This window comes from Mesorhizobium sp. WSM4816 (assembly GCF_055811535.1).
In genome coordinates, this window is the sequence record NZ_JBVVQR010000006.1 from 56,101 (window position 1) to 110,133 (window position 54,033).

The 54,033-nt window shown below is 63.7% G+C and carries 57 protein-coding genes, 1 pseudogene and 1 riboswitch (2 of these 59 cut by a window edge); of the genes and pseudogenes, 27 read left to right on the forward strand and 31 right to left on the reverse strand.

What is annotated here, in order from left to right; genetic code table 11:
• The 4 genes from ugpE to tlpA all read right to left on the reverse strand — a co-directional run.
• A protein-coding gene (ugpE, locus tag AC0L3H_RS09630; protein WP_473585298.1) for a sn-glycerol-3-phosphate ABC transporter permease UgpE crosses the window boundary here: on the reverse strand, positions 1–652 show its 5' portion. 197 nt of this gene lie to the left of the window's left edge; the window shows 652 of its 849 coding nt (coding positions 1–652); its start codon is at positions 650–652; its stop codon lies off the left edge, out of view.
• Between the two features lie 8 nt (positions 653–660).
• On the reverse strand, positions 661–1,545 hold the full coding sequence (gene ugpA, locus AC0L3H_RS09635; protein WP_473585409.1) for a sn-glycerol-3-phosphate ABC transporter permease UgpA: 885 nt from the start codon (positions 1,543–1,545) through the stop codon (positions 661–663).
• 83 nt (positions 1,546–1,628) lie between these two features.
• On the reverse strand, positions 1,629–2,939 hold the full coding sequence (ugpB, locus tag AC0L3H_RS09640) for a sn-glycerol-3-phosphate ABC transporter substrate-binding protein UgpB (RefSeq protein ID WP_027153376.1): 1,311 nt from the start codon (positions 2,937–2,939) through the stop codon (positions 1,629–1,631).
• 241 nt (positions 2,940–3,180) lie between these two features.
• Entirely contained in the window at positions 3,181–3,867 is a 687-nt protein-coding gene (gene tlpA, locus AC0L3H_RS09645) for a thiol:disulfide interchange protein TlpA (protein ID WP_287212883.1), read from the reverse strand.
• A 34-nt stretch (positions 3,868–3,901) separates the two neighbouring features.
• Here tlpA and argH point away from each other — a divergent pair, with 34 nt between their 5' ends.
• The 3 genes from argH (at position 3,902) to lysA (ending at position 6,897) form a co-directional block, all read left to right on the forward strand.
• Positions 3,902–5,302, forward strand: coding sequence for an argininosuccinate lyase (gene argH, locus AC0L3H_RS09650; RefSeq protein WP_473585299.1), 1,401 nt, complete (start codon positions 3,902–3,904; stop codon positions 5,300–5,302).
• Between the two features lie 67 nt (positions 5,303–5,369).
• Positions 5,370–5,576, forward strand: coding sequence for a hypothetical protein (locus tag AC0L3H_RS09655; RefSeq protein WP_023797221.1), 207 nt, complete (start codon positions 5,370–5,372; stop codon positions 5,574–5,576).
• A gap of 52 nt (positions 5,577–5,628) precedes the next feature.
• Positions 5,629–6,897, forward strand: coding sequence for a diaminopimelate decarboxylase (lysA, locus tag AC0L3H_RS09660; protein WP_473585300.1), 1,269 nt, complete (start codon positions 5,629–5,631; stop codon positions 6,895–6,897).
• A gap of 68 nt (positions 6,898–6,965) precedes the next feature.
• On the opposite strand, the gene AC0L3H_RS09665 is transcribed toward lysA, so the two are convergent.
• Positions 6,966–7,268 carry an ArsR/SmtB family transcription factor gene (locus AC0L3H_RS09665; RefSeq protein WP_287054036.1) on the reverse strand — a complete coding sequence of 101 codons (303 nt, stop codon included), beginning with the start codon at positions 7,266–7,268 and terminating at the stop codon, positions 6,966–6,968.
• A gap of 50 nt (positions 7,269–7,318) precedes the next feature.
• Here AC0L3H_RS09665 and AC0L3H_RS09670 point away from each other — a divergent pair, with 50 nt between their 5' ends.
• Both AC0L3H_RS09670 and AC0L3H_RS09675 read left to right on the forward strand, forming a co-directional pair.
• Positions 7,319–8,260, forward strand: coding sequence for a threonine/serine dehydratase (locus tag AC0L3H_RS09670; protein WP_473585301.1), 942 nt, complete (start codon positions 7,319–7,321; stop codon positions 8,258–8,260).
• Positions 8,261–8,433: 173 nt separating this feature from the next.
• On the forward strand, positions 8,434–11,067 hold the full coding sequence (locus tag AC0L3H_RS09675) for a TIGR02302 family protein (protein ID WP_473585302.1): 2,634 nt from the start codon (positions 8,434–8,436) through the stop codon (positions 11,065–11,067).
• 12 nt (positions 11,068–11,079) lie between these two features.
• Here AC0L3H_RS09675 and AC0L3H_RS09680 read toward each other — a convergent pair whose 3' ends face one another.
• Entirely contained in the window at positions 11,080–11,937 is an 858-nt protein-coding gene (locus AC0L3H_RS09680) for a LysR family transcriptional regulator (protein ID WP_128168723.1), read from the reverse strand.
• Between the two features lie 312 nt (positions 11,938–12,249).
• Between AC0L3H_RS09680 and AC0L3H_RS09685 the strand changes: the two genes are divergently transcribed.
• Entirely contained in the window at positions 12,250–13,200 is a 951-nt protein-coding gene (locus AC0L3H_RS09685; RefSeq protein WP_023797216.1) for a DMT family transporter, read from the forward strand.
• Between the two features lie 12 nt (positions 13,201–13,212).
• On the opposite strand, the gene AC0L3H_RS09690 is transcribed toward AC0L3H_RS09685, so the two are convergent.
• From AC0L3H_RS09690 to AC0L3H_RS09700, 3 genes are all read right to left on the reverse strand, one after another.
• On the reverse strand, positions 13,213–13,584 hold the full coding sequence (locus tag AC0L3H_RS09690) for a response regulator (protein ID WP_027153386.1): 372 nt from the start codon (positions 13,582–13,584) through the stop codon (positions 13,213–13,215).
• A gap of 61 nt (positions 13,585–13,645) precedes the next feature.
• Positions 13,646–14,188 (reverse strand): hypoxanthine phosphoribosyltransferase, encoded by a 543-nt coding sequence (hpt, locus tag AC0L3H_RS09695; protein WP_023797214.1) that lies wholly within the window; start codon positions 14,186–14,188, stop codon positions 13,646–13,648.
• A 27-nt stretch (positions 14,189–14,215) separates the two neighbouring features.
• Positions 14,216–14,863 carry a hypothetical protein gene (locus tag AC0L3H_RS09700; RefSeq protein ID WP_473585303.1) on the reverse strand — a complete coding sequence of 216 codons (648 nt, stop codon included), beginning with the start codon at positions 14,861–14,863 and terminating at the stop codon, positions 14,216–14,218.
• Positions 14,864–15,057: 194 nt separating this feature from the next.
• On the opposite strand from AC0L3H_RS09700, the gene ftsE reads away from it, so the two are divergent.
• The 3 genes from ftsE (at position 15,058) to AC0L3H_RS09715 (ending at position 17,497) form a co-directional block, all read left to right on the forward strand.
• Positions 15,058–15,717, forward strand: a complete 660-nt coding sequence (gene ftsE, locus AC0L3H_RS09705; protein WP_473585304.1) for a cell division ATP-binding protein FtsE — start codon at positions 15,058–15,060, stop codon at positions 15,715–15,717.
• On the forward strand, positions 15,710–16,696 hold the full coding sequence (locus AC0L3H_RS09710; protein WP_473585305.1) for a cell division protein FtsX: 987 nt from the start codon (positions 15,710–15,712) through the stop codon (positions 16,694–16,696). Before ftsE ends, AC0L3H_RS09710 begins: the two co-directional genes overlap by 8 nt.
• A gap of 81 nt (positions 16,697–16,777) precedes the next feature.
• A complete protein-coding gene (locus AC0L3H_RS09715) occupies positions 16,778–17,497 on the forward strand; it encodes a YdcF family protein (RefSeq protein ID WP_287176034.1) in 720 nt (239 codons plus the stop codon).
• A gap of 24 nt (positions 17,498–17,521) precedes the next feature.
• Here the strand turns inward: AC0L3H_RS09715 and AC0L3H_RS09720 are convergent, their stop codons facing one another.
• Complete coding sequence (locus tag AC0L3H_RS09720; protein WP_473585306.1) at positions 17,522–18,154, reverse strand: pyridoxamine 5'-phosphate oxidase family protein; 633 nt, start codon at positions 18,152–18,154, stop codon at positions 17,522–17,524.
• Positions 18,155–18,270: 116 nt separating this feature from the next.
• On the opposite strand from AC0L3H_RS09720, the gene AC0L3H_RS09725 reads away from it, so the two are divergent.
• Positions 18,271–19,182 carry a LysR family transcriptional regulator gene (locus tag AC0L3H_RS09725; protein ID WP_473585307.1) on the forward strand — a complete coding sequence of 304 codons (912 nt, stop codon included), beginning with the start codon at positions 18,271–18,273 and terminating at the stop codon, positions 19,180–19,182.
• Between the two features lie 111 nt (positions 19,183–19,293).
• Positions 19,294–20,088 (forward strand): lysophospholipid acyltransferase family protein, encoded by a 795-nt coding sequence (locus tag AC0L3H_RS09730; protein WP_473585308.1) that lies wholly within the window; start codon positions 19,294–19,296, stop codon positions 20,086–20,088.
• A gap of 26 nt (positions 20,089–20,114) precedes the next feature.
• Here the strand turns inward: AC0L3H_RS09730 and AC0L3H_RS09735 are convergent, their stop codons facing one another.
• From AC0L3H_RS09735 to AC0L3H_RS09745, 3 genes are all read right to left on the reverse strand, one after another.
• A complete protein-coding gene (locus AC0L3H_RS09735; RefSeq protein WP_473585309.1) occupies positions 20,115–20,732 on the reverse strand; it encodes a LysE family translocator in 618 nt (205 codons plus the stop codon).
• A gap of 147 nt (positions 20,733–20,879) precedes the next feature.
• Positions 20,880–21,827: an aldo/keto reductase gene (locus AC0L3H_RS09740; protein WP_473585310.1), complete on the reverse strand. Its 948-nt coding sequence runs from the start codon at positions 21,825–21,827 to the stop codon at positions 20,880–20,882.
• Positions 21,828–21,942: 115 nt separating this feature from the next.
• Complete coding sequence (locus AC0L3H_RS09745; RefSeq protein WP_287290919.1) at positions 21,943–22,509, reverse strand: gamma-glutamylcyclotransferase; 567 nt, start codon at positions 22,507–22,509, stop codon at positions 21,943–21,945.
• Positions 22,510–22,625: 116 nt separating this feature from the next.
• On the opposite strand from AC0L3H_RS09745, the gene AC0L3H_RS09750 reads away from it, so the two are divergent.
• Both AC0L3H_RS09750 and AC0L3H_RS09755 read left to right on the forward strand, forming a co-directional pair.
• Positions 22,626–23,624 carry a DUF2125 domain-containing protein gene (locus tag AC0L3H_RS09750; RefSeq protein WP_473585311.1) on the forward strand — a complete coding sequence of 333 codons (999 nt, stop codon included), beginning with the start codon at positions 22,626–22,628 and terminating at the stop codon, positions 23,622–23,624.
• Between the two features lie 53 nt (positions 23,625–23,677).
• Positions 23,678–24,601, forward strand: coding sequence for a sugar kinase (locus AC0L3H_RS09755; protein ID WP_473585312.1), 924 nt, complete (start codon positions 23,678–23,680; stop codon positions 24,599–24,601).
• A gap of 91 nt (positions 24,602–24,692) precedes the next feature.
• On the opposite strand, the gene AC0L3H_RS09760 is transcribed toward AC0L3H_RS09755, so the two are convergent.
• Positions 24,693–25,628 carry a prephenate/arogenate dehydrogenase family protein gene (locus tag AC0L3H_RS09760; protein ID WP_419694883.1) on the reverse strand — a complete coding sequence of 312 codons (936 nt, stop codon included), beginning with the start codon at positions 25,626–25,628 and terminating at the stop codon, positions 24,693–24,695.
• A 6-nt stretch (positions 25,629–25,634) separates the two neighbouring features.
• The gene (hisC, locus tag AC0L3H_RS09765; protein WP_473585313.1) at positions 25,635–26,744 is read right to left on the reverse strand and encodes a histidinol-phosphate transaminase; all 1,110 of its coding nucleotides are present in this window, start codon (positions 26,742–26,744) and stop codon (positions 25,635–25,637) included.
• A 172-nt stretch (positions 26,745–26,916) separates the two neighbouring features.
• Positions 26,917–26,994: riboswitch (SAM riboswitch) on the forward strand.
• Positions 26,995–27,114: 120 nt separating this feature from the next.
• Here hisC and metX point away from each other — a divergent pair.
• Together metX and metW are read left to right on the forward strand one after the other, a co-directional pair.
• A complete protein-coding gene (metX, locus tag AC0L3H_RS09770) occupies positions 27,115–28,284 on the forward strand; it encodes a homoserine O-acetyltransferase MetX (RefSeq protein WP_077372941.1) in 1,170 nt (389 codons plus the stop codon).
• A 58-nt stretch (positions 28,285–28,342) separates the two neighbouring features.
• A complete protein-coding gene (metW, locus tag AC0L3H_RS09775) occupies positions 28,343–28,957 on the forward strand; it encodes a methionine biosynthesis protein MetW (RefSeq protein WP_023797197.1) in 615 nt (204 codons plus the stop codon).
• A gap of 70 nt (positions 28,958–29,027) precedes the next feature.
• On the opposite strand, the gene AC0L3H_RS09780 is transcribed toward metW, so the two are convergent.
• From AC0L3H_RS09780 to AC0L3H_RS09790, 3 genes are all read right to left on the reverse strand, one after another.
• Positions 29,028–29,834 (reverse strand): DUF1194 domain-containing protein, encoded by an 807-nt coding sequence (locus AC0L3H_RS09780; protein WP_473585410.1) that lies wholly within the window; start codon positions 29,832–29,834, stop codon positions 29,028–29,030.
• 158 nt (positions 29,835–29,992) lie between these two features.
• Entirely contained in the window at positions 29,993–31,819 is a 1,827-nt protein-coding gene (locus AC0L3H_RS09785) for an ABC transporter ATP-binding protein/permease (protein WP_473585314.1), read from the reverse strand.
• A gap of 115 nt (positions 31,820–31,934) precedes the next feature.
• Positions 31,935–32,711 carry a class I SAM-dependent methyltransferase gene (locus AC0L3H_RS09790; RefSeq protein ID WP_091593108.1) on the reverse strand — a complete coding sequence of 259 codons (777 nt, stop codon included), beginning with the start codon at positions 32,709–32,711 and terminating at the stop codon, positions 31,935–31,937.
• A gap of 19 nt (positions 32,712–32,730) precedes the next feature.
• On the opposite strand from AC0L3H_RS09790, the gene AC0L3H_RS09795 reads away from it, so the two are divergent.
• Genes AC0L3H_RS09795 through AC0L3H_RS09805 form a run of 3 tightly spaced genes read left to right on the forward strand, consistent with a single transcriptional unit; the run spans position 32,731 to position 34,266 of the window.
• Positions 32,731–32,979, forward strand: a complete 249-nt coding sequence (locus AC0L3H_RS09795) for a hypothetical protein (RefSeq protein WP_473585315.1) — start codon at positions 32,731–32,733, stop codon at positions 32,977–32,979.
• Positions 32,980–33,030: 51 nt separating this feature from the next.
• Positions 33,031–33,798 carry a hydroxyacylglutathione hydrolase gene (gene gloB / locus AC0L3H_RS09800; protein ID WP_473585316.1) on the forward strand — a complete coding sequence of 256 codons (768 nt, stop codon included), beginning with the start codon at positions 33,031–33,033 and terminating at the stop codon, positions 33,796–33,798.
• A 39-nt stretch (positions 33,799–33,837) separates the two neighbouring features.
• A complete protein-coding gene (locus AC0L3H_RS09805) occupies positions 33,838–34,266 on the forward strand; it encodes a cupin domain-containing protein (RefSeq protein ID WP_473585317.1) in 429 nt (142 codons plus the stop codon).
• Positions 34,267–34,405: 139 nt separating this feature from the next.
• On the opposite strand, the pseudogene AC0L3H_RS09810 reads toward AC0L3H_RS09805, so the two are convergent.
• The 3 genes and pseudogenes from AC0L3H_RS09810 to AC0L3H_RS09820 all read right to left on the reverse strand — a co-directional run bounded on the left by AC0L3H_RS09810 (position 34,406) and on the right by AC0L3H_RS09820 (position 36,777).
• Positions 34,406–35,073 (reverse strand): annotated as a pseudogene (locus AC0L3H_RS09810) (lysoplasmalogenase family protein).
• Positions 35,073–35,960 carry an aromatic amino acid exporter YddG gene (gene yddG, locus AC0L3H_RS09815; RefSeq protein ID WP_473512123.1) on the reverse strand — a complete coding sequence of 296 codons (888 nt, stop codon included), beginning with the start codon at positions 35,958–35,960 and terminating at the stop codon, positions 35,073–35,075. Before yddG ends, AC0L3H_RS09810 begins: the two are co-directional and overlap by 1 nt.
• Positions 35,961–35,988: 28 nt before the next feature.
• Entirely contained in the window at positions 35,989–36,777 is a 789-nt protein-coding gene (locus AC0L3H_RS09820) for a DUF3108 domain-containing protein (RefSeq protein WP_091593506.1), read from the reverse strand.
• Between the two features lie 254 nt (positions 36,778–37,031).
• Here AC0L3H_RS09820 and rpmB point away from each other — a divergent pair, with 254 nt between their 5' ends.
• The 3 genes from rpmB to AC0L3H_RS09835 all read left to right on the forward strand — a co-directional run bounded on the left by rpmB (position 37,032) and on the right by AC0L3H_RS09835 (position 38,878).
• Complete coding sequence (gene rpmB / locus AC0L3H_RS09825) at positions 37,032–37,328, forward strand: 50S ribosomal protein L28 (RefSeq protein ID WP_023797188.1); 297 nt, start codon at positions 37,032–37,034, stop codon at positions 37,326–37,328.
• Positions 37,329–37,465: 137 nt separating this feature from the next.
• Complete coding sequence (locus AC0L3H_RS09830; RefSeq protein ID WP_473585318.1) at positions 37,466–38,146, forward strand: queuosine precursor transporter; 681 nt, start codon at positions 37,466–37,468, stop codon at positions 38,144–38,146.
• Between the two features lie 30 nt (positions 38,147–38,176).
• Entirely contained in the window at positions 38,177–38,878 is a 702-nt protein-coding gene (locus tag AC0L3H_RS09835; protein WP_473585319.1) for a spermidine synthase, read from the forward strand.
• Positions 38,879–38,910: 32 nt separating this feature from the next.
• Here the strand turns inward: AC0L3H_RS09835 and AC0L3H_RS09840 are convergent, their stop codons facing one another.
• From AC0L3H_RS09840 to AC0L3H_RS09855, 4 genes are all read right to left on the reverse strand, one after another.
• Complete coding sequence (locus AC0L3H_RS09840; RefSeq protein ID WP_473585320.1) at positions 38,911–39,942, reverse strand: esterase-like activity of phytase family protein; 1,032 nt, start codon at positions 39,940–39,942, stop codon at positions 38,911–38,913.
• Positions 39,939–41,837: a cobaltochelatase subunit CobT gene (gene cobT / locus AC0L3H_RS09845; RefSeq protein WP_473585321.1), complete on the reverse strand. Its 1,899-nt coding sequence runs from the start codon at positions 41,835–41,837 to the stop codon at positions 39,939–39,941. The genes AC0L3H_RS09840 and cobT overlap by 4 nt, the downstream gene beginning before the upstream one ends.
• A gap of 47 nt (positions 41,838–41,884) precedes the next feature.
• Positions 41,885–42,871: a cobaltochelatase subunit CobS gene (gene cobS, locus AC0L3H_RS09850; RefSeq protein ID WP_091593508.1), complete on the reverse strand. Its 987-nt coding sequence runs from the start codon at positions 42,869–42,871 to the stop codon at positions 41,885–41,887.
• Positions 42,872–42,988: 117 nt separating this feature from the next.
• A complete protein-coding gene (locus AC0L3H_RS09855) occupies positions 42,989–43,618 on the reverse strand; it encodes a J domain-containing protein (protein ID WP_473585322.1) in 630 nt (209 codons plus the stop codon).
• A gap of 191 nt (positions 43,619–43,809) precedes the next feature.
• Between AC0L3H_RS09855 and AC0L3H_RS09860 the strand changes: the two genes are divergently transcribed.
• Positions 43,810–44,112 (forward strand): BolA family protein, encoded by a 303-nt coding sequence (locus AC0L3H_RS09860; protein WP_473585323.1) that lies wholly within the window; start codon positions 43,810–43,812, stop codon positions 44,110–44,112.
• Positions 44,113–44,241: 129 nt separating this feature from the next.
• Here AC0L3H_RS09860 and AC0L3H_RS09865 read toward each other — a convergent pair whose 3' ends face one another.
• The 4 genes from AC0L3H_RS09865 to AC0L3H_RS09880 all read right to left on the reverse strand — a co-directional run bounded on the left by AC0L3H_RS09865 (position 44,242) and on the right by AC0L3H_RS09880 (position 47,807).
• Positions 44,242–45,045 (reverse strand): alpha/beta hydrolase, encoded by an 804-nt coding sequence (locus tag AC0L3H_RS09865; protein WP_473585324.1) that lies wholly within the window; start codon positions 45,043–45,045, stop codon positions 44,242–44,244.
• 85 nt (positions 45,046–45,130) lie between these two features.
• Entirely contained in the window at positions 45,131–46,024 is an 894-nt protein-coding gene (locus tag AC0L3H_RS09870; RefSeq protein WP_473585325.1) for an HlyC/CorC family transporter, read from the reverse strand.
• On the reverse strand, positions 46,021–47,205 hold the full coding sequence (aroB, locus tag AC0L3H_RS09875) for a 3-dehydroquinate synthase (protein WP_473585326.1): 1,185 nt from the start codon (positions 47,203–47,205) through the stop codon (positions 46,021–46,023). Before aroB ends, AC0L3H_RS09870 begins: the two co-directional genes overlap by 4 nt.
• Positions 47,202–47,807, reverse strand: a complete 606-nt coding sequence (locus AC0L3H_RS09880; protein WP_287121984.1) for a shikimate kinase — start codon at positions 47,805–47,807, stop codon at positions 47,202–47,204. The genes aroB and AC0L3H_RS09880 overlap by 4 nt, the downstream gene beginning before the upstream one ends.
• A 274-nt stretch (positions 47,808–48,081) precedes the next feature.
• Here AC0L3H_RS09880 and AC0L3H_RS09885 point away from each other — a divergent pair, with 274 nt between their 5' ends.
• The 5 genes from AC0L3H_RS09885 to AC0L3H_RS09905 all read left to right on the forward strand — a co-directional run bounded on the left by AC0L3H_RS09885 (position 48,082) and on the right by AC0L3H_RS09905 (position 52,115).
• Positions 48,082–48,234 carry a histidine kinase gene (locus tag AC0L3H_RS09885; protein WP_091593135.1) on the forward strand — a complete coding sequence of 51 codons (153 nt, stop codon included), beginning with the start codon at positions 48,082–48,084 and terminating at the stop codon, positions 48,232–48,234.
• Between the two features lie 5 nt (positions 48,235–48,239).
• On the forward strand, positions 48,240–49,157 hold the full coding sequence (locus tag AC0L3H_RS09890) for a site-specific tyrosine recombinase XerD (RefSeq protein ID WP_287121986.1): 918 nt from the start codon (positions 48,240–48,242) through the stop codon (positions 49,155–49,157).
• 99 nt (positions 49,158–49,256) lie between these two features.
• Entirely contained in the window at positions 49,257–50,207 is a 951-nt protein-coding gene (locus AC0L3H_RS09895) for an acetyl-CoA carboxylase carboxyltransferase subunit alpha (RefSeq protein ID WP_473585327.1), read from the forward strand.
• A 292-nt stretch (positions 50,208–50,499) separates the two neighbouring features.
• Positions 50,500–51,828, forward strand: coding sequence for a L,D-transpeptidase family protein (locus AC0L3H_RS09900; protein WP_128168754.1), 1,329 nt, complete (start codon positions 50,500–50,502; stop codon positions 51,826–51,828).
• A 5-nt stretch (positions 51,829–51,833) separates the two neighbouring features.
• Positions 51,834–52,115 (forward strand): sulfurtransferase TusA family protein, encoded by a 282-nt coding sequence (locus AC0L3H_RS09905; RefSeq protein WP_287071805.1) that lies wholly within the window; start codon positions 51,834–51,836, stop codon positions 52,113–52,115.
• A gap of 220 nt (positions 52,116–52,335) precedes the next feature.
• On the opposite strand, the gene AC0L3H_RS09910 is transcribed toward AC0L3H_RS09905, so the two are convergent.
• On the reverse strand, positions 52,336–53,448 hold the full coding sequence (locus AC0L3H_RS09910) for a CobW family GTP-binding protein (protein ID WP_473585328.1): 1,113 nt from the start codon (positions 53,446–53,448) through the stop codon (positions 52,336–52,338).
• A gap of 4 nt (positions 53,449–53,452) precedes the next feature.
• Positions 53,453–54,033: the 3' end of a D-alanyl-D-alanine carboxypeptidase family protein gene (locus AC0L3H_RS09915; RefSeq protein ID WP_473512106.1), read on the reverse strand. Its footprint extends 586 nt past the window's final position; 581 of the gene's 1,167 nt are visible here — the last part of the coding sequence; its start codon lies beyond the right edge, outside the window; its stop codon occupies positions 53,453–53,455.

The following is a 54,033-nucleotide window of genomic DNA, read 5'->3' on the forward strand; positions in this document are numbered from 1 at the left end:
AAAGATACTGCGTCCAGCCGTAGATGAAGAGGATCACGAACAGCGCCGCGATATTGGTGCGCGACAATGGCAGGAGGATATCGAAGAAGAAGCGCCATGGCCCGGCGCCGTCGACGCGCGCCGCCTCGAGCAATTCGCCCGGTATGGTCATGAAGAACTGGCGGAACAGCAACGTCGCGGTGGCCGAGGCGATCAGCGGGATGATCAGGCCGGCATAGGTGTCGATCATACCTAGATCGACCATCACCTTGTAGGTCGGCAGGATGCGCACCTCGACTGGAAGCATCAAGGTGATGAAGATCAGCCAGAAGAAGGTCATGCGCAGGGGAAAGCGGAAGAACACGATCGCGTAGGCCGACAGGATCGAGATGCAGATCTTTCCCGCCGCAACACCGAGCGCCATGATCGTGGTGTTGAGGAGCAGCTGGCCGACGCTGACACCGCCGATGCGGCCAATGCCGCCGAACAGCGCCTCGCTGTAGTTGTTCCACAGCTGGCCGCCGGGCAAGAGCGGCAGCGGCGGCCTGAGGATGGTTTGCAGCATGTGTGTCGAGGCAACGAACGTGTAGTAGATCGGGAAAGCCACGATCAATATGCCGAGGATAAGCACGGCATGGGCGATGAAGGTACGGAGCGGGGACTGGCCGATCATCGCTGCCCTCAGCCGTAGTGGACTTTGCGTTCCACGTAGCGGAACTGGATAGCGGTGAGCGCAATGACGATCGCCATCAGGATGACCGACTGCGCCGCCGAGTCGCCCAGGATCAGATTGACGAAGCCGTCATTGTAGACCTTGTAGACCAGCGTCTCGGTCGCCTTGCCCGGCCCGCCGCCGGTGACGGCATGAACGATGCCGAACGTGTCGAACAGGGCATAGACGGTGTTGACGACCAGCAGGAAAAAGGTGGTCGGCGCGAGCAGCGGGAAGACGATGGTCCAGAAGCGCTTGGTCTCGCCGGCGCCGTCCATGGCCGCCGCCTCGATCAGCGTTTTCGGCACTGCCTGCAGACCGGCGACGAAGAACAGGAAATTGTAGCTGATCTGCTTCCAGGCAGCCGCCGACACCAGCAGGATCATGGCGTGGGTGCCGTTGAGCAGCGGATCCCAGGCGATGCCGAGGCTTCTCAGCAAATACGCCAACGAGCCGATCGAAGGATTGAACAGAAACAGCCACAGCATGCCGGCAATCGCCGGCGCCACGGCATAAGGCCATATCAACAGCGTGCGGTAGAGGCCTTTGCCGCGCACCGCCCTCTCGGCCATGACCGCAAGCAAAAGCGCCACGCACATCGCGACGATCGCGGTCGCAAGCGAGAACACCACGGTGACCTGGATCGAGTTGAGGTAGGCCGGATCGGCCAGCACCTTGCGGAAATTGGCAAACCAGACGAACCTGGTCCTCAGCCCGAACGGATCCTGCCTGAGCATCGACTGGTAAAGCGCCTGACCGGCCGGCCAGTAGAAGAAAACCAGTGTTATGGCGAGTTGCGGCGCCACCAGCAGGTAGGGCAGGATCTTGTTGGGAAAGACGACGCGGGGAGACAGGCTGATTTCCTTCGCTATCTCGGGGACGCCCACGCGAGCTCGCGTGGGCGATATTCAAACAGACACCAACCGAGATAATCCCGTCAGTTCTCCAGCGCTTCCTTGATTGCGGCGTTGCCGCGCGTGACCGCGTTGTCAAGCGCCTGCTGAGCGGTTTGCTGGCCGGCCAGCATCTTCTCGAACTCCTCGTTCTGGATATCGCGCACCTGCGGCAGGTTCGGCAGGCGCACGCCCTTCGAGTTGTCGGTCGGCGCCTTGCCCGTCATTTGCAGGATGGGTGTCTCACGGCCGGGGTTCTTGTCATAGAAGCCCGATTTCTTGGTCGCCTCGTAGGCAGCGAGCGTCACCGGCAGGTATCCCGACTTCTGGTGCAGATATTCCTGCACATCGGTCTTGGACAAATAGGCGAAGAATGCCGCAACGCCCTTGTATTGCTCGTCCGACTTGGCGCCGAACACCCACAGGCTGGCGCCGCCCGGCGTGGTGTTCTGCGGTGCGCCCTTGGCGTCGCTGTCGTAGGGAAGCTGGCCGATGCCATAGTTCATGCCGGACTTGACGATGTCGCCGAGGCCGCCCGACGATTCGGTGAAGATGCCGCATTCGCCGGCGAGGAAGATCTGCTTGGCTTCGGAGGTACGCCCGCCATATTTGAAGGTGCCGTCCTTGGCGAGGTCTGCGAGCGCCTGGAAGTGGTTGACGAAAATCGGCGCGTTGATCTTGAGTTCGACATCACCGCCGGCCAGGCCGTTCTGCTGGGTCGCCCACGACACATCATTCCATGCTGCAAAATTCTCCAGATGGATCCAGGTCAGCCAGGTCGAGGTATAGCCACAAGGGGCGGCGCCGCTCGTCTTGATCTTCTTGGCGGCTTCCCACACCTCGTTCCAGGTCTTGGGCGGGTTGTTCACGTCGAGACCGGCCTTCTGGAAGATATCCTTGTTGTAATAGAGGATCGGCGAGGAGGAATTGTAGGGGAAGGACAGCATGGTGCCGTCCGGCTTCGAATAATAGCCGACGATGCCGGGCAGATACTGGCTCTTGTCGAAGGTCATCCCGGCACCGGTCATCACCTCGGCCACCGGCTTGATCGCACCCTCGGCCGCCATCATCACTCCGGTGCCGACGTCGAACACCTGGAGGATATCGGGCGCCTGTCCGGCGCGGAAAGCGGCGATGCCGGCGTTCAGCGTCTCCGGATAGGTGCCCTTGAACACCGGAACCAGCTCATAGTCGCTCTGGCTGGCGTTGAAATCCTTGGAGATCTTGCCGACGACCTCGGCGTTGGCGCCGGTCATGGCGTGCCACCAACTGATCTGCGTGACGGCGAAGGCGGAGGTGGTGGAAAGCAGGGTCAAGGTGGCGGCGACACCGGCCGCGAAGCCGAAGAACTTCATGTTTCATCTCCCGTTTGTCATTGGCGAAAGGGCCACTCTCGCAAAGCCAATATGTGCCGCCCGTGACAATTGGACAACGGTTTTGTTGCGGACCGATGAACTTGATTTCCACTTAAAGTGGCGTGCGCTTCGAGATGAGAGCCGATGGAAAGCAATTGAAAAGCCGGCTTACCAATCGAACAACGACGACGACCGGCAATCGCCGGCGCCTCCTAAAGAGCGCACTGTTGCGCGACATGCGTTAGTCCGACTTGCCGAGCGCCGTCTCGACCAGCCGCCTGGCATCGGGGCTCGACCATTCGGCCGGGCCGTTCATGTGGGCAATCAGGCAGCCTTCCGAGTCGATCAGCATGGTGACCGGCAGGCCGAGCGCCAGGCCGCGTGTCTTGAGATCGTTGAACAGCGCCATCGTCGAATCACGGTAGTAGCCGAGCGCCTTGACGCCGGTCTCCTCAAGGAACTTCTTCGGTTTGGCGTCGTCGCCGGCATCGACATTGACCGCGACGACCTCGAAAGCATCGCTGCCCATTTCGTTCTGCAGCGCGTCGAGCGCCGGCATTTCGGCGCGGCAGGGCGCGCACCATGTCGCCCACAGATTGAGCAGCACCGTCTTGCCGGCATGGTCGGCGAGCGTCATCGGCTTGCCGTCGGGGCTGTTGAAGGCAAGGCCCTTCAGCGATTGCGGCGGATCGGCCGGCAAAAGTGCGGCAACCTGGCCGGTGGCAGCCGCCGCGACCGTCTTGGCGCGATCGGCCTTGGCGGCGCAGGCGACATCGTCCTTGCTGTCGCCAACCGCGACTTGAGCGGGGGCGTTGTTGCCAGAACCGCTTTCGCTGACATATACCGCGACCGCGCCGGCAAGCACGCCTGCCACCAAAGCGGCGAGGATGAGGCGCGGGGCGGGGAAAAATCGATTGCCGTCTGCCATTTTTTAAAACTGCTCCGGAGCACGGGTTATAGCGATGAGCGACAAGAAGGCCAGCAACCAGATGTGGGGCGGACGTTTTGCCTCGGGTCCGGCCGCGATCATGGAAGCGATCAACGCGTCGATCTCGTTCGACCGCAAACTCTACGCGCAGGATATCAGGGGCTCGATCGCCCACAGCGAGATGCTGGCGCAAACCGGCATTATTTCGGCGGCCGATCAAGAAAAAATCGCTCACGGGCTGAACACGATCCTGGCAGAAATCGAAGCCGGCACGTTCGAGTTCTCGACCAGGCTGGAAGACATCCACATGAATGTCGAGGCCCGCCTTGCCGAGCTGATCGGCCCGGCTGCCGGCCGCCTGCATACCGCCCGTTCGCGCAACGACCAGGTGGCGGTCGATCTCAGGCTATGGGTCAAGGACGAGTGCTTTCGCGTCGCCGAGGCGCTGAAGGGCCTGATCACGGCGTTCCTGGAGCGGGCCGAGGAGCATGCGGCAACGGTGATGCCGGGCTTCACCCACATGCAGGCGGCTCAGCCGGTAACCTTCGGCCATCACTGCATGGCCTATGTCGAGATGTTCTCGCGCGACCTGTCGCGTGTTCGCGACGCTATCGAACGGATGGACGAAAGTCCGCTCGGTGCGGCCGCCCTTGCCGGCACCAGCTTTCCGATCGACCGGCACCAGACGGCCAGGGCGCTCGGCTTCCGTGAGCCGATGCGCAATTCCCTCGACAGCGTTTCGGACCGCGATTTCGCGCTCGAGTTTTTGGGGCTGGCGGCGATCTGCGCGACGCATCTGTCGCGACTGGCCGAAGAAATCATCATCTGGTCGACGCCGCAATTCGGCTTCGTCAGGTTGTCGGACTCATTCTCCACCGGCTCCTCGATCATGCCGCAGAAGAAGAACCCCGACGCCGCCGAGCTGGTGCGCGGCAAGACCGGCCGCGTCACCGGCCATCTGGTCGGCCTGCTGACTGTCATGAAGGGCATGCCGCTGACCTACGGCAAGGACATGCAGGAAGACAAGGAGTCCGTGTTCGACGCCGCCGAGACGCTCGACCTGATGCTGGCGGCGATGACCGGCATGGTGCGCGACATGACGGTGAATGCCGCCGCCATGAAGAAGGCCGCCGGGTCAGGCTATGCGACCGCGACCGATCTCGCCGACTGGCTGGTGCGCAGCCTCGGCCTGCCGTTCCGCGAGGCGCACCACGTCACCGGCCGCGCCGTGGCGCTGGCCGAAGAGAGGAAAATCGGGCTCGACAGGCTGCCGCTGGAAGACTTGCAGTCCATTCACCCCGGCATCACGACGGACGTGTTTTCGGTGCTTGCCGTGCAAAACTCGGTGAAGAGCCGCACGAGCTTCGGCGGCACCGCGCCATCGGAAGTGAGGAAGCAGATCCGCTACTGGAAAAAGCACATTGCGAGGGCGTGATGCCGGGGTGCAATGCCAGCAAAACTCCGCTAAAAGCGGCGGGCAAAAGTTTCGGACGGATGGATCGATGACCGCAAGCAGGATTTTGGTGACGCTGACGCTGCTGGCGGCGCTGGCAACCGTAACGGCCTGCGGCAGGAAAGCCGGGCTCGATACGCCCTATGAGGCGGCCGTGCAGGCGCGCAAGGATGCCCAAAAGGCAGAGCAGCCCGTGCCGCCGGAGCCGGAAAAACCCGTCGAGGACAAGAAGTTCATTCTCGACCCGTTGATCTAGAGCCGATGAGATCGGCCGATCTCGTCGTGCTCCAACTTCCGGAACCATTCTCGTGAACCATTTCGACTACCGCGACGGCGTGCTGCATGCCGAGGACGTGGCGATATCAGAGATCGCCGCAAGCGTCGGCACGCCGTTCTATTGCTATTCGACGGCGACGCTGACCAGGCATTTCCGCGTGTTTGCGCAGGCCTTTGCCGGGCTCGACGCGCTGGTCTGCTACGCCATGAAGGCGAATTCCAACCAGGCTGTGCTAAAAATCCTGGCAAAACTCGGCGCCGGCGCCGACGTGGTTTCGGAAGGCGAATTGCGCCGCGCGCTGGCCGCCGGCATTCCGGCCAGCAAGATCCTGTTTTCCGGCGTCGGCAAGACCGCGCGCGAAATCGATCTTGCGCTCTCGGCCGGCATTTTGTGCTTCAACGTCGAATCCGAGCCGGAACTGGAATTGCTGTCGACCCGCGCCGCGGCGCTGGGCAAGGTGGCGCCGATCTCGCTGCGCATCAACCCGGATGTCGATGCCAAGACCCACAAGAAGATCTCCACCGGCAGGGCCGAGAACAAGTTCGGCATTCCCTGGCAGAAGGCGCCAAAGGTCTATGCCCGCGCAGCAGAGCTGCCTGGCATCAAGGTCACCGGCATCGACACGCATATCGGCAGCCAGATCACCGAATTGCAGCCCTTCGACGACGCCTTTGCGCTGCTGGTGGAGTTGGTCGGCGTGCTGCGCGCCGACGGGCACGCCATCGAGCATATCGACCTCGGCGGCGGCCTCGGCATTCCCTACCGCGTCGACAACAGCCCGCCTCCCCTGCCGGACGCTTATGCTCAGATCGTCAAGAAGCACGTCGCCAAGCTCGGGCTGAAGGTGATGTTCGAGCCGGGCCGGCTTATATCAGGCAATGCCGGCATCCTGGTCTCCCAGGTGATCTTCGTGAAGGAGGGCGACGCCAAGAATTTCCTGGTCGTCGACGCCGCGATGAACGATCTGATCCGGCCGACGCTCTATGATGCCTTCCATGACATCAAGCCGGTGGTGCAGCAGCCGGCCGCGGCGCCGCGCATGACGGTCGACGTGGTCGGCCCGGTCTGCGAGACCGGCGATTATCTCGGCCTCGACCGCGACCTGCCGCGGCTGAAGGCCGGCGACCTGATCGCCGTCGCCACCGCCGGCGCCTATGGCGCGGTGCAGGCCGGCACCTACAACACCCGCCTGTTGGTGCCTGAAGTGCTGGTCGACGGCGACCGTTTCCATATCGTGCGCCGGCGCCAGACCTATGACGAGCTGATCGGCCTGGATTCGCTGCCTGATTGGCTGGAATAGACCCATGATCCCGAAAAAGGCGGTTTCGGAAAAGATCATGGTCAAACAAGAATGGATCGTCTGCAGCGCTACAGCCGGTGCTGAATCAGCGCCCTGGTCTCGGCGATCCTGCCCTCGTCGCGGCGATAGAACGTCCACTGCTTGATACGTTTGCTGCGCAGGAGGCCCGCCTGGGTCAGCACCCGCATATGCTCGCTGAGCGTCGCCTGGGTAATCCCCAGCTTTTCGGCGATCAGCAGCGCGCAGACGCCGTCCTCGACCAGATCGCCATCCGTCTGCGGCGGAAAATGCGCTCGCGGATCCTTCAGCCAATCGAGGATTTGCAGCCTGCGCTCGTTGGCGATCGCCTTGAAGACATCAATCTCTTGCATTTAGCCATTTTGCTAAGTTACTAAGTGATGTCAACCCTTGGGAGCAGACCATGCTGAACGGCAATAGCATCACCCGCGAACGCATCGCCGCAATGGAGCCGCGCATCCGGCCCTTCGTGCGCCACACGCCGGTGCTGCGCGTCGACATGGCCGATTTCGGCCGCCCGCCTCTTAGCGTCGACCTGAAGCTCGAATGCCTGCAGCATTCCGGCTCGTTCAAGGCGCGCGGCGCGTTCACCAATCTTCTCGAGCGGCCAGTTCCCGAGGCTGGCGTCGTCGCGGCATCGGGCGGCAATCATGGTGCCGCGGTCGCCTACGCCGCCATGCGGCTTGGCCACAAGGCAACCATCTTCGTTCCCGAAGTCAGCCCGCCGGCCAAGCTGGAACGCATCCGCGGCTATGGCGCCGAGTTGGTCGTCGGTGGCGCACGCTATGCCGAAGCGCTGGCCGCCAGCGAAGACTTTGCCGAAAGGTCCGGCGCGCTGCAGATCCATGCGTTCAACCAGGAGGAAACGCTGATCGGGCAAGGCACGCTCGGCCTTGAGATCGAGACCGACCTGCCTGAACTCGACACGCTGCTGGTCGCCGTAGGCGGCGGCGGCCTGATCGGCGGCATCGCCGCCTGGTTTGCCGGCCGCATCAGGATCATCGCCGTCGAGCCGGAGGGCGCGCCGACGCTTCATCGCGCCTTCGAGGCCGGCCGGCCCGTCGATGCGCCGACTGAGGGCATCGCCGCCGATTCGCTGGCGCCGAAGCGCGTCGGCGAGATGATGTTTCCGATCGCCGAGGCCTTCGTCGAGCGTTCCATACTGGTCAGCGACGACGAGATCATCGCCGCGCAGGCGGCGCTTTGGGACCGGGTGCGAATCATCTCCGAGCCGGGCGGCGCCGCGGCCTTCGCGGCGCTCCTGTCCGGCCGCTACGCGCCGGCTGCGGGCGAGCGTGTCGCCGTGCTGGTCTGCGGCGCAAACGCCAATCCGGCTAAATTCTGACGATAGCGGGGGCAGTCCTGTTCACGTTTTAGGGAACTGCCTCGCCTTCGCCGTGTTTCTTGGTATGTTTGGAGCGACGTGCATCTAAGACGTTGAGTCCTTCGCATCCGATTTTCGGGCCGGTGCGATAGATTTGTGAGGTTCGGGTTATCCCGCCCGAACAGGAAGGGCCGATGACGCAACGACCCACCTTCACCAGCGATCGCAGCCTGGCCGGGCGCCTTGCCGTGAGCCGGCTGGCGACGCGGGTCTCGATGACGGTCGAGCGTGGCTGGCCGTTGCTGCTTCCACTCGTCATCGTCGCCAGCCTGTTCCTCAGCGTCTCGTGGCTCGGCCTCTTCCTTCTGCTTCCCGACATGGCGCGCATCGGTCTTGTGGCTGTGTTCGCCATCGCAGCCCTTGTCGCGCTCTATCCCCTGCGTTTCTTCCGGGTGCCGTCCAATGCCGAGATCGATCGGCGAATCGAGGCGGCCAACCTGTTGCTGCACAGCCCGGTGCTGGTGCAGACGGACCGGCCGAGCGGCAGGGAGAGCATTTTTTCGCAAGCGCTGTGGCGCGAGCACCAGAAACGCATGGCCGAAAAACTCGGCAACCTCGGTGGCGACCTGCCGCGTACCCGGGTGCCGGAGCGCGACCCGTGGGGGCTGCGTGCCGTGGCGGCGCTTGTGTTGGTCACCGCTTTCGCCTTCTCGTTCGGGCCGTCGGGCGGCCGCATAGCAGACGGGTTCAGTGCCCACGCGGCGCGCGACGCGGTGCCGCCGCGCATCGACGCCTGGGTGACGCCGCCGGCCTACACCGGCAGGGCGCCGGTCTTCCTCACTTCCCCAGCCCTCGCCAACCCGGCCCTCGCCAGCAATGGCAATCAGGCGCCGTCCACCTTCACCGTTCCGGAAGGCAGCGATGTGTCGCTGCGCGTCACCGGCGGCTCGGGCGAGGAAACGCTGAGCTACGCCGACGCCGACGGCAACGTTCGCACCATCGAGCCGGCCGGTCAGCAGGCCGACGCGGCCAAGCCGGCGGCGGCAACGCCCTCCACGGTGCGCCAGTTCACCGGCAAGCTGACCGCCAACGGCACGCTGACGCTGAACTCGGGCGGCGACGAACTCGGCAGCTGGGCCTTCGCGGTGATCCCGGACAAGCCGCCGCAAATCCGCTTCGTCGGCGAGCCGAAACGTGCCGTCAACGGCTCCTTCGAGCTCAACTACCAGATCGACGACGACTATGGCGCGGCCTCCGCCAAGGCGGATTTCGTATTGGCCGACCCACCGGCGCCGAATGCGCATCCGCTCTATGGCCCGCCCGAAATGCCGCTGACGCTGCCGCGCCGCGGCGTCAAGGGGAATGCCGCCAAGACCACGAAGGACCTGACCGAGCATGTCTGGGCCGGCGGAGACATCAAGCTCAGGCTTGTCGCCACCGACGATGCCGGCCATACGGCAACCAGCGAAACCAGGACCCTGGTGATGCCGGAGCGGCCATTCTCCAATCCGCTGGCCAGGGCCGTGATCGAGCAGCGCCGCGCGCTGGCGCTCGACGCCAACGCCAAGAGCCGCGTGCTCGACCTGATGGATGCGATCACGCTCAGGCCCGAAGACACGTTCGACAATATGGCGCACTACCTCGCCATCATGAGCGCCCGCACCCGGCTGAAGATGGCCGACAACGACGACAAATTGCGCGACGAGGTCGCCTATCTCTGGGAGATCGCGCTCGGCATCGAGGAAGGCAATCTTTCGGACGCAGAGCGGCGGCTGCGCCAGGCGCAGCAGGCGTTGCAGGACGCGATCAAGAACGGCGCCAGCGACGAGGAAATCGACAAGGCGATGAAGGAACTGCGCGAGGCGATGAACCAGTTCCTGCAGGAATTCGCCCAGCGTGCGCAGCAGAATCCGAACGCGCCGCAGATGCAGCAGAACGGCCAGGAGCTGCGCCAGAGTGATATCGAACGGATGATGGACCAGATCGAGAATCTGGCGAAGTCCGGCGATCGCGACAGCGCGCAGGAATTGCTTTCGCAACTGCAGGACATGATGAACAACCTGCAGGCCGGACGTCAGCAACAGGGCGGCCAGCAGAACAGCGAAATGCGCCAGCAGATGGACAAGCTCGGCGAGATCATGCGGCGCCAGCAGGAGATGATGAACGAAACCTTCCGTATGGACCAGATGCAGCGCGGCCAGCAACAGCGTGGGCAGAACCGAGACGAGCAACTCGGCGAGAACGGCGAGCAGGGCCAAATGGGCGAACAGGGCGAGCAGCCCGGCCCAGGCGAGGACCGCGATCCGCTCGGCCGGCCGAAGCCGATGACGCCGGAGGAATTCGCCGACGCGCTGAAGCAGTTGCAGGAAGGCCAGGGCAAACTGCAAAGCGAGCTCGACCAGTTGAGAAAAGGTCTCGAAGGCATGGGGCTCGAGCCCAATGAGGGATTTGGCGAGGCCGGCAAATCCATGGGCGATGCCGAACAGGCGCTTGGCGACAGCGATGGCGATCAGGCGGTCGGTCACCAGGGCCGCGCGCTGGAAGCGTTGCGCAAGGGCGCCAAGGACATGATGAAGCAATTGCAGGCCATGCAGGGGGACGAGGGCGAAGGCCAGCGCGGCGGCCGCCAGCAGAATGCCGACCGCGATCCGCTCGGCCGGCCACGCGCCACCGAGGGTCCAGATTTCGGCGATTCGGTGAAGGTGCCGGACGAGATCGACGTGCAGCGCGCCCGCCAGATCCTCGACGCGATCCGCAAGCGGCTCGGCAACGCGCTCAGCCCCGATATCGAGCGCAGCTATCTGGAGCGGCTGCTGGAGTTGAAGTAAAGCCGGCCTGCTCTAACGGTTCGTGAACGCCTCGCGGATCGCCTCTTCCATGCTGGCGATGGCCTCGCCGGAAGCGTTCGGATTGCGCCGCAGCACCACATTCGAGGAATCGATGTCGCCGAATCCATCGGCGGCGGTAAGCTCGCGGCAGCCGGCCGGGATGTTGCTGCGCGAGATCGGCGCAATCGCCAGCCCGGAGGTGACGGCAAGCCGCAGGCCGCCATTGGTATCGCTTGTATAGGCGACACGATAGGCGAGACCACGCTGTTCCAGCGACTTGATCGCAAAATCCTTGCACCAGCCGGCGCGGTTGTAGAGCGCGATCGGCACCGGCCGCTCCTCATGCATGTGATGCAGCTCCGACGTCACCCACACGGTCGGGTCATGCATCAGCACCTCACCGCCGGAGAGGTCCTGCCATTCGAACACCACCGCCAGATCGAGCTCGCCGGCGGCGAGCGCCGCGATCTGCGCACCGGAATGCGCGTAGCGGACGGTGATGTCGACCTGAGGATGGCGCTTGGCAAAGGCGCCGAGCGCGCGCGACAGGATCGCGTGGCCATATTCCTCCGGAATGCCGATGCGCACCGGTCCGCCAAGCGGCGTCGCGACCATCGATGCCGCCGTCTCGTCCAGCAGCGACACGATGCGGCGGGCGTTGACGATGAGTTCGCCGCCGCGGCGCGTCAGCGCCACACCCCGCGAGCCGCGCTCGAACAGGCTGTCGCCGACCATATCTTCGAGCTTCTTCATCTGCATCGAAACCGCCGACTGGGTACGGCCGGCCTGCACCGCAGCCTTGGTGAAATTGCCGGCGTCGGCGACCGCGACGAAGGTGCGCAGCAGATCGCTGTCGAGCGTGGGCTTCATTTGTCCGCCATAAGAAAATCTGATTGCTGGCATCATTCCAATTCGTTTGCAACATGTCAAACGGCGGATAATAGTCGCTTCACCCATTGGATATGCGGCTGCGAAATCGGCTGCGGACCAAAAAAGTCCTCACTCGTACCCGCTGCCCGAAATGGTGGCGGGTTCTTTTTGATGCAGGTCGCCCAAAAGCATGTCCTCGGGCCCCACCCTGGGCCTGACCCGAGGGTGCGAAGGGGTTTTGGGCGATATGCATAAAACAAAGTTACGCGGGCCCGGCTCTCGGGCCGCGCACGCAAGGAGCCGTCGAACGCCATGCAGAACCGGATCGTCCTCGGCATGGCAAGCCTTTGCCTCGGCGTTCTGGTGTTCTCGCTCCAGGATCCGTTGATCAAGGCCGTATCGGGCACCTATCCGGTGACCGAGGTGATGGCGATCCGCTCGATCGTCGCCCTGCCCATTCTCCTCGTGCTGGTTCATGCCGATGTCGGGCTCAGGGCGATCTTTTCGAAGCGGTTTCGCATGTTGACGATGCGCGCCTTGATCCTGTTCACCTCCTACACGCTCTACTACCTGGCGATCGCCGCCCTGCCGCTCGCCGACGCGGTGGCGCTCTATTTCATGGCACCGCTGTTCATCATGGCGCTTGCCGGCCCCTATCTCGGCGAACGGGTAGCGGGGCAGACGCTGGTCACCGTCATGGTCGGCATGCTCGGCGTGCTGGTGATGCTGCGACCCGGCGCCGGGCTGTTCGACTGGGCGGCGCTGCTGTCGCTGGCCTCGGCGGTGCTGTACGGTTTTTCGCAGTTGATGGCCCGCAAGATCGGCGACACCGAATCATCCACGGTCATGGCGTTCTATCAAAACGGCGTCTATCTCCTGGGCGCTGCAGCGGTCGCCGGGCTGTTCTGGCTGGCAGGAATAGCTCATGCCACGCATCCGAGCCTCGAATTCCTGGTCAGGCCATGGATCTGGCCGACGTCAATCGACTTCCTGACGATGGCCGCGTGCGGCGTCGTGGCTTCGGCCGGGATGATCCTGTTGTCGCAGGCCTACCGGCTGGCGCCGGCCAACGGCGTCGCCACCTTCGAATACACCGGCATCATCTGGTCGCCGCTGTGGGGCTTCCTGTTCTTTGCCGAAGTGCCGCGATCGACCACCGTCATCGGCGCCGCCCTCATCATCGGCGCCGGTCTGTTCGCGCTCAACGCCAGCCGGCGCCGGAGCAGCGCGCCGGCAATCGCAGCGACCTGCGATCCGGCCTGACCGCGCTGGAACTTAAGCGAAACAGGCGAGCGCCTGTTCGACGCGCGCGCGGATTTCGGCCAGCGTGAACGGCTTCTGCACGACGTCCACAATGACGCCGTTCAATTCCTCGGCGCGCTCGCGCTGGTCGGCATAGCCGGTCATCAGCAAGATCTTCATCGCCGGGAAAAGCGATGCAGCCGCCTTGGCCATTTGGATGCCGTCCATCTCCGGCATCCGGATATCCGAGACGACAAGGTCGTAGCCGCCACGTGCAGCGCGGATCAGGGCAAGCCCCTGCGCGCCGTCGGCGGCGATGTCGATCATATGCCCGGCGCGTTCGAGCGCGCGAGCGGCGAGGGTGCGGACGGACTCATCGTCCTCAACGATCAGGAGCTTTGCCATAGCCGAATGTTGGCGTGGAAAAGTTGACTTTTCCTGAACCGCAACCGCATCGAAGATAAATCTAGGCGTCGCCCTTTACGACGCCGACAAACGGCAGTTCGCGAAAGGCGTGGGCCACATCCATGCCGTAGCCGACGACGAAATAGTCAGGGCAGTCGAAGCCGACATAGTCGGCGTTGAGCGTGGTCTGGCGGCGCATGCGCTTGTCGAGCAGCACGGCGATGGCGCAGCTTTTGGCGCCGCGCGACAGCATCAGGTCGCGGGTGAACGACAGCGTCTTGCCGGATTCAAGGATGTCGTCGATCAACAGCACGTCTCGGCCGGCGACCTCATTGTCGATGTCGCGCAGCACCCTCACCTCGCCGCTGGTGGTGCCGGCGCCGTAGCTGGAGATGAAGATGAACTCGACCTCCGGCGACAGGCCGACATCGTGCATGGCGCGGATGAGATCGGCGGCGAAGATGAACGATCCCTTCAGCACCGAAATCACCAGAAGGTCGTGATAATCGTGCCCGGCGATCTCCTTGGCGAGCTCCAGATTGCGGCGGGCAATCGCCGACGCCGAAAACAGGACCTCGATATCCTTGCCGCGCACGATTGGCATTGGCTGCCTTTCCAGAAATGATCGCCGCTAATTGGCGAAGGTGACCGAGACGGTCTTGACTCCGTTTCTAGGCATGTCGAGCCGGCTGGAAAAGCCAAATCTTTCGCCGGGCGCCAGCGAACGGTTAAATGTCGCCAGCCTATAACGGGTCGTGCGCCTGTCATTGCCGGTGACCCGGACGTCCAGCGGTGGCAATGGCGACGGGCTGGCGCCGTCATTCGCGGCCTCGCCACCGACGAACAGGACAGGTTGCGGCCCGGACGCATCGATACGCGACGTAACGCCTGAAATGGTCAGGGCAGCGCCCGCTTGTCGCGCCGCCAGAAGAAGCGGCGTCTGGCGCACCAGTGCGTGCCCGCCCGAGATCCAGAAGGCTGCAAACGCGGCACTGAGGCCGGCGATCCAGAAGATCGGCCCGCCGCGCGACGCCCGCAGCCGTTCCATCGCCGCTACCGGCTTGCGCAGCATGTCCATGCCTTTGATCGATGGCGTGGTGATCACGCGCAAAAGCGGCGGTGAAACGCCCGTGCTGGCGGTTAAACGCGGCAGCACCTCGTAGTCGGCGTCGACGATGTCACCGGCCGGATCACGCATGATGCGTTCCGGCGCAGGATTTGCGGCCGTATCGGTCATGATTTCGCCGGAAACCGGGCGCGCGGTTCGATCGTCAGCCATCGCGGCCCCAGCACTTCACACTTGTTCGCTCTTCGTTTCTTATGCGTAAACGGAAATGGTTAACGTTTCCCCCGGAAACCCCTTGTGACGCGCCCAAAAAACCCCAAAATTAACCGCCGGTTAACCATGCCGGCCGATGGTCTTTTCTCAGAGAAGGCTGCCTCGTCGCCGCCGCAAGTTTCAGGTCGTCGAACGTGATCCGCTTCGAAAATGTCGGCCTCCGCTATGGCATGGGTCCGGAAATCCTCCGCGACATTTCCTTGCACATACCGGAGCGCTCCTTCCAGTTCCTGAGCGGCCCTTCGGGCGCCGGCAAGACGACGCTGCTGCGGCTTTTGTTCATGTCGCTCAAGCCGACGCGTGGGCTGATCACCATCTTCGGCAAAGACCGCTCGCGCATCTCGCACGCCGAGCTGCCGCATCTGCGGCGGCGCATCGGCGTGGTGTTCCAGGACTTTCGCCTGCTCGACCACATGACGACCTATGAGAATGTGGCCTTGCCGCTGCGCGTGCGCGGGCGCGAGGAGGCCAGCTACCGCACCGATGTGACCGAGCTCTTGAAATGGGTCGGCCTTGGCGAGCGCATGCATGTGCTGCCGCCGGTGCTGTCGGGTGGCGAGAAGCAGCGCGCCGCAATCGCCAGGGCGCTGATCGAGCAGCCCGAAATCCTGCTTGCCGATGAGCCGACCGGCAATGTCGACCCGCCGCTGGCGCGACGCCTGTTGCGGCTGTTCATCGAACTCAACCGGCTGGGCACCGCCGTGGTGATCGCAACGCACGACCTCGGCCTGATGGAACAGGTCGACGCACGCCGCATGATCCTGTCCGGCGGAAGGCTGGATATCTATGACTGACCTGTCCGCTCGCCATGTCGAAGACCAACACACTGAGAGGGCCGGGACGCAGCGCGTTCAGCGCAAGATGGCGCCGATCGTGCCGGCGCAGAACATCGCCGGCCGGGCGCTGGTCCTGGTGATCGCCATCATGACGTTCCTCTCCTGCCTGACTTTCGGCGCGGTGACGCTGGTGCGCGACACCGCCTCGGTCTGGGAGAACCAGATCTCACGCGAGGCGACGATCCAGATCAAGCCGATGGACGGCCTCGACATCGAGGCAGCCCTTGCCCAGGCCTCACAGATCGCCGGCGAATTTCCTGGCGTGAAGAGCGCCAGGATCGTCGACCGCGATGCCACGGCGCGGCTTTTGGAACCCTGGCTGGGTTCGGGTCTCAACATCGACGAGCTGCCGGTGCCGCGTCTGATCATCGTCACCATAGACGAGACCAACCCTCCCGATTTCGCCGCAATGCGCGCCGCGATCACGCCGAAACTGCCCAGTGCCTCGCTTGACGACCATCGCACCTGGGTCGACCGGCTGGTCGCCATGGCCCGCACCACGGTGACCATCGGCATCGCCGTGTTGGCGCTGATGCTGGCGGCAACCGTGCTGACCGTGGTGTTCGCGACGCGCGGCGCCATGGCCGGCAACGGCCACATCATCGAGGTGTTGCATTTCGTCGGCGCCGAAGCGCGCTTTATCGCGCGCGAATTCCGCCACCACTTTCTCGTCACCGGCATGAAGGGCGCCGCCGCCGGGGGTGCGGCGGCGGTGTTCGTCTTCATCGTCTTCTCGTGGTGGTCGTCGCGAAACATGGCGACGCCGCAGGCCGATCAGGCGACCGCCCTGTTCGGCAATTTCGCCATCGGTTCGGCGGGCTATCTCGGCGTTGTTCTCATGGTGCTGGTCATCGGTGCGCTGACGGCGGCAACCTCCCATGTCACCGTCGTCACCTATCTCAGCGACATCGATGTCCGCCAGCCGGACGCAGGGTGATCACGGATAGAGAATTAGCGTAACGAAATTTGTGCTTTCCGACCTACTAAACGCCGTATTTCGGAGTTAACGATAAGGACGATGGACGCGCGCGACTCGACCGGAATGGCTGGACAGTTGCCCTTGGTGATCACGCGTTCAAGCGAGCGCGTCAAGCCCGGTCGATTGGCGAGCGCGCTGCGCATCTCAGCTTTCTTTCTGCTCGTGCTGGCAACGTTGTTTGCCGGCGGCTTTGGCTGGTTCGCCAGCACCGTCAGCCGTCTCGCGACGCCCGCCAATCCGGCAAGGGCCGATGCCATCATCGTGCTGACCGGCGGCCATTCGCGTCTCGACGCGGCCATGGGCCTGCTGGCGTCCGGCAAGGGCGAGCGGCTGCTGATCAGTGGCGTGCATCCTTCCGCCAGCCGCCGCCAGCTTCAGGTCGCGACCCGCGGCGACAAGGAATTGTTTTCCTGCTGCGTCGACATCGACCGTGCCGCGCTCGACACGATCGGCAATGCCGAGGAAAGTGCCAAGTGGGTGGAAGACCACGCCTATGGCACCGTGATCCTCGTCACCAACAACTATCACATGCCGCGCAGCCTGCTGGAAATGGGCCGGCTGCTGCACAAGGCCAAGCTCGAGCCCTATCCGGTGGTCAACAGCAATCTTGGCAATGGCGGCTGGCTGACCAAGCCGAGAGCCTTGCGCGTGCTGTTCACCGAATACAACAAATATCTGCTGGCGCTGGCGCGTGGCATCGTGCCGGTCAAGCCAACGCCAACCGGCATCGCGCTGGCCGAGGCTGTTGCGCCGAACTGAGCCGATCTGGAACCGGCAGCGCTATCATTCCTTGAGCGTGGCGCTTGAGATGCTGCGCAGTCGCGCGATCTCGTGTTCGAGACGTTCGATACGATTGTCCCGCTCGGCCAGCGCCGCCGCCACATCGGCCGCTTCGAAACGCTGTGGAATGTGCTGCGGGCAATTGGAATCCCAAGCCGAAACCGTGAACAGGATGATCTGCTCCGGGCGCGCCTTGTAGCCTTCCGGCATCAGCTTCGCCATCAGTTCGGTGTCCTGCTCGACGACCCGCGCGCTGCCCCAGATCTTGATGCGCTGCCGATGCGCATAGTCGATCAGGAACAGGAAAGCCCGCGGGTTGTCGTCCAGATTGCCCTGGGTGATGAATTGCCTGTTGCCGGAGAAATCGGCGAAGCCGATCGTCCGCTCGTCGAGCACCTTGAGGAAGCCGGCCGGCCCGCCGCGATGCTGGATGTAGGGCTGGCCCTCACCATTGGCCGTCGACAGGAAGACGCTGGTCTGCGCCTCGATGAAGGCGGCGAGATCGGGCGTGATATCAGCTTGCCAACTGCCGCGCTCCTCGACGCGGGCATAGGCCTCGCGTGAGCCTTTGCGGGCCTGGATCGCCTTGACGGTTGGCGTAAAGGCGACATCGCTGGTGAAGACGTGAGCATTCATGGAAGGCCTCCTTTGAAGCAGAGCTGCGAGCCAGAGCCAGCGAAGAGATAACGCCTTCCATGTTCCGGATGCAGATGGCATTAATGCAAGAAAGCCTTCCAATTTCCGGGTGAAATATGGATCGCCTCGAGGCCATGTCACTTTTCGTCGCCGCGGTGGAGGCCGGCAGCCTTTCGGCCGCCGGGCGCCGTTTCGGCATCCCGCTTGCAACGGTCAGCCGCAAGGTCTCCGACCTGGAGCGGCATCTGAAGACGCGTCTTCTGAACCGCTCGACGCGGCAGCTGACGCTGACCGACGCAGGTCACGCCTACCTCGCTGCCTGCCATCGCATTCTCGACGAGGTCGGCGAGGCCGAGCGGATCGCCGCCGGCGAATACAGCGCGCCGACGGGTGAACTGATCATCACCGCACCGATCGTCTTTGGCCGCCTGCATGTGCTGCCGGTCGTCACCGGCTTTCTCGCTGCCTACCCCGACGTAGCTATTCGGCTGATGCTTGCGGACCGGATAACCCAGTTGACCGAGGAGCACATCGATCTCGCCATCCGCATCGGCCAGCTTCCCGACTCCAGCCTGGTGGCCACCCGCATCGGCTCGATTCGGCGCGTTGTTTGCGCGAGCCCTGCCTATCTGGCCGAGCACGGCACGCCGCGGACGCCGAAAGACCTCGCGGCACACGACTGCGTCACCTTCGAGGGACTCACCGCTCCCGCCGCATGGACTTTTGCCACAGGCAAGACCGACCTCACCGTTCCGATCCGCTCACGGCTTCGGGTCAACACCGCGGAAGCGGCGATCGATGCCGCGATTGCCGGCATCGGGTTGACGAGGGTGCTTTCCTACCAGATCACAGCTGCAGTGCGGTCGGGCACCCTCCGCGCCGTGCTGGAGGCATTCGAGCCGCCGCCATGGCCGGTCAGCCTTGTGCATGCCGGCCAGGGCCTGCTGCCGGTGAAACTGCGTGCGTTCCTCGATTTCGCCGCCCCACGCCTGAAGAAACGGCTGGTGCAAGCGACGTGGCAGGCCTGACGAACGGATCGCGGCTTCACCAAGGCGGATAGATCTCCGGCCATCGCACCGTTTCCTTTTTGCCCGCGCTTGGTGTAACCAACGCACACCTCCTCACCGGGCTCTTCCTGCATGCTTTATGTCCGCTCGCTGGCGTTCAACTTCGTCTTCTACGTCAATCTGATCGTCCAGATGATCCTCTGGACCCCCTACTATTTCCTGTCGCCGCGCCACCGCGCCTGGTTCGTGCCGAAATTCTGGTCACACACCAGCATGTGGCTCTATGACAAGATCGCCGGCACCAAAAGCGAGATCACCGGCCAGGAAAACCTGCCCGAGGGTTCCTTCATCCTGGCGCCGAAGCATCAGTCCTTCTGGGACGCGATCGCCTTTTTCCCGTTCCTGCAGGATCCGATCTACATTCTCAAGCGGGAACTGACCTGGATCCCGTTCTTCGGCTGGTACATCCTGAAAATGCGGATGATCCCGGTCGACCGCGGCAGCCGCTCGAAGGCGCTGAAAGCGGTGGTCGCCGCGACCAGGCAGGAACTGGCGCGCAATCCCCGCCAGCTGATCATCTATCCCGAGGGCACGCGCCGGGCGCCGGGCGACGAGCCGGCCTATAAATACGGCATCGTCGAGCTCTATATCCAGCTTGGCATTCCGGTGGTGCCGGTCGCCCATGTCGCCGGCCTCTACTGGCCGCGGCGGAAATTCCTGCGCTATCCCGGCACGATCAAGGCCCGCTTCCTGCCGCCGATCCCGGCGGGTTTGGGCAAGGAAGAATTCATGGAACGGCTGATCGGCGAGACGGAAGCCGCCTGCGACCAGCTGCTCATCGAGGCGTCCCAGGCGCCCAACCCGCCGCCAATGCCGCCGACGGCGGTAAAGCGGCTGGGGGAACTTGGCTCCGATACCCCGACCTGAACCATCTAAGCTTGCGGCACTGTCCCCTAGGGAATCACAGCCAGCGCCGTGGTCAAAACCAGTGTTGCCGCGAACGTCAGATTGATGATCCGCGAGGCCAGCGGCTTGCGCAGGAAGCGCGCAAACGCTGCCCCGGCGAGAAGCCACAGGACATGGATGGCGACGATCATCGAAGCGAGGACCGCCAGCCTGAGCCCTGCATCGAGCTCACCGGCGGACGACGTGCCAGCAAATACGGCGGCAATCGCTACATAGGCTTTCGGGTTGGCGACGGCCAGAAGAAACCCGCCGAGGAATGTGGGACGCGCCGCCCCGCCGCTACGCGCGGCCAGAGGCGGGGCCGTTGCTATTTTGAAGGCGAGGTAGAGGATGTAGGCTGCGGATGCCACCGCCAGGAGCGGTGTGAGCGTCGGCACAAAGGTGAGCATGGCCGTAATGCCCGTCGCCACGAGCAAAAGCACGGCGACCGTACCAAGAATGATGCCCGAGGCGTAGCGGAGCGAATCGCGCAGGCCGAAGGCGGCGCCGACGGCGGTGACGCTTATCGTCGCCGGCCCCGGACTGCCCATCACGACCGCCGATGCCAGCACAAGCGCGAGCAATTGCTGCCATAGTTCCGGATGGGAAAAGACCTGTTCGGCCATCTGTATACCAGTATCCAGGCGCGATGCCGGCAATGGTATGGCAGGGCACAGCAGGGTGTCTTGAACGGTCGTGCAGGGAGCGTTCCGACTCAGGCCGCGCCCGGTTCTTGGCTGCTGTTTGATCAAGCCACCGCTTCGCGCTGGCGCCTAAGCACTCGTGCTGTCGAGCTCGACGATATCGTCCGGACCGAACTCCAATGATGCGGCGCGGACGAGGCTGTCGACCTGTTCCAATGTCGTGGCGCTGGCGATCGGCGCGGTGACGCCGGGCCGCGCAATCACCCAGGCGAGCGCCACTTCCGCCGGCTTGGCCGCGTGACGTGCCGACACGGCGTCGAGTGCCGCCAGGACGCGCATGCCGCGCGCGTTGAGATAGTTCTTCACGTCGTCGCCACGCGCGCTTTTGCCGAGATCGGCCTGGCTGCGGTACTTGCCGCTCAAAAACCCCTTGGCGAGGCTGAAATAGGTGATGACGCCGATATCCTCGGCCATGCACAGATCGCGCAGCGGCCCATCGAAGGAGGCGCGATCGTAGAGATTGTATTCCGGCTGCAGCACCGAATAGCGCGGCAGGCCCCGCAAGCTTGCCACGTCCAGCGCGGCGCGCAACTGGCCAGCATCGAGATTGGAGGCGCCGACGTGGCGGATCTTGCCCTTGTCGAGCAGCTTTTGATAGGCGCCAAGCGTTTCCTCGTAGGGGGTGGCCGGGTCCGGCCAGTGCGACAGATAGAGATCCACGACTTCGGTCTGCAGCCGCTGCAGCGACGCATCGATGGCCTTTTCGATATAGGCAGCGGAGAGGTCTTTCCTGCCCTGCCCCATGTCCGACCCGACCTTGGTGATCACCACAACCTTGTCGCGATTGCCGCGGCTTTTCATCCATTTGCCGATGATCGTTTCGGATTCGCCGCCCTTGTTGCCGGGAACCCAGCGCGAATAGGCATCGGCGGTGTCGATGGCGTTGAGGCCGGCGCCGACGAACCGGTCGAGCAGATCGAAAGAGGTTTTCTCGTCGGCGGTCCAGCCGAAGACGTTGCCACCCAGAACCAGCGGCGCGATGGACAGGTCGGTTTGACCGAGACGACGTTTCTGCAAGACTGATCTCCGTGGGGAATGGAAAGAAGCGGGCGAAAAGCCCCGTGACCGGCTTAACCTATGGCGGGCCGCACCAACGTCAAAGGGCCGGCCGACTTTTCCACCGACCAGCGCTTCACAAAGGCGCGATCCGTTTCGCCACCTCTTCCAGCCAATGGTCGCGGATCCCCAGCGCCTCGAGGTGCTCCAGCGTGCTGGACACATAGTCCTCATTCTTTCCCGACTGGCCAACGGCGCCGCGAACGACGCTCGCCGCATCGGCCGCATCGAGCGCACCGGCATATTGCTCGTGGCTACGGTCGACGACATAGGCGACAGCCTCGACCGTCTCGCCTCCGTCTGTGTCGCCCCCACCCTTGTCGGCCTCACGCGTGTCCCCCTTGTCGAGGCGAATGCTAAGCATGCGCTCGAGATAGACATTGGTGACCAGCTCGCGTTCGCGCAGATAGGTGATGACCTCGTTGCGCAGATCGCCGGGGACGCGGAAAGCCAGCCCGATGCAGGAGCCGCCACGGTCGAGGCCGAGCACCAGGCCGGGCCGTTCGCGCGTGCCGCGATGCACGAAGGAGTAGACGCACAGCGAGCGGCGGTAGCCATGGAGGCGGGCCCGCCGCGTCTCGACATGCGCAAATCCCGGCCGCCAGATCAGCGAGCCGTAGCCAAAAACCCAAAAATCGCCCATATCGCCAAGCCTGGTTGCAGCACCGCACTGGAATCGGTGTTTTTTCAATCCGTCTCCGTCTACCCGATCTTGCCGGAAACGACACCTCTGCAACACGCGCCAACGAGAGCCGCAGCATGACGTCAAATGACGAACGCCCGCCGAATTTTCTCCGCCGGCTGTTCTGGCTCGGCGTTTTCATCGTCGTGCTGTTTTGCCTCTACAGCGCCGGCTGGTTCTACCTGGCAGACAAGGTCAAGAGCGAAGCCGGCAAAGCGGTGGCCGAACTCAACGGCAATGGCATCGAGGCGGACTGCGTCAATCTCACGGTCAGCGGCTACCCCTTAAGCTTCGCCGTTACCTGCGACAGCCTGGCTTATCAGGACGACAGCAGGAACGTCGCCGCCTCGCTCGGCAGCCTCAAAGGAGTCACGCACGTCACCCAGATCCTGTCCCCTGGCGCCGACCTGCAGGGGCCGCTCAGGACCTCCGTGCCGGGGATGGCACCGCTGTGGATCGACTGGGATAATCTGCGAGCGAACGTCAAACTGTCCTGGCCCCTGCCCCGGCGCGTTTCACTGGAGGCAGAGGCTCTGTCAGCCCAGACCGATCCCGCCGATGGCACAGACCCGGTCGAGCTGTTCAGCGCTGGGACAGCGGCCGGAGAATTGCGTCCGAACGGCCAGGACATCGACTATGCCGGGAGTTTTACCGATCTCGAAATCGATCCGGGCGCGATCGATGGCCGCGTGCTGCCGCCGCTCGACGGCAGCGGCGACGTGACGCTGAAGAACGGCGTGGCGCTGATCAAGACACAAACAGAGAGCCTGCGCGGCCAGGCGGTGGATATCGGCAAGCTCGATCTGTCGTCGGGAAGCGCGCGCGTCACCGTTTCCGGGCCGGTCTCGGTCGATGCCGACGGGCTGATCGACGCCGATTTGATGATCAGGCTCAGCGATCCGAAGGCGGTGGCGGAAATCCTCGGCAAAGCCATTCCCGAGCAGAAGAGCCAGATCAAAACCGGCTTTGCCGGGCTGGCGCTGCTTGGCAACGAACCGTCGATGCCGCTCAAGATCGTCAAGGGCAAGGCCTCGCTCGGTTTTATCCCGCTGGGCAGCATCAAGCCGGTCGATTAGGCGATGATTGCGAACCTCCAGTTCGGAAAGACCATGGCCAAACAGGAAGATAGATGAACCGCCCGGTGAAGCTCCTGAGTGTTGGCGCGCTGACGCTCGATACGATCCTTCGCGTCGACACGCTTCCGGCGCGTCAGGGCAAGTTCATCGCGTCCGACGGCGTCCAGATCGCCTCGGGCATGGCTTCGAGCGCGGCCTGCGCCGCACGCCGCCTCGGCGCGGAGGTATCGCTGTGGGCGAGCGCGGGAGACGACCTCGTCGGCGATCAGCTGGTCGCAGGCATTGAGGCCGAAGGCGTCGATTGCAGCTTTGTCCGGCGCGTCGCCGGGGCGCGGTCGGCACTGTCGGCCATCCTGGTCGACACGCATGGCGAGCGCATTATTGTTCCGTTCTATGACAAGCTCGCGCAGGCCGACCCCGAAGCGCCCCCCACTGAGGATCTCACCGCATTCGACGCCGTCCTGGTCGACGTGCGCTGGCCGGGCGCGGCAGCTCTGGCCCTGACGGCGGCGCGCGCAAACGGCCGTCCAGCCATACTCGATGCCGACACCGCGCCACGGGCCGTGCTGGAACGGCTGTTTCCGCTCGCCACGCATATCGTCGCGTCGGAGCCGGCGGCGTTCATCCTCTGCGGCGAGGAGCAAGGCACGCAAAAGGCCTGTGAAGCGCTGGCCAGGCGCACCGATGCTTTCGTAGCGGTGACCGGCGGCGCAGCGGGAAGCTGGTGGTTCGACCGCTCGGTGGCGTCGGTGCGCCACGTCGCCGCGCCAAGGATCAAGGCAGTGGATACGCTTGCCGCCGGCGACGTGTTTCACGGCGCCTTTGCCGTCGGGCTGGCCGAGGCGATGCCGATCGAACGGACATTGCGGTTTGCCAGCGCCGCCGCCGCGCTCAAATGCCTGCGCTTCGGCGGCAGGCTGGGCGCGCCGGACAGGGCCGAGACACTGGCGATGATGGCGGCTCACTGGCCGGATTGAGCGCGAGGCGGCCTTCAAATCGGATGGTACCGCCGCTCTATCTTTTGCTTGAGCATCGGATTTCACCTAAAACCGGTACGGGTCCGATGCTCTATCCCTTGGCCGGATGCTCGACTGCCTGCCGGCCAAAGTCCGGCACGTCGATGTCCTGGCCGGCCTCGATGATCGAGCGGCGCACGGCGCGGGTGCGGGTGAACAGGTCGAACAGCTTTTCGCCGTCGCCCCAGCGGATCGCCCGCTGCAGCGAGGCCAGATCCTCCGAGAACCGCGCCAGCATTTCGAGGATGGCATCCTTGTTGTGCAGGCAGACGTCCCGCCACATCGTCGGGTCGGACGCGGCAAGGCGCGTGAAGTCGCGAAAGCCGGAGGCCGAATATTTGATGACCTCGGACTTGGTCACCGACTCCAGGTCGTCGGCGGTGCCGACGATGTTATAGGCGATGATGTGCGGCAGGTGCGAGACGATGGCCAATGTCATGTCGTGATGCTGGGGATCCATCGTGTCGATGTTGGAGCCGCAGCGGCGCCAGAATTCCGAGAGCCTTTCCAGCGCCTCGGGATCGGTGCCGGGTAGCGGCGTGAAGATGCACCAGCGGTTTTCGAACAATTCGGCAAAGCCGGCGTCCGGGCCCGATTTTTCAGTGCCGGCCAGTGGATGGCCGGGAATGAAATGCACGCCGGCAGGCACATGCGGCTGCATCTGCGCGATGACCGACGCCTTGGTCGAGCCGACATCGGTGAGGATCGCGCCCTGCTTCAGCGCCGGTGCGATTTCCTCGGCGACCTCGCCCGAAGAACCGACCGGCACCGAAACGATGACCAGGTCGGCATCGCCGACCGCCTCTTTCGCATCCGACGTGTAGAAGGAGCCGAGGCCGAGTTGTTTCGCCCGCGCCAGCGTCGTTTCGCTGCGCGTCGAGATGGCGACATGACCGGCAAGGCCTTCGCGATGGATTACGCGGGCCAGCGACGAGCCGATCAGGCCGATGCCGACCAGCGCGATCTTTTCGAACATCGGTGATGTCATGGTGTTCTAGCTTTTCAAAAATGTCGCGAGGGCGGCGACAACGCCGCGATTGGCCTCTTCGGTGCCGATGCTCATGCGCAGCGCATTCGGGAAGCCGTAGCCGGAAACACGCCGCAATATGTAGCCGCGCGCACAGAGGTAATCGTCCGCAGCTGCCGCCGAATGTTTTTTGTCTTCGGGAAAGTGGATGAGGACGAAATTGCCGACGCTCGGCGTCACCCGCAGTCCGAGCCTGGTCAACTCCTGGCTCACCCAGGTCAGCCAGGTCTCGTTATGCGCCACGCTTCGCTCGACATGGGCACGGTCGCGGATCGCGGCAATGCCGGCCTCGATCGCCGTCGCGTTGACGTTGAAGGGACCCCGCACCCGGTTGATCGCATCGATGACATGCATCGGCGCGTACATCCAGCCGATCCGCGCGCCGCCGAGGCCGAGCTTGGAGAAGGTGCGGGTCATGACCACGTTTTCCGCGCCAGCCACGAGTTCGACGCCGGCTTCATAGTCGTTGCGGCGGACATATTCGGCATAGGCTGCATCAAGCACCAGAAGCACGTTTCGAGGCAGGCCGGCATGCAGGCGGCGCACCTCCTGGAACGGCAAATAGGTGCCGGTCGGGTTGTTGGGATTGGCGAGGAAAATGATCCTGGTACGCGCCGTTACCGCAGCGAGGATCGCGTCGACGTCGGCGCGCTCATTGGTTTCCTTGACCGAGACCGGGACAGCACCTGCCGACTGGATGTAGATCTTGTAGACCATGAAGCCGTGTTCGGTGATCACAGCCTCGTCGCCGGGTGCGAGATAGGTCTGCGCAAGCAGGCCCAGAATCTCGTCGGAACCGTTGGAACAGACGATGTTCGCCGGATTGAGGCCATGCACCTCGGCGATCGCCTCCCGCAGGCGCCTGGCGGTGCCGTCGGGATATATGTCGAGCTTGGCCGCAACGTCGCGCGCGGCTTCTATCGCCTTCGGCGAGGGGCCGAGCGGATTCTCGTTCGACGACAATTTATGGACCTTGGCAACGCCGGCCGGCGCCGTGCTTTTGCCCGGCACATAGGCTTCGATGTCCATGATCCCCGCGCGGGGCGTTGGACGTGCCTGATCCGATGCCTGGTTCATATTGCAAAAATCCGTCGAGAACGCTTCCGCTGCTCCAACGCGATGCGAATTTCGGATCCGCCACACTGGAAGCCGCCGCGGAAATACAAGCCGTGGCCTGGAATGTCGAGAGGCGGCAATGATCGGTGCGTGACTGGCCGTTGACGCCGAGGCGCGCCGGTCCTAAAGAAAGGCGAAATCCCGTGGTGATTTGGCCGGTCGGCTTGCAGCCACGTTAAACAACTCGCTAAAGGGCCGTTTGCATCCTGTAACCGGCTTTGCGAAGGCAATGCCGGTTTTTTTGTTGTCCGCAGCCGGCCGGACAGTCGCATCGACCCGAAAATCGCAATCGACTTTCGGAAAACACGATGGGTTGATGTAAGAGGATGCGATGGTCGCGCTGCGCACGAAAAGAACCAACAACGAGGCCGACGAGCCGTCGAGCCCGGTGTTGCGTTTCGGTGCCGACAAGCCGCTCAAGCTCGATGCCGGCACGCTGCTGTCACCGTTCCAGATCGCCTACAAGACTTACGGCACGCTCAACGACGCCCGCTCCAACGCCATCCTCGTCTGCCATGCACTGACCGGCGACCAGCATGTCGCCAGCACCAATCCAGTGACCGGCAAGCCGGGCTGGTGGGAAGTGCTGATCGGCCCCGGCAAGATCATCGATACCAGCCGCTTCTTCGTCATCTGCTCGAACGTCATCGGCGGCTGCCTCGGCTCGACCGGCCCCGCCTCGACCAATCCCGCCACCGGCAAGCCGTACGGGCTCGACCTGCCGATCATCACCATCCGCGACATGGTGCGGGCGCAGTTGATGCTGGTCGACCATTTCGGCATCGAAAAACTGTTCTCGGTGCTCGGCGGCTCGATGGGCGGCATGCAGGTGCTGCAATGGGCGTCAAGCTATCCGGAGCGCGTTTTCTCGGCGCTGCCGATCGCCACCGGCGCGCGCCATTCCTCGCAGAACATCGCCTTCCATGAGGTCGGCCGGCAAGCGGTGATGGCCGATCCCGACTGGCATGGCGGCAAATATTTCGAACAAGGCAAGCGCCCGGAAAAGGGACTGGCTGTGGCGCGGATGGCCGCTCACATCACCTATCTGTCGGAGGCGGCCCTGCACCGGAAGTTTGGCCGCAATCTGCAGGACCGTGAAGCGCTCACCTTCGGTTTCGACGCCGACTTCCAGATCGAGAGCTATCTGCGCCATCAGGGCATGACCTTCGTCGACCGCTTCGACGCCAACTCCTATCTCTACATGACACGGGCGATGGACTATTTCGACCTCGCCGCCGACCATGGCGGCCGGCTCGCCGATGCCTTTGCCGGCACCAAGACCCGTTTCTGCCTGGTCTCCTTCACCAGCGACTGGCTGTTCCCGACCGAGGAGAGCCGCTCGGTCGTTCACGCGCTGAACGCGGCCGGCGCCTCGGTGTCCTTCGTCGAGATCGAGACCGATCGCGGCCACGACGCCTTCCTGCTCGACGAGCCGGAGCTGTTCGCCGCCATCAACGGCTTCATCGCGTCGGCGGCCCGCGCCAGGGGGCTCAGCGCATGATCCTGAAAAGGCGCAGACTTTTCGGATCACGGTCATGCGCCAGACAAAAGGCACGATCATGAGTGTCAACCACGCCCAGCGCGTCGACCTCGAAGTCGTCGCCGATCTCATCCCGCCGCAGTCGCGGGTGCTGGACGTCGGCTCCGGTGATGGCCTGCTGCTCGAATTGCTTCAGGCAACGAAGCAGGTCGACGGCCGTGGGATGGAACTGTCGCAGCGCGGCGTCAACGAATGCGTGGCACGCGGCCTGTCCGTCATCCAGGGCGACGCCGACAAGGACCTCAAATTCTATCCCGACAAGGGTTTTGATTTCGTCGTCCTGTCGCAGACCTTGCAGGCGACCCGCAACCCGAAGCTGGTGCTTGACGAGTTGCTCAGGATCGGCAAGCACGCCATCGTCTCCTTCCCCAATTTCGGCCACTGGCGGGTACGCCTTTCGCTGTTCGTCGAAGGGCGGATGCCGGTGACCAAGGACCTGCCCTATTCCTGGTACGACACGCCCAACATCCATTTCTGCACCATCCGCGACTTCGTCAATCTCTGCGAAGAGCTCGGCGCAACGGTGGAAAAGGCAACCGCGCTCGACGCCAATGGCCAGAAAATCGGCCTGTCGATGCCATGGTGGTTCTGGAATTTCTTTGGCCAGCAGGCGGTGTTCCTGCTGAAGCGGTAACGGCGGCCATCGCTTCGGCCAGCCGGCCGGAGTCCGGAGACATCTGGGACGGATCGCCATTCGTCGAGGTCTAGCGATCAAGTTCCGGAAAATACGGATCGGAGAAAAACCGCCGACCGCGCTCGCCTTGCAAACAGTCGACCGTTGCTGCCGCATCGACCGGGACGGATCCGGGATCGGCCCCGGGACCGGCATTAGGATCGGTAACACCGCTGACCTCGAGGACCAGCTTGCGGCGTATGGCGGTCACGAATTCCGAAGCGGCATAGACCGGCAGCACGAAGGAACCTGGCCCGCCTGTGACGCACTCGGCATAGTATTGGTCGAGATGGCTGAAGCTGGGCGACGGGCTGATCAGGATCGGCAGGCCATTGATGACGATGCCCTTTGCTATCGCGGCGTCGCGTGTCGTGGCGACGGGCATCCCGATATTGTTGGGGCCATCGCCTGAGATGTCGATGACGCTGCGCGTCGCGTCGAAGGCGGCTCCATCCAAAAGCTTGGCGCCGAACGCGAGCGCACTGGAAATCGAGGTGCCGCGAAAGCTCCTGAACGGGCGCGCCTCGATCTTGCCGGCGAATACCTCGGCGCTCTCGGCATCGTCGATGACCTGCCAGGCAATGACGGCGTCGTCGCGGACGGTGCCTGCCCATTCGAAATAGGCCAGCGCAATGCGGCCGTTCACGCCCGAACGCACCGCATTGATGAAGTCGGGGTGGCGCAGCGCCTTGACATAGCCGGCGCGCTGCAGGGCGAATTCCTTTTCGTCCATCGAGTGCGAGATGTCGACCGCCAGCACCAGTTCGACGTCCACGGCAATGGTGTCGGCGGGCGTGGCCAGTGGTGCTGCCTGAGCGCAGGCTAGGCAGGCAAGCAGGCTGACGCAGGTCGCCCAAAAGCGCGCAGCGGTTTTGGGGTAACGACAAGCATCGAAACAAAGACTCAAAGCGTGTCGCATGAATCCAACGCCGCAGGCTTCCGAACGATGCCGGCAATCTTTCGCCGTGATCACGGCAAAATAAAGCTTACGGCCGGCTATGCCTGTTGGCGGGCTTTGGCGACGGCCGGGGGTGGTTCGATCGCGCCGGCCCTGACACGGACTGGCTTGAGAGCCGGTCGCTCGAAATCTCTCACGATCGCCAATGAGCGCGGGAAGAATTCAATGTTGTGCTGGCCACGGCCGATATTGAGGATCGCGGCGTCGGCAAGACGCGCCTCCAGCATCGACAGCACCCGCCGCAGCGTCGCGCCGTCGAACGTGTCCAAAGCCTCATCGATGATCACCCATTTCGGCTGCCGCAAGACCAGCCGGGCAAAGGCAAGCAGGCGCTGCTCGTCATCGCTCAATTCGCGCTCCCAGCGCGCCGACCGGTCGAGCGAGGATGACAGCCGCCCGAGACCGACCTCGGCAAACACCGCCGAGATCTCGGCGTCGCTGACCGCGGCATCGGCGTGGTCGAGCACCTCGCGCAGCGTGCCGAGCGGGAAATAGGGTTTTCGGGGAACGAAGGCCGGCACCTCTCCGGCCGGCATGCCGATCCGCCCGCTTCCCCATGGCCACAGACCGGCAATGGCGCGGAAGAACAGCGTCTTGCCGGCGCGCGGATCTCCGGTGATCATGACGCGCTCGCCGGCGCGGATCTCGACATGGGGCTCGGCGAGCTTGGTGCATCCATCCCGCGACGCAATTTCGAGCTTGTCGAATGTCAGCCTGCCGTCCGGATTTTCGCCGAACTCGATGCGCCTCTCGCTGTGGTGGAGCACATCCGTTTCAGCAAGCGCGATGCGGAAATCGGCGACGCGCATCAGCGTGGCGCGCCAATCGGCGATGCCGCCGATATTGTTGATGAACCAGCGCAACGAGGAATGCACCTGGTTGAAGGCGCCGACAGCCATCATCAGCCCGCCGAAGCTGATGTCACCGGCGAAATAGACCGGCGCGGCGACGAGGATCGGCGCGACGACAGTGATCCAGCCATAGGTGTCGGTCACCCAGGAAAGATTGATCTGGGCGCTGTAGATGCGCCGCATCGCGCCCAGCACCGTGCCGAGGTCGAGCTCAAGCCGCCGTCGCGCGTCGGCCTCGCCGTGCGCAAGCGCGATGGCATCGACATTCTCGTTGACGCGGACCACCGAGGAGCGCAGCTCCGCCTCGCGCGTATAGCGGTCGCTGTTGAAGCGGATGAGCGGCCGCCCGACCAGCCAGCTCAGCCAGGAGGCGGTGCCGGCATAGAGGATTGCGGCCCACACCATGTAGCCCGGAATCGCAAGCGAATAGCCGCCGACATGGAAGACGAAGCCGGAAGACAGCGACCACAGGACGCCGACGAACGAAACAAGCAGAATGAACGACTGCAATAGCCCTATGCCGAGACCTGTCGAAAGATCGGAGAGATGCCCGGCATCCTGCTGCAGGCGCTGGTCGGGGTTGACGCCGATGGCGCCGGCGTTGGCGAGCCGGAAAGCCCGCGCCGGCCGCATCCATTCACCGATCAGATCGACGGTCAACGCCTCACGCAGCTTCAGCCGGATCGTCTGGTCGAGCCAGGTCTGGCCGACATTGAGCACCACAAGCCCGCCGGCGATGGCGGCAAACACCAGAAGCTGGTGCAGGAAACCCTGCATGTCGCGCCGAGCCAGCGCGTCGTAAAAGGGCTCGTTCCAGCGATTGAGCAGAACCTGCCCGATCGAGGTTGCCACAATGACGGCGACGATGCCGAGGCAGGCCCAGAGCAGTTGTTTGCGGATCGGCGACGTCGCCAGCGCCAGCCTGATTGTCGCCAGCTGGTCGCGCAGGCTGCTGGCCTCGACCGACGCGGCAATCGGCTTGGTGCTGGCCTCGAAATCCGGATGATCGGCCATTGATGAAGACCCTTCGCAAGCGGTGCTGAAACCGGTGAACAAGTCGACTCAATCGGGTAGCAAACCCGCCCACGACAGATAGGTGGGAAAAAGCGTTATTCCGATCACGAAAACGTCATCGGCGGCCCGGCGACGGCGCCTTCCCGCTCGGCGATATCCGGCCGAGCCTTGTGGCGCCATGCGGCGAGAAAACCGGCACGAAGACGCGGCGAGAGGCGCGCTGGACGACCGGCACACCCTGATAGAGCCGCTTCTGCGCCTCGACGACGATGACGCCGGAAAAGATCGGCCAGAACCTGCGGCCGGCGCGCTCCAGCACATTGTGGAACCGCATCATGAAGCGTCGCCGCGATGGCGGGAAGAACAGGGCGTCGGACCAGGCCGCGGGCGTGAAATTCGCTTCGCGCAGCAATTCGGTGAGCTGGCCGCGCGAGAAAGGCCGGCCGCTGCCGAACGGCGTATGCTCGAAACGGGCCCAGACACCGCGCCGGTTGGGCACGACGATGACGACGCGGCCGGCGGGCGACAGCACCCGCCAGATTTCGTTCAGCGTCTCGCGCGGGTTCTCGGCATGTTCGAGTGAATGGACGAGCAGCATGCGGTCGATGGAGGCATCGACCAACGGCAATTCCTCATCGAAGACCAGCGCGGTCGCAGTCGGCCCGGTGGCCGGCCAGACCACCGCGCCTTGCGTCGCCGGCATGAAGGCAAAGACACGTTCGGCATCGGTGCCGAACCGCTCCAGCCACGGCAAGGTGTAGCCGAGGCCGACCAGCCGCTCATTGGGCACGACAGCCCATATCGAGGACAACGCCATGGTGATCGAGCGTTCGGCCAATCGCCCGAGCGTGGTCGAATAAAATGAGCGAAGGTCGACGATATCGGAATGCATGCGCGGCACGCTATCTTCGATGCTGTCCAAGTTCAACAAAGGCGCCAAGTTCTACAAAGACGATGACATCCGCGGGCAAGCGCCCTATGTCTGCGGCGACTGCTGCATCGGCCAGAAATCGGTTTCGATTTCGGAAGACACGATGCAGCAGGTAAAAAGTGTCAGAAGCGTCCTTTGTGCGTCCAACTGGACGCGCGGCGCTCTAGAGCAATTCCAGGAAAAGTGTGAAACGGTTTTCCGTCCGGAATTGCGCAAAACAAAGAGTTAGAGCGGTTCGGCGCTTCCGTGAAACGATGAACCGCTCCAGTGGAGAGATGCGATGCCGGTTGAAATCGAACAATTCATGTGCCGCAGCGACAATTTCGGTGTGCTGGTGCATGACCCGAAAAGCGGCCAGACCGCGATCATCGACGCGCCCGAGGAGGCGTCGATCCTGGCCGCGATCGAGCGTACCGGCTGGACGCCGACGATGATCCTGACCACCCATCACCATGTCGACCATGTCGAGGCCAATCTGGCGCTGAAGGAGCGCTTCAAGCTGCGCATCGTCGGACCGGAAGCGGAACAGGCAAAAATCCCCGGCATCGACGAAACCGTCGAGCAGGGTTCAGTCATCCACCTCGGCGAGGAGAGGATCGACGTGATCGCCACGCCCGGCCACACGGCGGGCCATGTCTCCTATCATCTGCCGGCGTCGAAAGTGGCGTTCACCGCCGACACGCTGTTCGCACTCGGCTGCGGCCGGCTGTTCGAATGCAAGCCGCCGGTGATGTACGATTCGTTGAAGAAGCTCGCGGCGCTTCCGGCCGAGACGGTCGTCTATTGCGGCCATGAATACACGCTTTCCAACGCCCGCTTCGCGCTGACCGTCGACCCGACCAATTCGGCATTGAAGGAGCGCGCCGCGAAAATCGAAGCGCTGCGCGCCGACGGCAAGCCGACGCTGCCGACCACGATCGGTGAGGAACTGTCGACCAATCCGTTCCTGCGCTGGCACGATCCGGCAATCCGCAAGCATCTCGGCATGGAGAACGCCTCCGACGCCGAAGTGTTCGCCGAAATACGCAAGCGCAAGGATAATTTCTGAGCACGTTGATGGTCTGGCATCCATGAAGGGCTGAGGAAAATGACCAGTTCCGCCGAAATCATCGCGGCGCTCGGCCTGAAACCGCATCCGGAAGGCGGCTGGTATGCCGAGACCTTTCGCGATGGCGCGGAAGGCGCTCGCGGCCATTCGACCGCGATCTATTTCCTTTTGGAGCAGGAGCAAGTGTCGGCCTGGCACCGCGTCAAGGACGCCGCCGAGGTCTGGCATTTCTATGCCGGCGCCCCGCTGGCACTGTCGATGCATCGGGAAAACGGGCCGGTGATCGAGCAGGTGCTCGGCACGGCATTGGCGGCGGGCGAGCGGCCGCAGATCGTTGTGCCGGCAGGCTGGTGGCAGTCGGCGCGTAGCCTGGGCGAGTGGACGCTAGCCGGCTGCACCGTGGCGCCGGGCTTCGATTTCGCCGCCTTCGAGCTGGCCGAACCGGGCTGGCAACCGGGAACGCCTTAGGTATATCGAGATTCAGGTCAGGCCGAGCCGAAAATGGTGGATTCCGAGAACCGGAACGGAGCGTACGTTTGGGTACGTGAGTACCGGAAGCGCAGGAAACCGCCGTTTGCAGGCCGGCATCACCTGAATATCGACATACCTAACCCAGCAGGAAACCCATCGTGATCCCCAGCTGGGCGGCATAATACAGCACCCAGACCGCGCGGCGCGTCCAGTCGCGGTGCGGCGAGATGGCGCTCAGCAGGAACTTTTCCGAGGCGAGCAGCGCGTCGGACGCCATGAACAGCACGGCGCCGCCGACGACCCAGAAATTGCTCAGGGTCAGCGCCGAAATGCCCATGGCAAAAATTGTCGCGATATAGACGCTGATGGGAAGGCGCAGGGCGGGGCCGACACGGCGCCAGAGCGCAAAAGCATGGCGAGCGCCAACACGGCCATTGCCACGGCAATCGCCGCGCGCCACGGCTCGGCCGAGAGCAGCCCGACCGGCTCGCCGGAGCGCAGGAACAGCGCGATGTAAAACCCATGCGCCACGAGAAAACTGGCCAGCCCGCCGACAAAAGCCTTTTCACCGTCGCGCGACAGCAATGCATCGCCGATGGCGCTGAGCGCCAGCGCAGCGATGAGCAACCCCGGACCGCCCTGCAGCGATGCCAGCACGGCGAGCATTGCCACGGCCAGCGTCTTGACCGCGGAACGCGCAAGCGTCTGTGGCATGTCGATGGTGAAGGCGTAGATCACCGCGGCGGCCAGCGAAAACAGCAGCGTCGCATTGGCGTCGGCGTCGATGCCGCCGGGAAACGGCATCACGCCCCTGCCTCGCTCGCAGCCCTCTTGCGCAAGAACAGCGATTTCGCCGCAAGCGCTGCGCCGCCGGTGATCAGCACGCAGGCGGCGAGGATGCGCAGGGACGGTTCGGCGAAACCGGCTGATATCAGCACCAGCGTCGACAGCAGCGGCGCGGCATAGCTTGCCGCGCCCAGCACCTGGATGTTGCCGCGCTTGACGCCGATATCCCAGGCGTAGAAGGCCGCGCCCACCGGCATCAGGCCGAGGCCGAGCACGGCCAGCCACTGGCCGGCGCCGACAGGCAGCACCGTTTCTTCCAGCATCAGATGGCAGACAAGCGAAAGCGCTGCCGTGGCCGCACAGAACCAGGTGACGATGCTGGTCGGCACCGACGGAAAGCGGCGCGACAACAGCGAATAGGACGACCACAGCACGGCGCAGACGCCGGCCATCGCATAGCCGAAGGCATAGCGCGCGTCGAAGGCAATCCCGCCGGCCTTGGTGACGATCAGGAAAGTGCCGGCAAGGCCGAGCAGTGCGCCGACGACATGGTTCCAGGCCAGGCGCTCGCCCGGCATCAGCGCCGATCCGAGCACGATCAGCAGCGGCCACAGATAGGCGATGAGGCTCGCCTCCACCGCCGGTGCGTTGCGCAGCGCAGTGAAATAGAAGAAGTGATAGCCGAACAGGCCGGCAATGCCGATCAGCCACACTTGCGGCGGTATTTTCCCGCTCCCGGCGGTGGCCGGCATGAACAGCCGCGCGACGAGCCCGACGCCAGTGCCGATCGTGAAGGTGATCGCCGAGAGCAGGAATGGCGGCACCTTGCCGGAAGCGTCCGTAAGCAGCGCCAGCAGCGCCCACATGGCGACCGCCGAGAAGCCGATCAGTGTTGCGCGCCCCATGTCCGTCTCCGGCGGCGCGCGATCGCGCCTAATCTGTCGCTTCGAACCGCTCCGCGCTGACGGTAAGGGTGCCGATTTTCGTGCCGACCGTGGCGTGGATCGGCGCATATACGCCGGTTTGGCCGACCGGTGCAAACGTCACCATGATGCGGCTGCGCTTTCTCAGGTAATCCAGGGATTTGCGGTTCTTGCGATAACCCGCCACCGGCTCAAAATCCAGCCGGCAAGTGACGGTATCGCCCTCGTAGCCGCGCACCGAGGTCGAGCCTTTCGACTCGTAGGTCAGCGTCAGATCGGCGCGCATCTCGCCGTCATAGAGCTTCACCGTGCGCCCGCAGACCTTGTCGAGACTATCGGCATGGATGACGGTGGCGGCCATCGGATCGAGCACCGAGGCGAGATGGCTGGCGGCCAGCGGTATCCATTTCTTGGAATTGCGCTTCTTCGGCGCAGGCACGACCTTGGTCGCGGTAACAGTGCCGTTGGCGAACTGTATATCGATCATCGATGCCTTGTCGCCCGATTTGTAGTCGGCGCGGAACGCCTGCGGCTGCAATTGCTTGCCCAAAATCTTGCCCTTCGACGAGACCGTGCCACGCGTGTCGTCGAATATTGTGGCGAGGCCGGCGCTGGAGACGCTGCCTTCGATCGAATAGGTATCGCCTTCGTAACTGCTGGAAAAGCTTGCCTTGGCCACCGAGAAGCCGTGGACCGAAACCGTATACTCGCCCTTGAAGGATTGTTGCGTGGCGGCAGAAATTGCCGTCGGCAGCGCCACGGCGAGCGATGCAAGGAGAGCATGAGACGAACGAAGCATGGCGGGATCGATCCTCGATTTCAGCAGAAGCGCGCAACTCCAGCCTGGCATCTCCTTGTGCGACCGCTTATAGACTGAATTTCGGCCTTTATGTGAAAGACGTCGTCACACCCGGGCGCAAGCCGGAGCTTGACGCATCGCCGAAATGCAACTATGGAACGCCAACTTTTTCCATAAGGCCGCCTGACCGAAACCGCGCGCCACCCGGCGCGGGTTGAATGTTTGGCCAGACCGAGAACTGAAGGTTTAGAACCATGTCCCGCACCTGCGAACTCACTGCCAAGGCAGTCATGTCCGGCAACAATGTGAGCCACGCCAACAACAAGAGCAAGCGTCGCTTCCTGCCCAATCTCGTCAATGTGACGCTGATCTCGGAAGCCTTGAACCAGAATGTGCGCCTGCGCATTTCGGCCAACGCGCTGCGTTCGGTCGAGCATCGCGGCGGCCTTGATGCGTTCCTGGCCAAGGCCGACGCCAAGGAGCTGTCGCAGCGCGCGCGGCTGCTGAAGAAGCAGATCGCCAAGAAGCTCGCCGAACAGCCGGCCGCTTGATTTTTCAGGCAACCGCCTTCGGCATCGGACCGAAAAGTGCGAAGCGGTTTTCGGAGAAATCCGATGGCCAAACAGCAATGAAGTGTCGTCCGAACTCGGCATGACACCTCGCTGGTTCCATTACCCAGGATAAAAAAATGAGCTTTTTCTCCCGATACCTGCCCTTCGTTGCGGCCATGGCGCTTGTCGTGGTGGCGTCGAACGTCCTCGTGCAGTTCCCGCTGCAGGGTGCAATTGGCGGCCTGTCGCTGGCCGACATTCTGACCTGGGGCGCCTTCACCTACCCGTTCTCCTTCCTGGTCACCGACCTTGCCAATCGCCGCTACGGCCCGGCTGTGGCGCGCCGGATCGTGTTTGTCGGCTTCACGGCGGCAGTGATCTGCTCGGTCGTCATCCCGCCCTTGCTGTTCCGCTACGGCCTGATCGAATTCGAAACGGCTGCCGACCGGCTGGTGCGCATTGCAGCGGCTTCCGGCACCGCGTTCCTGATCGCGCAGCTGCTCGACGTGACCGTGTTCAACCGGTTGCGCCGGCAGAGCTGGTGGCGGGCGCCGATCGTCGGCACGCTGGTCGGCTCGGTGTTCGACACCGCGGTGTTCTTCACGATCGCCTTTTCGGCGGCTTTCGCCTTCGCTGGCCCGAACGATGGCTTTGCGCTCGAAACCGCGCCGCTGATGGGCGTGCTGCCGGTCGAGGCCATGCGCTGGGTGTCATGGGCGCTCGGCGACCTCGGCGTGAAGCTGATCATAGCCGTGGTGGCGCTGATCCCCTACCGGCTGCTTGCCGCCCGCTGGAGCCAGCCGGCACTGGCGGCATAGAGAAAAGATCATGCCCACAGGTTCTCGAGCATGATCCCGTGGGTCCAACTCGATACCGCGAAGACGCCTGATGGCGACCATGAGCTGCGCCTGAAACAACGCGGCGCCGAATTCTCGATCATGCTCGGCTCGAACGAGCTGATGAACAGCCGCCTCAGCGGTTCTGAGGAAGCGCTGGCGAGGCTGTCCTGCCAAAGGATTGCCGGCCGCAGGCAGCCGAAAATCCTGATCGGCGGGCTGGGCATGGGTTTCACGCTGCGCGCCGCGATTGCCGAGCTTGGCGCCGATGCCGGCATCGTTGTCGCCGAGTTGGTGCCCGCCGTGGTGGCGTGGGCGCGCGGCCCGATGGCCTCGCTGTTCGGCGGCTGTCTCGACGATCCGCGCGTGACCATTCGCGAGGCGGATGTCGGGCAGATCATACGATCGGAAGCCTCGGCCTGGGATGCCATCCTGCTCGACGTCGACAATGGGCCGGAAGGGATCGTCCACAGGGCCAACGATGCCCTTTACAGTGTAGCCGGGCTGATCAGCGCGAGAGCAGCGCTCAAGCCCGGCGGCGTGCTGGCGGTCTGGTCGCAGGGACCCGACAGCGGCTTTACCCGCCGGCTCAAGCAGGCGGGCTTCGCGGTCGAGGAGGCCAAGGTGCGAGCCAATGGCAAGCGCGGCGCACGCCAAATCATCTGGATCGCGACCAACGGACCCCGGCCTGCCGCAACCGGCGCCAAGCTGTAGCTTGTTATCGGCCGTCCTTTGCCGACCGCCTCTCAATCCTCGTGCAGCACAAATTCCAGATACAGATTACGCTGTAGCATCGAGTGGTTGTCGTCCGAGACCAGCGACACCATCAGCGCGCCGTCGTCGCGGGTCCAGACGTCGAGCCCTTCCATATTGTCGATCTGGTAGCCCATGTCAGCTTCCATCAGCACCGGCCCGTCGGCAACCGCGCCCTTCTCGACGCTGTCGCCATAGATGCGCCGCAGCCGCATCTTGACGCCACCGGCCATCGAAAAGCTGCGCTCCAAAAGCAAGAGGTCGCCGTCCGGCAGGAAGGCGCCGTCGGCAATGTCGAAATTGCCGTTGCGCTTGACGGTGAAGACGCCCTTGTGCGGCCCTTCGATAGCGGCCGCATAGATGTTGCCTGCCTTGTCGAGGCTCTTTTCCGAGACCACGACCAGCCCGCCTTGGTGCTGGCCGTCAGGATTGGCGTGTGTGACGGTCTCAAAGCCGCGATTGCGGCGAAGCTCCCAGACTGGAATCAGGAAGTCGAGCTGCCTGAACGGCGGCTTCATGTCGCCCGGTTCGATCTTGAACTGTGCAATGCGGTGTTCGCGCTCGAAGCCGACTGTGGCAATGCCGTCCTTGAGCGCAAGGCCTTCGGCGTCGACCTCCCATTTCTCGGCGATCAGCTGGCCTGCCTCGTCGGCCATCTGCTGCATACGGAAATTCTGGATGCCGGATGGGCGCTTGTCGGCATCATGGGTGACGGTGCCGAAGAACCAGAAACCGGTGTCGGCGACGCCGATGAAATCACTGCCGGGCTTGCGGAAACGAAACGCCGACAGCGCGCCGAAATCGCGTGACGGCGAGGTCATTTCCAGCCCGCCGACGAATTCGAGCGGGCCGAACCGCTTTTCGTCACCGCCGATATGAAACCGGTCTATCAGCCGTGCCGAGATTTCGATCGGCTCGACCGCAACGGTGCCGGCAGCGATGGGAGGCGACAAGGCGATGCCGGCAACGAACAGGGCTGTGGCGGCGAAAAGCGTCTGCCGAAAGCCGCCCCGCGAAAAAATCATCCGGTGCGCCGCATGCCGCCGCGTCGCGTGTCGCGCATGCTTTCCTCGCCAAACAGCGAGGCCAGTTGCTCGGTCATGGCGCCGGCCAGTTCCTCGGCATCGACGATGGTCACGGCGCGGCGATAGTAACGGGTAACGTCGTGGCCGATGCCGATGGCCAAGAGCTCGACCGGCGAGCGCGTCTCGATCAGTTCGATGACGGCGCGAAGATGCCGCTCGAGATAGTTGCCCGGATTGACCGACAGCGTCGAATCGTCGACCGGCGCGCCGTCCGAGATCATCATCAGGATCTTGCGCTGCTCCGGCCGCGCGATCAGGCGGTTGTGGGCCCACAGCAGCGCCTCGCCGTCGATATTTTCCTTGAGCAGGCCCTCGCGCATCATCAGGCCGAGATTGCGCCGCGCCCGCCGCCACGGATGGTCGGCGGATTTGTAGATGATGTGGCGCAGATCGTTGAGCCGCCCAGGATTGGGCGGCTTGCCTTCCTTCAGCCATTTCTCGCGCGCCTGCCCGCCCTTCCAGGCGCGGGTGGTGAAGCCGAGGATCTCGACCGAGACGCCGCAGCGTTCCAGCGTGCGCGCCAGAATGTCGGCGCAGGTGGCGGCGACGGTGATCGGCCGGCCGCGCATCGAGCCCGAATTGTCGAGCACCAGCGTCACCACCGTGTCGCGGAATTTGGTGTCGCGCTCCTGCTTGAAGGACAGCGGCTGCATCGGGTCGATGACGACGCGCACCAGCCGCGCCGGGTCGAGATAACCCTCTTCGAGATCGAAATCCCAGGACCGGTTCTGCTGCGCCATCAGGCGGCGCTGCAGCCGGTTGGCCAGCCGGCCAACGACGCCGGACAGGTTGGCAAGCTGCTTGTCGAGGAAGGCGCGCAGCCGATCCAGCTCTTCCTCTTCGCACAGATCCTCCGCACCCACCGTCTCGTCGAAGGCGGTGGTGAAGACCTTGTAGTCGATCTCCTTCGACAGATTGGTGAAGGGATTGTCGTTGCGGCGCGCCTCGCCGGGCGTCTCGGCATCGGCGTCGTCGTCGTCGGACAGGTCGTCGGCAGTGGCATCGGATGCCTCCGTCTCGGCCGATTGCTCGTCGTCGGACGACGCCTCGGTATCGTCGGACTGCGACTGCTCGGAGCCGGAATCGTCTTCGCCGCCCTTCTCGCTCTGGTCCTCGCCTTGCGGCTGGTTTTCATCGTTGTCTTCGGAGTCTTCGGTCTCCTGGTCGTCACCGAGTTCCTCGGCCATTTCCATGGAAGCCAGCATCTCGCGCACGACACGGGCGAAGGCCTGCTGGTCGTCGAGCTTTGCCGACAGTCCGTCGAGATCGGCACTTGCCTTCTCCTCGACCCAAGGGCGCCAGAGGTCGACCAGCCGCTCGCCGCTCTTCGGCACGGCGCGGCCGGTCAGCTTTTCGCGCACCATCAGGGCCAGCGCTTCCTCGATCGGCGCATCGGCCTTGTCCTTGACATCGATGAGGTTGGCCCTGGCGTATTTGTCCTCGAGCATCGAGCCGATATTGTCGGCCACACCCTGCATGGCGCGGGAGCCGATCGCCTCGACGCGGGCCTGCTCGACCGCATCGTAGATGGCGCGGGCCTGTTTGCCCTCCGGCGCCAGCCTGGTGTGGATGCGCGTGTCGTGGCAGGCGCGCTTCAGCGCCATGGAATCGCCGAGCCCGCGGGTGATGGCGATGTCGGCCTTCGAGGCTTTCTTCGGCAGTTCAGGCAGCCGGGCGCGGCTGCCGGCGAGCGCCGGCCGATCCTTGGCGAAACCGACTTCGAGCTCCTTGTCGCCGGCAATCGCGCGCATGCAGACGGTGACGGCGCGCTTGAAGCTGTCGGCTTCAGACCCCGTCTTCGACTTGTTGCGCGTGTTGTCGCCTGGACCCGCCATCGATCATTCCTTGGAGCATGACCCCGAAAATCGGAATCGAGCCATGCTTACCCCAGAACCACGTTGGCGGCGCTCTCCGGCAAATCCTGGCCGAAGGCGCGCTGGTAGAACTCGGCCACGAGCGAGCGTTCCAGCTCGTCGCACTTGTTGAGGAAGGTCAGCCTGAACGCCATGCCGATATCGCCGAAGATCTCGGCATTCTCGGCCCAGGTGATGACCGTGCGCGGGCTCATGACGGTCGAAAGGTCGCCATTGATAAAGGCCGAACGCGTCATGTCGGCGACACGCACCATCTTGTTGACGATCTCCTTGCCCTTGGCATCGCGATAGTGCTTGGCCTTGGCCAGCACGATGTTCACCTCATTGTCGTGCGGCAGATAGTTCAGCGTGGTGACGATCGACCAGCGGTCCATCTGCGCCTGATTGATCTGCTGGGTGCCGTGATAGAGGCCGGTGGTATCGCCGAGACCGACGGTGTTGGCGGTCGAGAACAGCCGGAACGCCGGATGCGGGCGGATGACCCGGCTCTGGTCGAGCAGCGTCAGCCGACCGGACGATTCCAGCACGCGCTGGATGACGAACATCACGTCCGGACGGCCGGCATCGTACTCGTCGAAGCACAGCGCGACATTGTGCTGGTAGGCCCAGGGCAGGATGCCGTCGCGGAATTCGGTGATCTGCAGCCCTTCCTTGACGACGATGGCGTCCTTGCCGACGAGATCGATGCGGCTGACATGACTGTCGAGATTGACACGCACCATAGGCCAGTTGAGGCGGGCGGCGACCTGCTCGATATGCGTCGACTTGCCGGTGCCGTGATAGCCCGACACCATGACGCGGCGGTTGTAGGCAAAGCCGGCGAGGATCGCCATCGTCGTGTTCTTGTCGAACAGATAGTCGGGATCGATGTCGGGCACATGCTCGCTCGTCACGGAATAGGCCGGCACCACCATTTTGGACTCGAAGCCGAATTTCTCCTTCACCGGCACGGTGGTGTCGGGCAGGTTGGCGATGTCGCGATCGACCTTGTTCATCTTTATCAACGTCTCCACGGGCGAAGCGCCTGATTTCGCCGGCAATCGATTTTGTCCGGGGGCGGTCTTAGAGCCTTTTCCAACCTTATGAAAGTTGGAAAACGACACGGAGGTCGCTCAGCACAATCCTGCCTGCTTGAGCACGCGATAGGCCTGGAGCACATCGCGGAACCGGTCTTCCGAACCTCTGTCGCCGCCATTCGCATCCGGATGGTGGCGTTTCACCAGTTCCTTATAACGCGCCTTGATGTCCTTGCCAGTCGCCTTTGTATCAAGGCCAAGCGTTTCCAGCGCCTTGGCCTCAAGCGGCTTGGCCTTGCGCACACGCGCCTCGCGCGGATCTTTTGGACCTTTGAACAGGTCAAACGGATCGCGCATGCGGTTGTAGTAGCCGGCGCGGCCGGAACGCTGCTGCGCGAAATCGGGCGAGGAGCGCGTCGAGGCGCCGTTGACGCCCATCTTCCATGTCGGCCGGTGGCCGGTCATCGCTTCCTTCTGGAAGCGGGCGATCTCGGTATCGGGGACACCGGAGAAATAATTGAAGCCCTTGTTGTACTCGCGCACATGATCGAAGCAGAACTGAAAATACTCGCCCTCCTTCATGCGCCCGACCGGCGCGCGATGGGTGCCGGCCTCCTTGCAACCGTCCCACTGGCAGATCGGCGAACGAGACTTCAGCTCCGCATCCTTCTCCGGGCGGATGCGGATTTTCTCGAAATATTTGGGGTACGGTTTCATCTCACCCATTTATGGGCTGTTCGCCGGTGCGAAACAAGAATTGACATTTTCGCGATGATCGCCCTAACCGCTGAATCGCGGCATAAAGCGGGCGATCGGCGAATTTTGTCGCGACGGCGGCGCCGCGCGTCCTTTCGGACGCGCAATCGGCACCGATTCGGGGGTCATGCGCCAGCCATATGTGGTGAAGGGAAGTACGAATGTCCATACAGTCGACGATGGAAGGCAAGTTGAAGAAGGCGTTTTTGCCGGAGCGGCTGGTCATCATCAACGAAAGCCATCTCCATGCCGGCCATCACCATCAGGACTCCGATCATCACGGCACCTATGACGGCACCGGTGAGACGCATTTCCGCGTCCGCATCGTCTCCTCAGCCTTTGCCGGCATGAGTCGCATCGAGCGCCACCGCGCGGTCAACGCATTGCTGGCCGGCGAATTGAAGGCTGGTGTCCATGCGCTGGCGATCGAGCCGGCCGCGCCGGACGAAAAGACCAGGTGGTAGGCCTCAGAGCAATTCCAGGAAAAGTGTGAAACGGTTTTCCCGGGAAAAGCGCATAGCGCTTTCCCTAGGGAATTGCGCAAAAACAAAGAGATAGAGCGGTTCGGCGTTTCCGTGAAACGATGAACCGCTCTATCCGAGCGCTGCCTTCAGGAAAATCATCACCGCACGGGTCAAGGCGTCGCCTTCGTCGCCGAAATCGCGATTGATCGACATGTGCGAATAGGCGCTGCCATCGAACAGTGTCACCTCCGTTCCAGTCGCCCGCAGGCGCTCGGCGAAGGCCCGCGAGGCTGCCGCACGACCCGCTGCGCGCGAATAGGCGATGAAGGTCGCCGGATGTTTGCGGCTCCCGACATGGGTGGCCGGCGACAGCGTTCGCCACTGCGCCGGGTCGGGAAAGGCCTTTGCATAGGCCCGTGTCATGCCGCCGCTCCTCGCAAGCGCCTCCAGGTTATAAGCCCTGGTATCGTTCAGAACCAGCGCCGCGACGCCGGGCAGACCGCCGCGCAGCCCGGTCAGTGCGGCGAGATGGCTGCCGGCCGAATGGCCCATCACCGCAATCCGGTTCGGATCGCCGCCGTATCCGGCGATGTTGGCGCGCACGTAGCGATAGGCCTGCTCGACATCGTTGGCCTGGGTGGCGACATCAGCCTCAGGCAGCATCCGGTAGTCGATCGAGACGAAGCAGAAGCCATTGTCGAGCAGGAAGTCCGGCTTGACGTCGACGTTGGTGCGATTGCCGGCTCGCCAGGCACCGCCATGGATGAAAACGATCACAGGCAGGGAGCTGGCGCCGGCGCGCGCGTAGATATCGAGCTTGGCCGGACCGTAGTCGATAGTTTGCGGAGAGGGCGAAAGCCGACGCGACGCCGCCGAAGCGCTGGCCGTCAACAAAGCCATCGACATCAAAAGCAGGGTTCGCCGATCGATCACCGTCACCTCCAGACAGCCCGGTCGAAAGTGCACGCCGGCGCGGCGAGCGTCCAGGATTGATTAGCCGCGAAAGAACCTATCAGAACTAAATCTCGCCGGCCGGCCTGATCCTCAGCCTTGCAATCCGGTTCTTGTCGCGCTTCATGACGACGAAGCGCTTGCCGTGAAAGGTGAAAGCCTGCTTCTCGTCCGGGATCAATTGCGTCTCGTGAATGACGAGACCGGCAATGGTGGTGGCTTCTTCGTCCGGCAGGTCCCAGTCGAGCGCCCGGTTCAGGTCGCGGATCGACACAGTGCCATCGACGACGACGGAGCCGTCGGCTTCCTGCTTGACGCCCTGCATGTCGATATCGTGCTCGTCGGCTATCTCGCCGACGATCTCCTCGATGATGTCCTCCAGCGTCACCAGCCCCTCGACCTCGCCATACTCGTCGACGACGATAGCGAAATGCGCCTTGCGCCGCAGGAAGGCGTTGAGCTGTTCCTGCAGCGTCGTGGTATCGGGCACGAACCACGGTTTTGAAGCGATCTTCATCACGTCGATCTTGGAAAAGTCGTTGCCGACATCGTTCAGCGCACGCAGCAGGTCCTTGGCGTGCAGCACGCCGACGATGTTGTCGAGCGAGCCCTTCCACAAAGGCATGCGGGTATGCGGGCTCTGCAGGATCTCGCGCACCACTGCCTCCGGCCCATTGTCGGCATTGACCGAGCGCATGTTGGTGCGGTGGACCATGACATCGGACACTTCGAGCTCGTCGAGATCGGACAGGCGGCCGATGCGGGCGCGACCCTCGCGCACCACCTGGCCGTCGCGTCGAAAATCGTCGACGGCGCTGCGCGATTCGTCATGGTTCGAATGCTGCGGCTCGATGCGCTGCAGTTCATAGCCGAATGCAGCGAGCAGGCGCGCGCGAAAGGCAAAGGCGAGGAGGCCGAGCCCGGCAAGGACAGCAGCGACAATCCAGCCGGCCTCGCTCATCCCGGTCGGCCTCTCGGCTGACCCGGTCGGCCTCTCGGCTGACCCGGTCGGCTGTTCTGCTGACCCGGATGGTTCTCCCTCAGAAACGACAGCACTTCCGACGCCGGCACGTCGTTGGCGATGAAGGCCTGGCCGATGCCGCGCGTCAGGATGAAGGTCAGCGCGCCGCGCGACACCTTCTTGTCCTGGGTGATGAAGGCAAGCAGCGCTTCGGCGTCAGGCAATTCACCCGGAATATCGGCCATGCGCCAGGGCAGGCCAACGGCGCGAAGATGCGCCTCGACGCGCGCCGCATCGTCGGGACTTGCCAGGTTGAGGCGTGATGAAAAGCGATAAGCCAGCGCCATGCCGATGGCGACGCCCTCGCCGTGGACGAGACGGGCGCTGTCATATTGGGTGGCGCCCTCGAGCGCGTGGCCGAACGTGTGGCCGAGATTGAGCAGCGCGCGGTCGCCGGTCTCGAATTCGTCGCGGCCGACGACATCGGCCTTGGCGCGGCAGGCCTCGGCGATGGCCTCGGCCCGCTGCGGGCCGCCGGCGAACACCTTGCCCCAGTTTTCCTCCAGCCAGGCGAAGAAGTCGGGGCGATCGATGAGCCCGTATTTGGCGAGTTCGGCATAACCCGCCCGGAATTCCCGTATCGGCAGCGTGTCGAGCACTTCGGTGTCGGCCAGCACCAGTTTCGGCTGATGGAAGACGCCGACGAGGTTCTTGCCACGTGCACTGTTGATGCCGGTCTTGCCGCCGACGGAAGAGTCGACCTGCGCCAGCAGCGAGGTCGGGATCTGCACGAAATTCATGCCGCGGCGCACGATGCCGGCGGCAAATCCGGCCAGATCGCCGATGACACCGCCACCGAGCGCGACGACGACATCGCCGCGTTCCAGTCTTGCGGCGAGCACGCCGTCCACCACCTCTTCGAGATGCGCGAAACTCTTGGTCTTTTCCCCCGCCGGCAGCGTGATGACGGCGGGCCGGATGCCTACCTTTTCAAGGCCGGCCCTCAACGTCTCGAGGTGGGCGGCGGCAACATTGACGTCGGTGACCACCGCGGCGCGCGTGCCGGGCAGGCGGCGCGAAATCTCGGTGCCGGCGCGCAACAGCAGGCCGGAGCCGATCAATATGTCATAGGCGCGATCGCCGAGCCCGACTTCGACGGTGACCGTCGCGTTGCTTTTCACGAGCGCACCTCGCCTGTCGCGGCTGCCACGCCGAAATACCCGCAAAGCGCGTTCACCACCTCGGCGGCGATGACCTCCTTGCGATCGTCGCGGGTCGGCACGGTAACATCGGCGGTGGCGTAGACCGGATAGCGCTCGGCCATCAACCGCTCGATCACGGCACGGGGATCGGCGCTTTTCAGGAGCGGCCGGTTCTGCTTCTTGGAAACGCGATCCATCAACAGGTCGATCTCGGCCTTCAGCCATACCGACACGCCATGGCCGGCAATGGCCTCCCGCGTCTGCGCGCTCATGAAGGCGCCGCCGCCCGTCGACAGCACCTGCGGGCCGTGTTCCAATATGCGCAGGATGACGCGCTGCTCCAGCGCCCGGAACTCGGGCTCGCCATAGCGTTCGAACAGTTCCGGGACGCTCATCCGCGACACGCTTTCGATCTCCTGATCACTGTCCATGAAAGGCAGTCCCAGCATCCCCGCCACCTTGCGGCCGATTGCCGTCTTGCCGGCGCCCATAAGGCCGACAAAGACAATGGAACGGCTGCCCAGCCGGCCGAGCAGCGCGGCATGGCTCTCATCGGGAGGATTGGCTGGCAACGCGTTCATGACACCATGATGTTTCTAAGCAGGTTCCGCAAATCTATCCCAGGTTTTGCGACAGAACCTGCGACAAGCCAAAGAATCCAGGCAGGCATTTTCGGGCTAGCCCACGAATGCCTGCTTAGATCCCTCTTTGCCGGCGTATCGACATCAAAAGCCTGATTGCGTCAAGCGTGGCGCCGCCGCACGTCGTCCGCGCTTCGCCCTTGAATTGGCCGGATTGGCGTCTCATAAGGGCACTGGGTTTGGAACCGCAGAACAACAAGACGGGCGAAAATTGATGCCGACACTGTTCCGCTTTGTCGTGACGCTCACGATTCTGGCCGGCATTGTCTATGGCGCGATGTTCGCTCTGGCGATGTTCGTCGAGCCGAGAAAGGCCGAAATGAGCGTGCGCATCCCTCCCGAAAAGCTCATTCCCAAGAAAAACTGAGAGACATGAACAGCGCGGCCCGCATCGAAGCCTTTCTGGAAATGATGAGCGCCGAGCGCGGCGCTGCCGAAAACACGCTTTCCAGCTATCGCCGCGACCTTGAAGATGCGTCAGCCGAGATCGACGGCGGGCTCGCTGGTGCCGCCGCCACCGATATCCGCAACTATCTCGACGATATAGCCGCACGCGGTTTTGCCGCCACCTCGCAGGCACGCAAGCTGTCGGCGATGCGCCAGTTCTTCAAGTTCCTCTACGCCGAAGGTCTGCGCGGCGACGACCCGACCGGCACCCTGGACAGTCCGAAGAAGGGCCGGCCGCTGCCGAAGACGATGAGCGAGGCCGACACCGGCCGGCTGATCGACCGAGCGGCGCAGGAGGCAGCTGACGCCTCGCTGAACGATGGCGACGGCCTGGCGGCGCTGCGCCTGCATGCGCTGGTCGAGGTGCTCTACGCCACCGGCCTGCGGGTTTCCGAACTGGTCGGCCTGCCGGTGACGGTGGCGTTGCGCGACGATCGTTTCTTCATGGTGCGCGGCAAGGGTGACAAGGAACGCATGGTGCCGCTATCGGCAAAGGCGCGCATCGCCATGCGGGCCTGGCTCGCTGCCCGGGCAACGGTGCCGGCTTTGGCGGATAGCCCGTTCCTGTTTCCGGCGGCAAGCGACAGCGGCTATCTCTCCAGGCAGGTCTTCGCCCGCGACCTGAAGGGCCTTGCAGCGCGGGCCGGCATCGCCTCGGCGAAAATATCGCCGCATGTGCTGCGCCATGCTTTTGCCAGCCATCTCCTGCAGAACGGCGCCGATCTCAGGGCGGTGCAGCAGTTGCTTGGCCATGCCGATATTTCAACGACGCAGATTTACACGCATGTTCTGGAGGAGCGGCTGGTGCGGCTGGTCAACGATCATCATCCGCTTGCCGACTAGGCGTCATATCGCTATGTGAGGACGACGTTCCACCGCCCGGAGCCTCTATTTCCCAGGTTCCGCCAGTCATTGCCTCCCGGCTTATCGGTCCGCTCAAGAATGTACAATTACCTCGATTTCGAAAAGCCGGTCGCCGATCTTGAAGGCAAGATCCTCGAGCTGAAGAAGCTCGCCGAGAATGGCGAGGCGGTCGATGTCGGCGATGAGATCAGCCGGCTTGAGAAACGCGTGCGCGACGCTTTGCGCGACACTTATAAGGCGCTGACCCCGTGGCAGAAGGTGCAGGTGGCGCGCCATCCGGACAGGCCGCATTGCGCCGACTACATCAAGGGGCTGTTCAACGATTTCACGCCGCTTGCCGGCGACCGCAATTTCGGCGAGGACCAGGCGATCGTCGGCGGCTTCGCCCGCTTCCGCGGCGAGCCGGTGGCGATCATCGGCCAGGAAAAGGGCTCGGACACGGCCAGCCGGCTGAGGCACAATTTCGGCTCGGTGCGGCCGGAGGGCTATCGCAAGGCGGTGCGGCTGATGGAACTCGCCGACCGCTTCAATATCCCGTTGCTGACGCTGGTCGATACGGCCGGCGCCTATCCGGGCGTCAATGCCGAGGAGCGCGGCCAGGCCGAAGCAATCGCCCGCTCGACCTCGGCCTGTCTTCGCCTGAAGGTGCCGTCGATCTCGGTGGTCATCGGCGAAGGCGGCTCGGGCGGTGCCATCGCGATCGCCACCGCCAACCGCGTCTACATGCTCGAGCACGCCATCTATTCGGTGATCTCGCCGGAGGGCGCCGCCTCGATCCTGTGGCGCGACACCACCCGCTCGAAGGATGCGGCGACCAACATGAAGATCACCGCTCAGGATCTGCTGGAGCTCAAGATCATCGACGCCATCGTTCCCGAACCGCTCGGCGGCGCCCATCGTGGCCCGGATACGGTGATTGCCGCCACCGGCGATCTCATCGCCAAAACGATGAAGGAATTCTCCGGCGCCAACACCGATTTTCGTGAGCAGCGCCGCGAGAAATATCTGGCTATGGGGCGAAACCTCTAGACTATGATCCCGAACCGAGGCTCAGCGCAGCAAAAAGTGGTACCGGTTTTCGCAAAAGGCGTGGTCGAACAAGAGGATTCAGGCCGGCCGATTTCAGTCGGACGGACCGCCGGACGGTTTCGACGCCGCAATGTGGCGAGATTAAGCACCTTCGCCACAAAAATGCCGCTGCGCTCGTTTCAATCGGATTGCCGTAAGGCCCGGCGCTGCGGTAAGGAATTTTCAAGGTTAACGGGCTTAGGGTTGGGCCTGTCGGCCCTGATGCCTGCGGTCCGAAAGAAAAGACATAGCCATGTTTGCCAAGCTTGCCCGCACCGCACTTGTGATCGCCGCGATAGGCGTCGCTGGCTGCAACGATTCTTCGATGAAGGATTTTGCCCCCCACGCCAACAAGCCGTTGCCCGAAAAAATCCTGGCCAGCATGAAGGCCAAGGGCATGACCCGCACCTCGCCGGTGATGGCCCGCATCTTCAAGGAAGAGGGCAAGCTCGAAATCTGGAAGGCCAAGACCAACGGTCGCTATGACTTGGTCGCCAGCTACGACATCTGCAAATGGTCGGGCAAGCTGGGCCCCAAATACACCGAAGGCGACCGCCAGGCGCCGGAGGGCTTCTATACGGTCCGTCCGGCGCAGATGAATCCGCGGTCGAGCTACCACCTTGCCTTCAACATCGGCTATCCCAACGTCTACGACCGCGCCAATGGCCGCACCGGTTCCCATCTGATGGTCCATGGCGCCTGCTCGTCGTCGGGCTGTTATTCGATGACCGACGCGCAAATCGAGCAGATCTACGCCTTCGGCCGCGACGCTTTCCAGGGCGGGCAGACCGAGTTCCAGATCCAGGCCTTTCCGTTCCGCATGACCGCCGCCAACATGGCGCGCTATCGCAAAGATCCGAACTACGAATTCTGGAAGATGCTGAAGGTCGGCTACGACAATTTCGAGATCACGAAAGTGCCGCCGAAGGTCGATGTCTGCGAGAAGCGCTATGTCTTCAACCAGGTCGCGCCTGACGGCGAGACCTTCGATCCGACCGGCGCCTGCCCCGCGACGACGCAGCCGGATTCGCTGAAGAGCGCCTTCAATGCCTACCAGAGCACCTACGAGGCGGCTTTCAGCGGCGCGGTCAAGGCCAGCGTGCCGGCGCCCAAGCCGACCATCGGCGGGATCAAGGAAGCCAGCATCGTTTCCGAGTGGTCGAAGAAACGCGCCCGTGGCGAACGCGTGCCGATCGATCCGCCTTCGTTCAACGCCGACGGCTCGGTGACCGAGACGGCGCGCATGGGCCGCATCGATTCGCCGGCGGGTCGCAAGATGGCCGCGCTCGACGCGGAGAAGGCCGCCAAGCAGAAGGCCGAGGAGCAAAGGCTTGCCGCTATAGAAGCGGCCAAGGCCGCGAAAGAGGCGGCCAGGGCTCAGGCTCTGGCCGAAAAGCAAACCGCCAGGATCAATTCGCTGGCCGAAGAGGAGGAGGCCAGGGCCGCTGCCGAAGCGCCTGTCGCTACCGCGACAATCGCGTCGTCCCCCGATGCCGCCCCGGCCGCAACGCAGGCGGCGAATGCCGGTGAAAGCAGGACGACAAGGCTGAAGAAGAAGCTGCTCGGCATGTTCGGCGGCTGAGCTTCATGCCTGAACACGGAGATGGGGGTCAGGAAGACAGGCCCTCAACCAGCCCCGCCCCCGCCCCTGTCTACGACCTCAAAGGCCTGAACTGCCCGTTGCCCGTGCTCAAGGCAAAAAAGCGGTTGGCCACAATGCGGCCGGGCAGCCGCCTGTGGCTCGAAACCACTGACCCCCTCGCCGTCATCGACATTCCCGCCTTCTGCACCGAGAGCGGCCATCGATTGATCGAAACGGCAGCAATATCCGGCGGCCATCGCTTTCTGGTCGAGCGCGGCGGCGGCTGAGAGCAATTTCGCTCTGTCTGCGCTGCTGCCCCTCATTGTCCTGCCGGACATTTCTCCCCGTAAACGGGGAGAAAGAAGCTGGCCGCAACCTTGGCGCTCTTTCTGCAATGTTGCTAATTGGCGAAAGCGTCGGTCAGAGCGCCCCCTCTCCCGTCACTATACGGGGAGAGGATGCCGGCAGGCAGGTGAGGGGCAGCGCTATGTCTGCAAGACGAGAAGCCTACCGCCCGGCGATGGCCAGCGGGTTGTTTTCCAGCGCTGCGCGGTCCGGTGAATCGATCGACGGCCGGTTGGTGAAGGCGGCAAACAGCCGGCGGACGTAATCTTCCGGCATGTCGAGCGTGATCAGCACCAGCCTTGTGCCGCGTTGGCCGTCCGGCCAGGACGGCAGCCGCGCCGGCGGATGCAGGATCTTCTGGACGCCGTGGACGACCAGTGGCCGCGACGGGTCTTCCAGCAATTCGATGACGCCCTTCATGCGCAACAGGCGCTCGCCATGTGCTGATCGCAACAGGTCGAGGAACATCTCGATCGCCGAAAACGGCACAGGCCCGTCATGAACGAGCGAGTAGGAGCGCACGCGGGAATCGTGCCGATGGTCATGATCGTGGTCATGATCGCCGTGGTCACCATGGTGGTGGTGGTGGTGATCATGGGCGGCTTCCTCGCCCAGCCAGCGCCGCACGTCGGCGGACTTGGTGGCTGGGTTATAGAGGCCGCAATCGAACAGCGCCGCTGCATCGGTCCTTCTGTCACCCGCATCGAGCAGCTCGGCACCCGGATTGATCTGCCGCAGCCGCGCCCGCAAGGCCTCGACGTCGCGCGGATCGGTGGCCAGATCGGCTTTCGTCAGCACGATGCGGTCGGCGACCGCCGCCTGCTTCACTGCCTCGACATGGGCGTCGAGCGTCGCATCTCCGTTGACCGCGTCGACCAGCGTGATGACGCCGTCGAGCCGGAAGGCCTCGACCAGCGCCGGATGGGCCATGATCGACTGCAGCACCGGCGCCGGATCTGCGAGGCCGGTGGTTTCGATGACGACGCGGGCAAGCCGGGCGATGCGGCCGGTCTGCAGCCGGTCGACGAGATCGGCCAGCGTGTCGACCAGTTCGCCGCGCACCGTGCAGCAGAGACAGCCGTCGGAAAGCTGGATGATGCCGTCGGAGGCCTGTTCGACCAGGAGATGGTCGATCGCCACCTCGCCGAACTCGTTGATGATGACCGCGGTGTCGGCGAGCGCGGGATCCCTGAGCAGCCGGTTGAGCAGCGTCGTTTTGCCGGCGCCGAGAAAACCGGTCAGCACCGAAACGGCGATGGGAAAGCCGCTGCTCATCAGCCTAGTTCACTGCCTTGGCGGGCTCCTGGGCCGCAGTAGCGGAACCGATCACTGCCGGCTCCGCGCCGGGCGGCGGCGGCAGGTCGGGCCGCCAGCTCGGCAGCGGCACGTCGGCATATTCCTGGCCCGATGCATCGAGCATGGCTTTCGGTATCGGCCCGGTGGCGCCGCCAAGGCCGACTGCGACCAATGCCGGCGCGTGATCGAGTTTTTTTCGATAGGGAGATTTTGGCGCATTCTTATCGCCGACGGGGGCGGCAGCTTCCGACTGCTCCTTAGCCGGCTTCTTCCTGCAAATCTCGTCGTTCATGTCGTTGACCGATGTGGTGTCGCCATAGGAAGGCAGCGCCGCCACCGTCAGCCAGCCCGGTGTCGGCGTGGCAAAGCCTTGGTCGAGCAGCCTGGCGACGGTCTCGGCGCGGGTGATGGCCGACTTCTCGCCAAGCACCACCGCCACCAGCGTGCGCCCGTCGCGTGTTGCCGAGCCGATCATGTTGAAGCCCGACGGACAGACGAAGCCGGTCTTCATGCCGTCGGCGCCGGGATAGCGGCCGATCAGAAGATTGTAATTCGAGATCTTCT

Excerpts from the sequence above, each read along its gene's own strand:
- AC0L3H_RS09655 (WP_023797221.1), top strand. The coding sequence starts at position 5,370 with ATGACCGCAAGCAGGATTTTGGTGACGCTGACGCTGCTGGCGGCGCTG.
- AC0L3H_RS09710 (WP_473585305.1), top strand. The coding sequence starts at position 15,710 with ATGACTGACCTGTCCGCTCGCCATGTCGAAGACCAACACACTGAGAGG.
- AC0L3H_RS09690 (WP_027153386.1), bottom strand. The coding sequence starts at position 13,584 with ATGGCAAAGCTCCTGATCGTTGAGGACGATGAGTCCGTCCGCACCCTC.
- AC0L3H_RS09715 (WP_287176034.1), top strand. The coding sequence starts at position 16,778 with ATGGACGCGCGCGACTCGACCGGAATGGCTGGACAGTTGCCCTTGGTG.
- AC0L3H_RS09820 (WP_091593506.1), bottom strand. The coding sequence starts at position 36,777 with ATGCTTCGTTCGTCTCATGCTCTCCTTGCATCGCTCGCCGTGGCGCTG.
- rpmB (WP_023797188.1), top strand. The coding sequence starts at position 37,032 with ATGTCCCGCACCTGCGAACTCACTGCCAAGGCAGTCATGTCCGGCAAC.
- AC0L3H_RS09730 (WP_473585308.1), top strand. The coding sequence starts at position 19,294 with ATGCTTTATGTCCGCTCGCTGGCGTTCAACTTCGTCTTCTACGTCAAT.
- AC0L3H_RS09725 (WP_473585307.1), top strand. The coding sequence starts at position 18,271 with ATGGATCGCCTCGAGGCCATGTCACTTTTCGTCGCCGCGGTGGAGGCC.
- AC0L3H_RS09855 (WP_473585322.1), bottom strand. The coding sequence starts at position 43,618 with ATGGGTGAGATGAAACCGTACCCCAAATATTTCGAGAAAATCCGCATC.
- AC0L3H_RS09885 (WP_091593135.1), top strand. The coding sequence starts at position 48,082 with ATGCCGACACTGTTCCGCTTTGTCGTGACGCTCACGATTCTGGCCGGC.
- AC0L3H_RS09745 (WP_287290919.1), bottom strand. The coding sequence starts at position 22,509 with ATGGGCGATTTTTGGGTTTTTGGCTACGGCTCGCTGATCTGGCGGCCG.
- ugpB (WP_027153376.1), bottom strand. The coding sequence starts at position 2,939 with ATGAAGTTCTTCGGCTTCGCGGCCGGTGTCGCCGCCACCTTGACCCTG.
- AC0L3H_RS09760 (WP_419694883.1), bottom strand. The coding sequence starts at position 25,628 with ATGACATCACCGATGTTCGAAAAGATCGCGCTGGTCGGCATCGGCCTG.
- AC0L3H_RS09900 (WP_128168754.1), top strand. The coding sequence starts at position 50,500 with ATGTTTGCCAAGCTTGCCCGCACCGCACTTGTGATCGCCGCGATAGGC.
- AC0L3H_RS09675 (WP_473585302.1), top strand. The coding sequence starts at position 8,434 with ATGACGCAACGACCCACCTTCACCAGCGATCGCAGCCTGGCCGGGCGC.
- argH (WP_473585299.1), top strand. The coding sequence starts at position 3,902 with ATGAGCGACAAGAAGGCCAGCAACCAGATGTGGGGCGGACGTTTTGCC.
- AC0L3H_RS09670 (WP_473585301.1), top strand. The coding sequence starts at position 7,319 with ATGCTGAACGGCAATAGCATCACCCGCGAACGCATCGCCGCAATGGAG.
- AC0L3H_RS09910 (WP_473585328.1), bottom strand. The coding sequence starts at position 53,448 with ATGAGCAGCGGCTTTCCCATCGCCGTTTCGGTGCTGACCGGTTTTCTC.
- AC0L3H_RS09840 (WP_473585320.1), bottom strand. The coding sequence starts at position 39,942 with ATGATTTTTTCGCGGGGCGGCTTTCGGCAGACGCTTTTCGCCGCCACA.
- AC0L3H_RS09735 (WP_473585309.1), bottom strand. The coding sequence starts at position 20,732 with ATGGCCGAACAGGTCTTTTCCCATCCGGAACTATGGCAGCAATTGCTC.
- metX (WP_077372941.1), top strand. The coding sequence starts at position 27,115 with ATGGTCGCGCTGCGCACGAAAAGAACCAACAACGAGGCCGACGAGCCG.
- AC0L3H_RS09860 (WP_473585323.1), top strand. The coding sequence starts at position 43,810 with ATGTCCATACAGTCGACGATGGAAGGCAAGTTGAAGAAGGCGTTTTTG.
- AC0L3H_RS09750 (WP_473585311.1), top strand. The coding sequence starts at position 22,626 with ATGACGTCAAATGACGAACGCCCGCCGAATTTTCTCCGCCGGCTGTTC.
- AC0L3H_RS09905 (WP_287071805.1), top strand. The coding sequence starts at position 51,834 with ATGCCTGAACACGGAGATGGGGGTCAGGAAGACAGGCCCTCAACCAGC.
- AC0L3H_RS09665 (WP_287054036.1), bottom strand. The coding sequence starts at position 7,268 with ATGCAAGAGATTGATGTCTTCAAGGCGATCGCCAACGAGCGCAGGCTG.
- yddG (WP_473512123.1), bottom strand. The coding sequence starts at position 35,960 with ATGGGGCGCGCAACACTGATCGGCTTCTCGGCGGTCGCCATGTGGGCG.
- AC0L3H_RS09700 (WP_473585303.1), bottom strand. The coding sequence starts at position 14,863 with ATGGCTGACGATCGAACCGCGCGCCCGGTTTCCGGCGAAATCATGACC.
- AC0L3H_RS09785 (WP_473585314.1), bottom strand. The coding sequence starts at position 31,819 with ATGGCCGATCATCCGGATTTCGAGGCCAGCACCAAGCCGATTGCCGCG.
- AC0L3H_RS09835 (WP_473585319.1), top strand. The coding sequence starts at position 38,177 with ATGATCCCGTGGGTCCAACTCGATACCGCGAAGACGCCTGATGGCGAC.
- AC0L3H_RS09895 (WP_473585327.1), top strand. The coding sequence starts at position 49,257 with ATGTACAATTACCTCGATTTCGAAAAGCCGGTCGCCGATCTTGAAGGC.
- AC0L3H_RS09795 (WP_473585315.1), top strand. The coding sequence starts at position 32,731 with ATGCTGTCCAAGTTCAACAAAGGCGCCAAGTTCTACAAAGACGATGAC.
- AC0L3H_RS09890 (WP_287121986.1), top strand. The coding sequence starts at position 48,240 with ATGAACAGCGCGGCCCGCATCGAAGCCTTTCTGGAAATGATGAGCGCC.
- gloB (WP_473585316.1), top strand. The coding sequence starts at position 33,031 with ATGCCGGTTGAAATCGAACAATTCATGTGCCGCAGCGACAATTTCGGT.
- AC0L3H_RS09720 (WP_473585306.1), bottom strand. The coding sequence starts at position 18,154 with ATGAATGCTCACGTCTTCACCAGCGATGTCGCCTTTACGCCAACCGTC.
- hpt (WP_023797214.1), bottom strand. The coding sequence starts at position 14,188 with ATGCCAATCGTGCGCGGCAAGGATATCGAGGTCCTGTTTTCGGCGTCG.
- AC0L3H_RS09805 (WP_473585317.1), top strand. The coding sequence starts at position 33,838 with ATGACCAGTTCCGCCGAAATCATCGCGGCGCTCGGCCTGAAACCGCAT.
- cobS (WP_091593508.1), bottom strand. The coding sequence starts at position 42,871 with ATGAACAAGGTCGATCGCGACATCGCCAACCTGCCCGACACCACCGTG.
- AC0L3H_RS09685 (WP_023797216.1), top strand. The coding sequence starts at position 12,250 with ATGCAGAACCGGATCGTCCTCGGCATGGCAAGCCTTTGCCTCGGCGTT.
- hisC (WP_473585313.1), bottom strand. The coding sequence starts at position 26,744 with ATGAACCAGGCATCGGATCAGGCACGTCCAACGCCCCGCGCGGGGATC.
- metW (WP_023797197.1), top strand. The coding sequence starts at position 28,343 with ATGAGTGTCAACCACGCCCAGCGCGTCGACCTCGAAGTCGTCGCCGAT.
- AC0L3H_RS09880 (WP_287121984.1), bottom strand. The coding sequence starts at position 47,807 with ATGAACGCGTTGCCAGCCAATCCTCCCGATGAGAGCCATGCCGCGCTG.
- AC0L3H_RS09680 (WP_128168723.1), bottom strand. The coding sequence starts at position 11,937 with ATGAAGCCCACGCTCGACAGCGATCTGCTGCGCACCTTCGTCGCGGTC.
- tlpA (WP_287212883.1), bottom strand. The coding sequence starts at position 3,867 with ATGGCAGACGGCAATCGATTTTTCCCCGCCCCGCGCCTCATCCTCGCC.
- AC0L3H_RS09870 (WP_473585325.1), bottom strand. The coding sequence starts at position 46,024 with ATGAGCGAGGCCGGCTGGATTGTCGCTGCTGTCCTTGCCGGGCTCGGC.
- AC0L3H_RS09755 (WP_473585312.1), top strand. The coding sequence starts at position 23,678 with ATGAACCGCCCGGTGAAGCTCCTGAGTGTTGGCGCGCTGACGCTCGAT.
- AC0L3H_RS09830 (WP_473585318.1), top strand. The coding sequence starts at position 37,466 with ATGAGCTTTTTCTCCCGATACCTGCCCTTCGTTGCGGCCATGGCGCTT.
- cobT (WP_473585321.1), bottom strand. The coding sequence starts at position 41,837 with ATGGCGGGTCCAGGCGACAACACGCGCAACAAGTCGAAGACGGGGTCT.
- AC0L3H_RS09790 (WP_091593108.1), bottom strand. The coding sequence starts at position 32,711 with ATGCATTCCGATATCGTCGACCTTCGCTCATTTTATTCGACCACGCTC.